The following is a 57671-nucleotide window of genomic DNA, read 5'->3' as shown; positions in this document are numbered from 1 at the left end:
GGCGCGGGCATCCGGCGGTTCGGCGGCCCACACGCCCCATATACCGTCGGCAGCGTGGTGTGCAGCCGCGCATTCGGCAAGGATCGCCAACGCGTCGGTGTGGCCCTCGTACAGCTTGGCCAAGGCCAGGTCACAGCCTGCCACCCGGGCGAGGGTTTGCCAGCGCCGTAGCGTATTGCCCTGGCCGGGCAGGGGCAGCAGGTCGAGGTGGTCGGCTTGTAGTGCCTGAATCAGCTGCGGCAACTGGGTATCGAGGTTGAGCGGTTGCTGCCGCTCGCCGAAGGCTCGCAACAGGCGATCGAGGTTGGTCAGGTCAAAATCCTGGACAATGCTCATGGGCTCGGCTCCTTGGTGAGGCATTGCGGGCGTAGCGCTGAAGGCAAGCCGTCATCAGGCCAGCCCCAGCTGCTTGCGCATGCCCACGGTGATCGATTGCCTGGTCTTGCCATAATCGGCCCAGGGGTCGTCGACATAGCCCAGGCGTTCAAGCACGTTGCCGATGTTCCACTGGTTGGCGCCCTTGAGTTGCGGCAGTTCCTCGCGCCAGATCGGCACGGATATCGGCAGGCCTTCGCGGGCGCGCAGGGTATACGCGCAGGCGGTGGTAGCCCCCTTGCCGTTGCGCAGGTAGTCGATGAAGATGCGCCCGATGCGATTTTTGGGCCCGGACACGGCACTGAGCCTGTCGGGGAACAACCTGGCCAGGTAATCGACGATGCCGTGGCTGAATGCCTTGACTTCATCCCAGCTGGCACGCCGGGTCAGGGGCACGACCAGATGCATGCCTTTGCCGCCACTGGTCTTGAGAAACACCTTCAGGCCCAGCTCATCCAGCAAGGTGAGGGCCAGTTGGGTGGCTTCCAGCATGGCCTTCCACGGCAGTGCCGGGTCCGGGTCAAGGTCGAGGACGAAGCGGTCGGGCTTGTCGAAGTCCTTGTCGGTGGCGTTCCAGGTGTGCAGTTCGAGCATGTTCATCTGCACCGCGCCGATCAAGGTGTCGGCGCGATTGATGACCATCGCCGCCTGGCCGGCCTCGGCCTTGTCATAGCTGAGCACGTTGGGCAGATGCAACTGGCCGGCGTTCTTCTGGAAGAACAGCTCCCCGGCCAGCCCATCCGGAGCACGTACCAGCGCCACCGGGCGATTCTTGAGCTGGGGCAGTATCCATTGGCTGACAGCGGCGTAGTACTCGACGACCTCGCGCTTGGTAACGCCGCTGGTGGCGTCGACCACCCGCTCGGGGTGGGTCAGGCGCAGCTCGCCCAAAGCCTCGGGGGCCTTGGCCTGCTTGCGCTTGGGCAGGGTCTTGGCGGGCATGCTGCGCTCCAGGTCGATGGCGGTAGCCGGTTTGTCATCGCGCAGGCCGTGGAACACCGAGTGGCGCACGATGCCGTCACGGGTCATCTGGGCATAGGCGACTTCGGCCAGCAGTTGCGGTTTCAGCCAGTGCACGCCCCGGGCTTCGGCCCCGGTGGGCGGGTTGGGCAGGGCCGGCTTGGCGGTTTCCAATGGTTTGAGCCGGGCATGGATGCTGGCCAGCGTGGTTGCACTGAAGCCGGTGCCGACCTTGCCGGCATAGCGCAACTCGCCGCTGTCGTTGTCGTGCAAGGCCAGCAGCAGGGCACCAAAGCCGCTGCGGCTGCCTTTGGGGTCGGTGTAGCCGACGATCACGAACTCCTGGCGCTGCTTGCACTTGAGCTTGATCCAGTCGGGGCTTCGGCGGCCGCTGTAGGGGCTGTCGACGCGCTTGCCGATCAGGCCTTCGAGTTGCAGCCGGCAGGCGCTGTCGAGCAGGGATTCGACCGGCTGGTCAAAATCGTCGGAGTACTTGAGCACGTCCGATTCGTTGTGCTCCAGCAGGCGCTGCAGGGTGTCTCGCCGGTCCTGCAGCGGTAACTGGCGCAGGTCCTGGCTGCCCAGGAAGGGCAGGTCGAACAGGTAATAGGTGATGTGCTCGTCATGCTCGGTGTCGAAAGCGTTCTGCAGCGCCTGGAAGTCCGCCGCGCCGTTTTCGCCAGCCACCACCACCTCGCCATCGAGCCAGGCCGAATCGAGGCCCAGCGCGCGCAAAGCGGCAACCTGCCTGGGCATCTTGCCGCTCCAGTCATGGCCATTGCGGGTGAACAGGCGCACGTCATCACCGTCGATGCGGGCAAGGATGCGGTAACCGTCGAACTTGACCTCGTAGCGCCAGTCGCCACTGGGCGGGGAGTCGACCAAGGTCGCCAGTTGTGGCTGCAGCTGCGCCGGCAACGGCACCTTCCGGCCTTTGCTGGCGGCTTTGCGACGTGGCGCGGCGGCCTTTTTTGCTGTCGGCTTGCGCGGCACCAGCGTGCGGTCGCTGAGCACGCTGTCGGGCTGGGCGTCGACGATGCTGTACTCGGCTTCGCTACGCGCCTGGCCGTCGTGCGACTTGACCAGCATCCACTGCTCCTTCTTGCCGGCCAGGTGGGTGCGGAACAGGTTCCATACACCGCCGAGCTTTTCGCCTTGCAGGCGGAAACGCAGTTTGCCCTTGGCATAGGCCTCATGCGCATCACCTTCGGGCTCCCAGATGCCCCGGTCCCAGACGATCACGTCGCCCGCGCCGTAATGCCCTTCGGGGATATGGCCTTCGAAGTCGGCGTAGTCCAGCGGGTGGTCCTCCACGTGCACGGCCAGGCGGCGCACCTTGGGGTCCAGCGACGGCCCTTTGGGGATGGCCCAGCTTTTCAGCGTGCCATCGAGTTCCAGGCGGAAGTCGTAGTGTAGGTGGCTGGCATCGTGCTTCTGGATGCAGAACTGCAGCGCGTGGGCCCGCTTGCCACGGCTGCGCTTGCCGCTGGGCTCGGGCGTGGCATTGAAGTCGCGCTTGCGCGCATATTCCTGCAGGGGCTTGGCCATGGCGGGCTCCGGGCGGTTCGCAGTCTCTAATCTGGGAGGCAACGGCCCGGGCGGTAGTTCAAAAAAACTCTGAATCTTCAAACAGCAAGTGCAGTCGACCGAATGAAGCCACCTGACGGAGAACGCACATGGCCCGAACAGATAAACCGAAGCCCTATACCCCCACTGAAATCGACGACACCGAAGACCGCATGGGCAGCGTGCATGAACTGGACTTCGACGAGCGCCTGGACGAGCGCGAGGGGCGTGCGGGTGACGAGCGACCGGCCGCGGACGTGGCCCGCGAGTTCCCGCCCCGGCGCGTGGCCGAAAGCGGCATGACTGGCGGCGAGGCGTTGAGCGACAGCCTGCACGAGGACAACGTCACCTACGACGACCTGAGCCCGGACACCTTGCTGGACGAGACCGGTGCCCGTGACCCGCACGAACCCGGTGGCAGCGGTGGCCCTGCAGACAAGACCCTTAGGCGGGTAGAGGCCAATGAGATTGGCGGCGGCATAGGCCTGGACGAAGCCGAACTGGCCCGCTCCGCACCGCTTGATGGCGAACCGTGGACCGATGATGTGATCGATGACGAGGAGAGCAAGCCATGAACGAGTTGCGTTGTGCCTGTGCAGATTGTTCCTGCACCGTGGATGCCAATGCCTTGCGGCTCGAAGGCAAGGTGTATTGCTGCGAGGCCTGTGCCAACGGGCATCGCAATGGCGAGCCGTGCCGGATGCCGGATTGCCACTGCGGGGAAAAAACCAAGGAAAGTGCCGTGGACAATGCGCTGGACGAGACTTTCCCGGCGAGTGACCCGATTTCGCCCTGAAACATCGCCGTCTCATAGGTTCTGCATAGGGGCTGTGATGATCCTGTAGGAGCGGCCTTGTGTCGCGAACGGGCCGCGAGGCGGCCCCAGAATTTCAGCTTCGCACGGAAAATTGCCGGGGCCGCTTTGCGGCCCTTTCGCGACACAAGGCCGCTCCTACAAAACACGCGCCAAGCCGGCAGAATCAGTGAGTCTGCCAGATGCCGTTGCTACGTTCGCAATCGGTGCGGGCCTGGCCCAGGCTGGGGGTGTCGTAGTAGTAGGTGATTACCCGCGCATCCTTGGGCAACGACGGCTTGTCACCGCCAGTTGCCTTGGGGTTGGCCAATGCCTCCTGGGTCAATGGCGCGATGCAACTGCCAACGCTGCCATCGGCACAGCGCGCGACCTTGTGCTTTTCGCTGTTGAGCATGTCCTTGCTCTCATTGCTGCACGACCAGTTGATCGCTTCGGCGGGCAGGTTGCTGTAGCTGTAGCAGCTGTGTCGCTCCACCGGCGTTACCGCCTCGCTGGAGGAGCGAGTGAGCACGTTGCAGGCTTCGGCCAGGGCCTGGCCGCTGAGCAGGCTGGCCACCATCAGTATCAACATCGGCTTCAAGACAGCGCCACGCATTTGCCACCTCCCGGGCCAATGGCCCTTGTCAGGTCTAGGCAGGCTTGTCGCGCCGGCGCATGGCCTTGGCGCGTTTCTCGAGGATCAGGTAGACAAGCACCGCCAGCAACAGCGGCACCAGGTAGTACAGCGTGCGGTAGCCCAGCAGGGCCGCCACCAGCGTGCCCTGGGCAAGCTGCCCATGCAGCAGGGCCAGGAACACCGTTTCCAGCACACCCAGCCCGGCCGGGATATGCGCAACCACACCAGCAACGCAGCTGATCAGCAGGATGCCAAGAATCGACGGGTAAAAGGCTTCGCCAGGCAGCAACCAGAAGATCAGCAGCGCCATCAGCGCCCAGTTGCTGGCACCCAGTACCACCTGGCACAGCGCCAGGCGCAGCGACGGCAGCGTTACCTCATGGTCGCGCCAGCGCCAGGTGCGCTTTTTGGCGAAGCCACAGGCCAGCAGGTAGCCAGCGGCAATCGCCAGCAACACCACGCCGATCAGTTGCAGGCCGCTGGCACCGACCGCCCAGTTGGCGGGCAGCTCGACCAGGCGCAAGGCGAACACGGTGCCAGCCAGCAGCATGTAGCCCATCCAGTTGGTCAGCAGGCCCAGGGTGAGGATGCGGGTGATGGTAGCCGTGTCCAGGCCCAGGCGGCTGTACAGCCGGTAGCGCAAGGCAACGCCACCCACCCAGGTGGTGAAGTTGAGGTTGAAGGCATAGCACACGAAAGCCACTGGCAAAACCTGGCGTGCCGGCAGGTGGTGGCCGGTGTAGGCTCGGGCCAGCAGGTCGTAGCTGGCGAACGTCAGGTAACTGCACCCGGCCAGCGCCAGGCCTATGGCCAGAGTGCCGGGCTTGTAGGCCAGCAACGACTGGCGCACCTCGTTCCAGTCCAGGTTGCGCGCCAGCAGGTACAATAGCGCAGGGATCAGGATCAGGAATGCCAGGGTGAACAGCCGCTTGCCCCAGGTTTGCCAGTTCTTACGCGCCATCAGGTTTGGCCCTCGTGGTAGTCACCCTGTGCCTCGGCCTCCGGCTGCACCGAGCGCAGGTGCTGGCGGTGCGCCGGGAACCAGCCGGCAATCCGCGGGAAATGGCGGATCACGTGGAAGCACACGAATATCAACGGCGCCCGCCACCAGTATCCGCGAACCATGCGTTCCAGGGTGACCGGCTTGCATTGTTCGTGGGCCAGCTGCTGCAGGTGCTGGTTGAGCTGCTGGTTGAAGGCACGGTCACGGATGAACAGGTTCGCTTCCAGGTTGAACGACAGGCTGAGCGGGTCCAGGTTGCTGGAGCCGACCGTGGCCCACTCATCGTCCACCAGCGCCACCTTGCCGTGCAGCGGCCGCTGGCAATACTCGTGAATGGCCACACCATCGCGCAGCAGGTAGTTGTACAACAGCCGCGACAGCGCCCGCACCCAGCGCATGTCTGGCTGGCCCTGCAGGATCAGCCGCACCTCCACGCCACGCCGGGACGCATTGCGCAGTTCACGCATCAACCGGTAGCCCGGGAAGAAATACGCGTTGGCCACCACGATGCGCTGCCGGGCGCTGCGAAACGCCTGCAGGTAGTGGGCTTCGATATCAGTGCTGCGCACCCCGTTGTCGCGCTCGACCAGCACGGCGCTGCAGGTACCGGCAGGCTCGGTCAGCGGCCGTACCGCGCTGGGCGGCTGCAGCACCGGCGACATCAAGCGCTTGCTGGCGGCATGCACCTGCGCCACCACCGGGCCGGCGACTTCCACGGCATAGTCCTGCTTGGCCATGGCACCAAAGTCGCCCAGGTGGTCGGCGCTGTAGTTGATGCCGCCAATGAAGGCCCGCTCGCCATCGACGACCACGATCTTGCGGTGCAGGCGCCGGAACAGGTTGGTGCGCATGCCCACCAGCCTTGGCTGAGGGTCGAAGGCGTGGAAACTGACCCCGGCATCGGTCATGGCCGCAATGAAGGAGTCGGGCAGATCGGCCGTGCCGTATCCATCCACGGCCACTTCGACACGCACGCCGCGTTGGGCGGCATCGATCAGCACCTGCTGCAACTGCTGCCCAACCTTGTCATCGAAAATGATGAAGGTCTCCAGCAGGATTTCCTCCCGTGCCTGGGCCATGGCCTCGAACACGCGGGGGTAGTATTGCTCGCCATTGATCAGCAACTGCACGCTGTTGCCGTCTACCCAGGGTCGGTTCACAGTTTGATCTCCGCAGCCAGAGGGGCGTGGTCGGAAAGGTGCGACCACGGGTACTTGGACAGCACCTGGGCCGTGCCGGGCATGGCATTGCGCAGGTAGATGCGGTCCAGGCGCAACAGCGGCAGACGCGCCGGAAAACTGCGCGCCGGGGTGCCGAAATGTTCGCCGAAGGCCTCTACCAGGTGTTCGCTCAGCACGGCATCGGCCTTCAGCCGCCAATCGTTGAAATCGCCGGCGATGATTACCGGCGCCTTGGGCGGCAGGCTGTCGAGCAGGTCCAGCAGCAGCTTTACCTGGCGTTGCCGATGGGCCTCGCGCAGGCCGAGGTGCACGCACACCGCATGCACCTGGTCATGGCCCGGCACCTCCAGCTGGCAATGCAGCAGCCCGCGCTGCTCGTTGCCCTGCACCGAGACATCCAGGTTGTCGAAGCGGCTGATGGGGAATTTCGACAGCAGCGCGTTGCCGTGGTCCCCATGGGGGTACACCGCATTGCGGCCGTAGGCGAACTGCGGCCACATGCTGTCGGCCAGGAACTCGTACTGTGGCGTATCCGGCCAGGCCGGGTGGCGCAGGGCATGTTGCTGGTGGCTGCCGTGCACCTCCTGCAGGAACACCAGGTCGGCGCCGGTGGCGCGCACGGCTTCGCGCAACTCGGGCAGGATGAAGCGCCGATTGAAGAAGGTGAAGCCCTTGTGCACGTTCAACGTCAGCACATTCAGCCGACGCACGGCGGTGATCTTGTCGATGATGCCGTGCGGGGCAGGCAGGGTCCTGTTCACAGGGTCACCTCCGGCACCACGCCAGGCTCGGTCATCAGTTCATGGTCAAGCGACAGCTTCTGCAACAGGCGCCGGGCGTCATAAGGCGCATGGACTTTCTGGTCGTTGTCGAAATAGCAGTAGACGTCCCGGGCAGCGCGCCGTGGTGGCGGCCCAGGTACCACCAGCTGGGCATCGTCGGCCTGGCGGCCCTGGCTCCAGTGCTGGATGCGCTGCTTCCAGCGCCGCAGCGCCTGGGCGGTATAGCCACTGCTGTACAGCTCGACATCGCCATGCAGGCGCATGTACACGAAGTCGGCGGTAAGGTCTTCGACATACGGCCATTTCCCGGCGCTGTCGGCCACGACCAGCGCTACCCGGTGCTTGCGCAGCAGCTTGATGAAGGCTTCGCACAAAAAGCTTTCGTTGCGGATCTCCACAGCGTGGCGCAGCCGAGCGTTGCCCTTGATATCGGTGCTGCCGTTGTCCCGCAGCCGTTGCGCACACCCCTGCGCGCATTCGCGGGCAGCCTTGCGACTGTGCGGCAACAGTTCGAGAAAACGGGCGAAGCGGGCCTCGTCGAACTTCATGTTGGGTGGAAACTGCCACAGGAATGGCCCGAGCTTCTTGCCGAGCAGCAGCGGCCCGGAAGCGAAAAAATTGGCCACTGCTTCTTCGATGTCCTTGAGCCGGCGTACATGGGTGATGTAGCGCGGGGCTTTTACCGCGAACACGAAGCCGGGCGGCGTCTGGTCATGCCAGCCCTGGTAGCGTTCGGGTGTTTGCAGGCTGTAGAACGAGCCGTTGATTTCAATGCTGTTGACCGCCCGCGAAGCGAACGCCAGTTCGTCGTCCTGGGGTAGGCCCTTCGGGTAAAAATCCTTGCGCCACGGGCCGTAGCGCCAACCGGAGATGCCGATGCGGATATCGCTCACGCTGCCTTCCTCATTGCCAGTCCTTGTTCGGTCACTCTGAAGGTGCGACTGGTGAACAGCGGCCAGGGTTCAGCACGGTTGACCAACGGAAAAGGCTGATGCGGCGTGGAACTTTGCGGCCCGCGGCGTTTCCACCGCATACCTGCTACGAGGAAGGGCACCAGGATGAAATTCGACCGTTTCGCCCAATGGCTGGCCAATTGGGCCGGCCGCCCGCTGACCTTCGGCATCGCCTGCCTGCTGATCCTGATCTGGGCAGTGACCGGGCCGCTGTTCGGCTTCAACGACACCTGGCAACTGGTGATCAACACCTCGACCACCATCATCACCTTCCTCATGGTGTTCCTGATCCAGAACACCCAGAACCGCGACAACGACGAACTGCACATCAAGATCGATGAGCTGTTGCGCACCACCCAAAAGGCGCACAAGGCGCTGCTGGACCTTGAAGACATGGATCCGGCCGAGCTGCATGCCCTGCGCAAGCAATACCGGCAGATGGCCGGGCAGGGTGACGATGCGCATTCAACCAAGGAATGACCTGCCAACCCTGGAGGCAAGCATGGCCAGACATATCATCCACTTCACCGGGCCTATCAATTCATCCACCTGCGGCAACCTGATCAACACCTGTTCGCGGGCGTTGCAGCAGGGCGCCGACGTCCTGCAACTGAACATCGCCACCATGGGCGGCGAGTGCAGCTACGGGTTTACCTTGTACAACTTTCTGCGGGCGTTACCGGTCGAGGTGCATACCCACAACCTGGGCACGGTGGAATCCATGGGCAACATCATCTTCCTGGCCGGGGAACGGCGCACGGCATGCAGTTACAGCAAGTTCCTGTTTCATCCTTTCCACTGGACCTTGCATGGCTCGGTCGACCACTCACGCATGGCTGAATATGCGATGAGCCTGGATTATGACCTGCGGCTGTACGCGCAAATCGTCGCCGAGCGGACCGAAGGGGCGGACGAGGTGCTGGATGTACCACGGTATCTGATGGCCTACCCGCGGATACTCGGGCCCCGGGAGGCATTGGCGAACGGGATGATCCATGCCATAGACGAGATGCCGATCGAGGCGGAGGCTTGTCAGTGGAGTGTGCATGCCTAGCTGATTCCTGTGCCGGCCCTTTCGCGGGTGAACCCGCTCCCACAGGCATTCCACCGAACCTGTGGGAGCGGGTTCACCCGCGAAAGGGCCGGCACAGGTCAAGAAGATCTATCTGACCGACGCTGCCATTGCCCGGTCACACGCCAGCAACGAGCGGATCAGCAGCTTGATCTCGTCCTTGAGCATGGGCACGTGGTCCGGGTGAGCGAACCGGCAATCGGCAATTTCATGCAGCGCCTTGGGATGCGGGGCGCCGGCGAACTCCGCTTCGAACACATAATGCATGCGCTCTGCCGCTTCATGGCGCATCAACAAGGTCAGCGATTCTGCCTGCAACCCGGTTTCCTCAAGCAATTCACGCTCCGCTGCCTGTATTGGCGTCTCGCCGGGCTCTATCTTGCCGCCGGGCAGGGCCCAGGCGGCGTTGGGCTTTCTCACCCACAGCCATTTATGGGTTTGTTTGCCATGCCGACAGATGATCGTTGCGCGATGCTTGACTGGTTTCATTCAGGCTCCCGGGCGAATCCCTCATTCCATGTAGATTCGGCCCCCGGCGGCAATGAACGTTGCGTTTAAAGCGACCAACGGTCAGTAGGGCACCGAGCCGCTCAGCGCCTCGATGGCCTCCACCAGCTCGTCATAGCCCACCGGCTTGCTCAGGTGCCGGTCGAAGCCCGACTGGCGCGACTTGTACTGGTCGGCACTGGCGCCATAACCGGTCAGGGCGATGGCCGGGGTATGGCGCAGGTGCACGTAGCCACGCAGGGCCTTGATCAACGCATGGCCGTCCATCACCGGCATGCCGATGTCGGACAGGATGATGTCGTATTCCTCACCCGCAGCGGCGTCCAGGGCCTCACGCGGCTTGCTGAAGGCATTGACAGTGGCGCTCTCCATTTCCAGCAGCTCCTGCATTACCGCCAGCACTTCTACGGAATCGTCCACCAGCAACACGCGAATTCCATTAAGGCGGCCCTCGCTCAGTGGCTCCGAGCCTTGCTCACGCTGCGGGAGTTGCGTATCGCAAAGTGGCAGGGTGACCTCAAAGGTGCAGCCCAGGCCAAGCCCCGGTGACTTGGCGCGTACGGTACCGCCATGGGCCTCGACCAGTTGCCGTACCAGCGACAGGCCGATGCCCAGGCCCTCGCGGCTGTGGCTGGCCTGTTGCGGCGTAGCCTGGCTGAACAGGTCGAAGATGTGCTCGAGGCTGTCGTGGCTCAGGCCTACGCCATGGTCGATCACCTGCAGCCGCGCGTGGTCTTCGTCGTGGCTCAGCACCAGGCGTATCTCATTGCCCGCCGGGCTGAACTTCAGCGCGTTGTTGAGCAGGTTCCAGATGATCTGCTCCAGACGGGTAACGTCACCTTCGATCATCACCGGCAGGGTGTCGGCGGGCAGCTCCAGGCGAACCGGGCAGGGGCGTTGCTCGCTCACCACCACATCGTGGATGCCCTGCAGGAGGGCGAGCAGATCCACAGGTCCGGTCTTGAGCTTAAGCTTGCCGGTCCGAATGCGCGCCACATCCAGCAGGTCGTCGATGATCCGCGCCTGGCTGGTTACCGCGTCGCAGATGGTACCCACGGCTTTGCTCGCTGCACTGATGTTCCGCAGCGACGGCAGGCGGCGCAGGATTTCGGCATTGAGCTGTATCAGGTTGAGCGGGTGCTTGAGTTCATGGGACATGACGGCGAAGAACTCGTCCTTCATGTGGCTGGTACTCTGCGTCTCGGCCAGCTGCTTGCTCAGGCGCTCTTCGCCCAGGCGCACGCGCTCTTCGGCGGCATGGCTGCTACTGATGTCGATGAAGGTCAGCACCGTGCCGTCGATTTTCTGTTCGCTGGAGCGGTAGGGCAGCAGGCGCGCCAGGTACCAGTGATCGCCCTGGCCGCCGATTTCACGCTCGATGATGGCCTCGCCCTGAGCCACGGCGCGGGCATCGTCGGCAAGTGCCGGGTAATCCAGGCGGTGGGTGATGTCGAGCAGGGAACGGCCGGTATCGACCGGCAGCATGTTGAACAGGTCGGTGGCGCGCGGCGTGAACCAACGGATATGCAAGTTGCGGTCGACGAACACCGTGGCGATCTCGGTGCAGGCGATCAGGTTGCTGAGGTAGTCGTTGACCTTGTCGGTTTCCTCGACCTTGTTCTTCAGCTCGTAGTTGACCGTGAGCAACTCCTCGTTGATCGACTGCAGCTCTTCCTTGCTGGTTTCCAGCTCTTCGCTGGCCGACCGCAACTCCTCGTTGATGGCCTGCATCTCTTCGTTGGAAGCCGTCAGTTCCTCGCTGGAGACCTCTGACTGCTCGATGGTTTCCTGCAGTTGCAGGCGGGTACGCTGCAGTTCGCGCTCGAGGTTGTGCAAGACCATGCTGTCGGTCTGGCGGATGACACCAGGCATCGGCAGGGACGGATCAGGCGCGCGCTCCTCGAATACCACCAGCAGGCAATCGCTACCGCTGAGGTCGTCTCTGTATGGCTGCACGGTGATTTCCACCTGCAGCTTGCCCATGGTTTCCGCCAGGTCGACAGGGCGCGAGGTGACCGCCTCGGTCCCCTGGCGCGCCTGGAACAAGGTGCTGCGCAGGGCCAGGCGCAGGGGCGGCAGCACCAGGTTGAGCAAGCTGCGGCTCGGTTCGCCACCGGCCACTTGCAGGAAACGCCCCACGCCTTCGCTCATGTGCAGGATATTGCCATCGATATCGACGATCAGGCTGGGCGGCATGCGACGCGCCAGGGCGCGGTAGTGCAGGTCGGCGAACGATGGCTTGCGCCCCGGCTTGGCCTTGGCCAGCGCTTCCTGGGGCCTGCCGGCGGCAGAAGTGCCGGGCAGCTGACGGCCGGAACGGCGGCCGGTATTGCTGGCATCGAGTGCGCGGAAAATGCGATTGCGCTTGTCCACCGGGGCGAACAGTTCATTGGCCACGTCGGCCGACTCCGACGAACCGAGGAACAGGTAGCCACCCGGGCGCAGGGCAAAGTGGAACATCTGCAGGATGTCACGCTGCATCTCGCGGTCCAGGTAGATCAGCAGGTTACGGCAGACAATCAGGTCGATCTGCGAGAACGGTGGGTCCGACAGCAGGTTGTGCCGGGCGAACAGCACCTTTTCGCGAACCTCTTTGCGCACCCGGTAATGCTGGTCTTCCTTGACGAAAAACTGGCGCAGCCGGCTGGGCGGCACGTCGGTGACGATCGCCTCGGGGTATGAGCCACTGCGGGCGATGCCGATGGCGCGTTCGTCCAGGTCGGTGGCGAAAACCTGCACCTTGTGTGAGCGCTGCTCCAGTGCCAGCTGCTCGCAAACCAGCATGGCCAGGCTGTACGCCTCTTCGCCGGTGGAGCAGCCGGCCGACCACACGCGTATCTCGTCCGCGCCCTCGGCCGGGTCGCGTTCGCAGACCAGCTGCGGCAGCACATGGCGCTCCAGGGCTTCGAAGGCTTCGCGGTCGCGGAAGAAATTGGTCACGCCGATCAGCATGTCGGCCAGCAACGCCCTGGATTCCGCGGGGTGCTGTTCCAGGTAATGCAGGTAGGCCGCCAGGTCTGCCTGGCCGGTCACATGCAGGCGGCGCTCGATGCGTCGCAGTACCGTGGCGCGCTTGTAGTGCTGGAAGTCGTGGCCGGTATTGCTGCGCAACTGCAGCAGGATCTCTTCGAGCATCGGCTCGCTGGCCTGGGCATCGCCGACACGGGTGCCCAAGGCCGGAGGCAGGGTGTCGTCCTCGATTTCCGGGAGCCTGACCTGGCGGGCATTGCGCCAAAGCTCCAGCAGCTTCTGCGGCATTTCTGCCGCCGGCAGCACCAGGTCGACCATGCCGGTCTCGATGGCGGCACGGGGCATGCTGTCGTACTGGGCGTCGTCCGGTGTCTGCGCCAGGGTCACACCGCCTTGCTCCTTGACCCGCGACAGGCCCACGGCGCCATCGGCACCGGTACCGGACAACACCACGCAGAAGGCGTGGTCCTTGTGCACGTCAGCCAGGTCACGGAAAAACAGGTCGATGGCCACGTGGTCGCCACGGCGCCGGTTGGCCGGGGTCACCCGCAGGTAGCCGTCGTTGGTGGACAGGCGATTGGCCGGTGAAATCACGTAGATATGGTTGCGCTCGATGGGCACCGGTTCGGTCACCTGGCGCACCGGCATTTGCGTGGTGTCCTGGATGATGCGGTCGGCGACGCTCTGGTGGTCGGGGGACAGGTGCAGGACCACGACGAAGGCCATGCCGCAATCGCTGGGCATTTGCCGGAACAGCGTACAGATCGCTTCCAGGCCGCCTGCCGATGCACCGATGCCCACCACCGGAAAATCCAGGTGGCTGGGGCTGAGTGCCGGGTTCTGGGGCGAGGCAGGTTGCTTGGGGGACGACTTCATGGACGGAGCCTTGTGCAGACCGGAACGTTCCGCCCTTAGCAGCATCATCGGGCGTGTGTGTGGCGGGATTATAGGCCGTCGCCATGTTATTGAGACCTCTGCTTGCGAAGGAAAGTGCGACCCGCCTGCTTCCGTCACGCAAACCTTTTGCCGGCCCATGTTTGGTGCCACTGGTCAGTTGCCGGCAAAACCATTGAGCAGACTGCGTGATTGGCGGCTCGGAACCAAGGCATGGCGAACATCCATGCGAGCAGCCAATCCATCGCAAGGAGATACCACATGGCGCAGGATCAAGAACGAACCAGCCAGCGCGGCGGCACCAAGGAAACCAACCCTGGCAATTTTGCCAATGACCGGGAACGGGCCTCCCGTGCGGGGCACAAGGGTGGGCAGGCTTCTGGCGGCAACTTCGCCAACGACCGCCAACGCGCATCGGAGGCCGGTCGCAAGGGCGGCCAGAACAGCCACGGCGGGGGCCGCCAACAGTGAGTTGAATGCTTCTGGGCACCCGGTACCCGCAGTGCCGGGTACCGGCCACCTCCTGTGTACCGAGGCTGCAATGGCCTTTGGTACCTGTTGCTCGACATTTTTTTGAATCTTCTGGCCGTACCCCGATCAATCAGGGTGTCATCCATGGAGAAGAGGAGGCCCCTGCGATGCCTGGCCCACAGCTATACATCATCGATTACCAACTGCATGGCAAGCCGCGCAGTTTCATCATTCGTCTGGAGACGCTGGACAACGCCGAGGCCTGGCATTGGGCAAGTTGTGATGCGGGCATCGGCATCATTCCGAAGTTCGGGCGCGAAAAAATCAGGAAAGTCAGCAGGCCGATGGCCGAGCGCTACGGGATTACCGCGGTGAGCTGGCGGGTATCCGGCGGCAAGCCGAACCAGTCTGCGGCGACAATGTGATTCCCCGACTGCACAATCCGTGCGGGAACAAATGTCCTGCTCAAATTCTAAAAGTTGGCACGATCCTCTGTGGGAGCGGCTTTAGCCGCGAACACCGGCGCAGCCGGTGCCATGCACCGCGTTGGATTCTTCGCGGCTAAAGCCGCTCCCACAGGGTACGAGGATCGCTTGCGAATTCAGTTATCTGTGCGAAAGCGCGACCCAAAGGGCTGGGCAATCTCCCACAGGGGATCGCGCAGACCGTCTGCATGACGGTCAGGCACCGGACTCGGGGTCGCTGGCCGGTACGCCCGGGCGGTTTTCTTCGTCTTCAGTCACATTGGGGTCGGCATCCGGGTCATCTGCCCGGTCATTGCGCCGGTCCGGCTCGAGCTCCGGCCAGTCATCCTGTGCGCTGCCGCCACCCATCGCAGTAAACTCTTTCATCTCGCAACCCTCGCTCTCGATGAAAAAAAGGCCCGCGATCAGGCGGGCCCAATACAGGAGTGAGAGGCGAAGCCATTGACCACCCCTCATTGAATGAGAGCGGCAACAGCCAGGGGAGGTCGGTTGGATATCCACCGCCCCTGACCAACGGCACTGTCAGGGCTGTTTCAGCACCAGGGTGAGAATGTCGTAGCTGGCGACCAGCTCGCCCAGCTGGTTGGTCACCTCCACATCCCACGCCACCACGCCCTGGGGCTGGCCCAGCGGGCTGGTCTTGCCCTGGTCGATCTTGCGCTTGCAGGTCAGGCGCGCCTGGATGGTGTCGCCGATGCCGACCGGGTTGATGAAACGCAGGGTATCCAGGCCGTAGTTGGCCAGTACCGGGCCTGCACCCGGGGAGACGAACAGCCCGGCCGCTGCCGACAACACGAAATAGCCGTGGGCGATGCGCTTGCCGAACTGCGATTCCTTGGCGGCGATCTCGTCGAAGTGCATGTAGAAATGGTCACCCGACAGGCAACCGAAGTTGACCAGGTCGGCTTCGGTCACGGTGCGCCGGTGGGTGAGCAGCGACTCGCCGATGCGCAACTGCTCGAAATAGCGGCGGAACGGGTGTACTTCGGTTTCGATCACTTCGCCACCGCGCACGTATTCGCCGGTTACCGCCGTCAGCATGCTCGGCGAACCCTGTACTGCGGCACGCTGCAGGTAATGCTTGACGGCACGCAGGCCACCCAGCTCTTCACCACCACCAGCGCGGCCCGGGCCGCCGTGCTTAAGTTGCGGCAATGGCGAGCCATGCCCGGTGGATTCCTTGGCCGCTTCGCTGTCGAGTACCAGCAGGCGGCCGTGCCAGGCGGCAGCCACTGGAATGGCCTTGGCTGCCACGCTGCGGTCGGCGGTAACCAGGGTCGCCACCAGGCTGCCTTTGCCCCGCGCGGCCAGCGCCAGGGCTTCATCGAGGTCGTCATAGGCCATCAGCGTGCTGACCGGGCCGAACGCTTCGATATCGTGGGCACCGCCTTCGGCATGCGGGTCACGGGCCTGCAGCAAGGTCGGAGCAAAGAACGCGCCCTCGGCCACGCCCTCGCCACGCGGCGCAAAGCCATCGCTGGCACCGAACAGCTGGTCGCAGCTCTGCAGCAGGCTGCGCACTCGCTCGGCCACATCGTGCTGCTGGTCGTGGGAGGCCAGGGCGCCCATGCGCACGCCTTCCAGCGACGGGTCACCGACAACCACCTTGGCCAGCCGCTCGCGCAGGCGCGTGGCAACCGCGTCGATGTGCCTGGCCGGTACGATGGCGCGGCGGATGGCGGTGCATTTCTGGCCGGCCTTGGTGGTCATTTCGCGGACCACCTCCTTGATATACAGGTCGAACTCTTCGCTGTCCGGGGTCACGTCCGGGCCGAGGATGGCGCAGTTGAGCGAATCGGCTTCGGCGGTGAACGGCACCGAGTTGCGCACCAGGTTCGGCGTGACGCGCAACTTGGCGGCGGTGTCGGCGGAACCGGTGAAGGTCACCACGTCCTGGCCTTGCAGGCGGTCGAGCAGGTCGCCGGTGCTGCCGATCACCAGCTGCAGGCTGCCTTCGGGCAATAGCCCGGATGCATTCATCAGCCGCACCACGGCCTCGGTCAGGTAGCTGGTCGAGGTCGCCGGCTTGACGATGCACGGCATGCCGGCCAGGAAGGTCGGGGCGAACTTCTCCAGCATGCCCCAGATGGGGAAGTTGAAGGCGTTGATGTGCACCGCCACGCCGGCGCGCGGCACCAGGATGTGGCTGCCGGCGAAATGGCCTTGCTTGCCCAGCGGGATGGCCGGGCCTTCGTGCACCAGATTGCCCGACGGCAGTTCACGGCTGCCGATGCCCGCATAGGAGAACAGCGTGGCGTTGCCGCCTTCGATGTCGATCCAGCTGTCGGCACGGGTGGCACCGCTGTGGTGGGACAGGGCGTAGAGCTGCTCCTTGCGCTCGGCCAGGTACAGGGCCAGTGCCTTCAGGCGGGCAGCGCGTTGCTGGAAGTCCATGGCCATCAGCGTGGCCAGGCCACGGGCGCGGGCAAAGTCCACGGCTTCGGCGAAGTCCGGGCGCTCTTCGTGGCTGTAGGCCAGGACGTGGCCATCCAGGGCGCTACGCAGGGCCTGGGCGCCGTGCTGGCCAAGCCAGCGGCCGGCGATGAAGCTTTGCAGGGTAGGGGCGGCAGACATGCTGTTCTCCAATGTAGAGGGGGGCGCTGTTACCACAGCGCCACGGTGTAGCCGATGATCAGGCGGTTTTCGTCCACGGCGTTGGTCAGGCCATTGCCGGAACGGAAGGTGACGTTGCGCCAGCGCAGGCTGACGTCCTTGAACGGGCCGCTCTGGATGACATAGGTGATGTCGGTGTCGCGCTCACGCTCACGGCCGTTGCTGACAGTGGCGGTTTCGGCGTGGCGGCCATCGGTGTAGCGGGTCATGAAGCTCAGGCCGGGGATACCCATGGCGACGAAGTCGTAGTCGTAGCGCACCTGCCACGAGTCCAGCCCGGCGCGGGTGAAGGTGTTGTAGGTGACCAGGTTGACGGTGAACGGGTCGCCGCCGTTCACGAACGGGAAGGCACTGTCGCCGGACATCTGCTGCCAGGCGGCGGTGAACTTGTGGGCCCGTACGCCAAGGGTGAACATGGCGTTGAAGTTGCGGTTGTCGATGTTGCCGGCACGCTCGGCGCCGTCGTTGCGGCTGTCGAAGTAGCGCAGGTCGGTGCGCAGGCTCAGGCCTTCGCCCAGCGGGCGAGTATCGATCAGGCCGACGAACTGCTGGCGGTAGATGTCTTCGAGCTTGGCGTAGTAGTAACTGACGCTGGTTTGCGGGGTGATGGCGTAGCTGCCGCCGCCGAAGTCCAGGTGGTCGCTGCTGGCGGCGCCGTAGCCGATGTCGTCGCGGCCCGAGGAATCACGCAGGTTGGCCTTGGTCAGGCGGCCGGCGTTGAAGGTCAGGCCGGCCAGGTCCTGGCTGGTGAGCAGGCCACCCTGGAAGGTGGAGGCCAGCAGGCGGGTGTCGTTGTACACCACCACCGGCAGGATCGGTTGCAAGGTCCCCAGGCGCAGGGTGCTCTTGGCCACCCGCACCTTGCCGGTCAGGCCCAGTTCGCTGTAGTCGTCGACCGGTTCATGGCTGTTCGGGCCGAAAGGCAGCAGGCCGGTATTGCGCCGGTCGCGGCTGGAGTCGAGCTTGATGCCCAGTTGGCCCATGGCGTCGACACCAAAGCCGACCGGGCCTTCGGTGAAGCCCGACTCCAGCTTGGCGGTAAAGCCCTGGCCCCATTCCTCGGCCTTGGCCTGCGGTGCATTGCTTTGGCGGAAGTCGCGGTTGAGGTAATGGTTGCGCAGCTCCAACCGAGCGTGGCTGTCGCCGATGAAGTCTGCCATCGCCGGCATCGGCAAGGCGAGGGTCGCCAGCCAGGCGGCCGAAATGAAGTGCGTGCGGTTCATTGTTGTTGTTTTACCCGACATGGTTGTTCTTCCCTGAGAGTCAGTGCTTGCTGGCGCCGGCGGCGCCGATTCCGGTCATGGAACGGATGAACTGGGCCAGGTAGCGGCCACGTTCCTGGTTGGCGCGTTCGGAGCTGTCAGTGACCGAGAACACCCAGGCGCCGAGGAAGGCCAGGCTCATGGAGAACAGTGCCGGGTTGCTGTAGGGGAACAGCGCCGCTTCGTGATGCAGCACGTTGACCCACACCGCCGGGCCCAGTACCACCAGCAGCACCGCCGAAACCAGGCCGGCCATGCTGCCGCACACTGCGCCGCGGGTGGTCAGGCCTTTCCAGAACATCGAAAGCAGCAGCACCGGGAAGTTGACCGAGGCGGCCACGGCCAGCACCAGCCCCGAGAGGAAGGCGATGTTCTGCGACTCGAACATCAGCCCGAGGATGACCGCCAGCAGGCCGATCAGCAGCGTGGCGATACGCGACACGCGCATTTCCTCCTGCTCGCTAGCCTTGCCCTGGCGCACCACGCAGGCATACAGGTCGTGGGAAACCGCCGATGCACCGGACAGCGCCAGGCCCGCGACCACTGCCAGGATGGTGGCGAAGGCCACGGCGGAGATGAAGCCGAGGAACAGATTGCCACCTACGGCCTGGGCAAGGTGCACGGCGACCATGTTGCCGCCGCCGATAATGGCGCCGGTGGCATCACGGTAGGACGGTTCGGTGCCGACCATGACGATCGCACCAAAGCCGATGACGATCAGCAGCAGGTAGAAGTAACCGATGAACCCGGTGGCATAGAACACGCTCTTGCGCGCTTCCTTGGCATCGCTGACGGTGAAGAAGCGCATCAGGATATGCGGCAGGCCGGCAGTACCGAACATCATGCCCAGGCCCAGGGAAATGGCATCCACCGGGTTGGACAGCAGGCCGCCCGGGGCCATGATCGCCTGGCCCTTGGCATGCACGGCCACGGCGCTGGCGAACATCGCTTCGGTGCTGAAGCCGAAATGCTTGAGCACCATGAAGGCCATGAAGCTGGTGCCCGACAGCAGCATCACCGCCTTGATGATCTGCACCCAGGTGGTGGCGAGCATGCCGCCGAAAGTGACGTAGGCGACCATCAGCACACCGACCAGCATTACCGCGTACAGGTAGCTGATGCCGAACAGCAGTTCGATCAGCTTGCCGGCACCGACCATCTGTGCCACCAGGTACATCAGCGCCACCACCAGGGTGCCGAAGGCCGAGGTCAGGCGCACCGGGGTTTGCGCCAGGCGGTAGCTGACCACGTCGGCGAAGGTGTACTTGCCCAGGTTGCGCAGGCGCTCGGCGATCAGGAACAGGATGATCGGCCAGCCGGCCAGTACGCCCAGGGCATACAGCAGGCCGTCATAGCCGTTCATGAACATCATTGCCGAAATGCCCAGGAACGAGGCGGCGCTGATCATGTCGCCGGCGATCGCCAAGCCGTTCTGCATGCCGGTCAGGCCCCCGCCGGCGGTGTAGAAATCGCTGGCCGAGCGCGTGCGCATGGCAGCCCAGCGGGTGACCAGCAGGGTGAAGCAGACGAACACCATGAACATCGAGATGGCAGTCCAGTTCATTGTGCGCACTCCTGCTTGACCTTGTCGTTGAGCGGGTCGAGCACGTTGTTGGCGCGGTGCACGTAGATGCCGGTCAAGGCGAAGGACAGCAGTACCATCAGCACGCCCACCAGCATGCCAACGGTGGTCACGCCACCGCTGAGGGACTGGCCGAGGGTGCTGGGGGAAAACGCCACCAGCAGGACGAAGCCGTAGTAGATCACCAGCATGGCCAGGGTCAGGCTGCCGTTGAGGCGGCGTTTGCGCTGCACCAGGTGCTGGAAGTCGGGGTGGTTGGCGATGCTTTCTATGCGTTCGGGTGTCATGGGTTGCGATCTCTGGGTGTTGTAATTGTTTTGTTGAGGTCACGCGGGTGTTGCGGTGTTGCTTAGGGCCTCTTCGCGGGTGAACCCGCTCCCACAGGTAGGGCGCTGCTCTCAGGTCTTGTGCAGTCCCTGTGGGAGCGGGTTCACCCGCGAAGCAGGCGACGCGGTCTCAGAGCTGGTCGAAATCGAGCACCACCTTGTCGCTCACCGGGTAGGTCTGGCACGACAGCACATACCCGGCCGCCACTTCGTAATCCTCCAGGGCATGGTTGCTGTCCATCTCCACTTCGCCCTCGATTACCCGGCACTTGCAGGTCGAGCACACGCCGGCCTTGCAGGAGTACGGCAGTTCGGCGCCGATTGCATTGCCGGCGTCCAGCACGTTCTGGGTATTGCGTGGCAGGTCGAAGGTAAGCGCGCGGCCGTCGCTGATCACGGTGATGTGACTGAGCGCCGAATCCACCTGGCGCGCCGCCTCGCGGGCCTCCCGGCGGGCTTCGCTGCCGGCTGCGGCGAACAGCTCGAAATGGATACGGTCCTTGGCCAGGCCATTGGCCTGCAGGCTGTCGCGCACCGTCTCGGTCATCGCCTGTGGGCCGCAGATGAATGCAGCGTCCAGGTTGGCAACGTCCATCCAGCGCGAGAACAACTGGCCGCACTTGTCGGCATCGATGCGGCCGTTGTACAGGTCGACATCCTGCTGCTCGCGGCTGAACACGAAAATCAGGTTCAGGCGGTCGAGGTAACGGTTCTTCAGGTCTTCCAGCTTGTCGCGGAACAGTGCGCCAGAGCTGGAGCGGTTGCCGTACAGCAGGGTGAAGCGGCTGTGCGGCTCGCTGGCCAAGGTAGTGGCGATGATCGACAGGATCGGCGTGATGCCGCTGCCGGCAGCCACGCCCAGGTAGTTGCCCTGGCGGGCCGGTTCCAGTGGCACGAAGAAGCTGCCCGACGGCGGCATCACTTCCAGTTGCTGGCCTGCCTTGAGCACGTCGTTGGCAAATGACGAGAAGCGCCCGCCTGGCACGCGTTTTACCGCCACACGCAGTTCGCCATCCTGCACGGCGCTGCAGATGGAATAGGAACGGCGGACTTCTTCGTTATCCAGGTGGGTGCGCATGACCAGATACTGGCCCTGGGTGAAACGGAACTGCGCCTGCAGGTGCTCGGGCACGTCGAAGGCAATCGACACCGCATCGCGGGTCTCGTTGCGCACTTGCTTGATGGTCAGGCTGTGAAACTGGCTCATGGCGTTCTCCACGGCTCAAATGCATTTGAAATAGTCGAACGGCTCCAGGCACTCGCGGCAGCGGTAAAGCGCCTTGCAAGCCGTGGAGCCGAACTGGCTGAGCAATTCGGTATGGGCGCTGCCGCACTGCGGGCAGCAAACCTGCGGCGCCTCGCCGAGCAGGCTGCGTTTGCTGGTGCTGCCCTGTGGCGGGGCGATGCCGTAGGCGCGCAGGCGCTCGCGGCCCAGTTCGCTGATCCAGTCGGTGCTCCAGGCCGGGGTCAGCCGGCGCTCGAGCAGCGGCGCGGGGAAGCCGGCCTGCTCCAGCGCCTGGCGGATATCCCCTTCGATCACCTCGGTGGCAGGGCAGCCGGAGTAGGTCGGTGTGACGACCAGGTGCAGGTGCCCGGCGCGCCAGTCGAGGTCGCGCACGATGCCCAGGTCGACCACGCTGACCACGGGCACTTCCGGGTCCATGACCTGGGCCAGTACCGCCCAGGCCCGGGCCAGGTCATCGCCGCGTGGCGCGCGGGCGCCACGGTCGCCGGCAATCAGCTCACCAGGTTGCATCGGGGTAGGCCCTTGGCAGGAACTGCATCTCGGCCAGCAGCAGGCCCAGGTGCTCGGTGTGCAGGCCTTTGCGGCCGTCCAGGTAGAAGTGGCTGGCGGCCTTGGGCAACGGCAGTTCGACCGAAGCGAAGGTCTCGCCAACCTGCTTGAGCCAGGCCGCGCCGACGGCAGCGGGATCGGCGGCGATACCCGCTTGCGCCAGGTGCACTTCATTGTCGCTACCGGCGGCCAGTTCGACGGTGAAGCGCCACAGTGCCGGGATGGCCGCGAGCATGCGTTGGCGGCTTTCTTCGGTGCCACCGCCCAGGCGTTGCACCCACTCGCTGGAGCGGCGCAGGTGGTAGGTGACTTCCTTCAGGGCCTTGGCGGCAATACCGGCGATACGCCCGTCGTTCGAGCCGACCAGCCCCTGAAGCACGGCGAAATGCCAGGCGTCATAGAAGAACTGCTTGGTCATGGTCACGGCGAAATCGCCGTTGGGCTGCTCGACCAGCAACAGGTTGCGATAGGCGCGCTCGTCACGGCGGAAGGCCAGGGCGTCGGCGTCACGGCCATCATCGAGCAGCTCGGCGGCGTATTCCAGCCAGTTGCGCGCCTGGCCTACCAGGTCGAGGCCGACGTTCATCAGGGCCAGTTCTTCTTCGATGGCCGGGGCGCGGCCACACCATTCGCAGAGGCGCTGGCCCTGCACCAGGGCACTGTCGCCGAGCAGCAGCAGGTAGGGGACAAGGGTTTCGTTGTGCATGGCCAACCTCACATGTGTCCGACTTCGTCGGGCAGTTCGTAGAAGCTGGCATGGCGGTAGACCTTGTCGTCCGCAGGGGCGAACAGCGGGTCTTTCTCGTCCGGGGAAGAGGCGGTGATCAGTGCCGAGGGCACCACCCACAGGCTCACGCCTTCGCTGCGGCGGGTGTACAGCTCGCGGGCGTTTTCGATGGCCATGGCGGCATCGGCGGCGTGCACGCTGCCGACATGCTTGTGGTTAAGGCCGTGCTTGCTGCGCACGAACACTTCGTAGAGGGTCCAGACAGACATTTTCGATCTCCGCATCAATCGCCGCTCAGGCGGCGTTCTTGTTCTGTTGCTTGCGCGCGTAGGCCACGGCGGCCTCGCGTACCCAGGCGCCGTCCTCGATGGCCTTGCGCCGAGTGGCGACACGTTCCTGGTTGCACGGGCCATTGCCCTTGATCACTTCGTAGAACTCGTCCCACTGGATTTCGCCGAAGTCGTAGTGGCCGCGCTCGGCGTTCCACTTCAGTTCGGGGTCGGGGGCGGTGCAGCCGAGCAGTTCGAGCTGCGGCACGGTCTGGTCGATGAAGCGCTGGCGCAGTTCATCGTTGGTCTGGCGCTTGATCTTCCAGGCCATGGACTGGGCGCTGTTGGGGGAATGCTCGTCGCTGGGGCCGAACATCATCAGTGCCGGCCACCACAGGCGGTTGATCGCATCCTGGACCATGTCCCGCTGGGCCTGGGTGCCGTGGCGCATCATGGTCAGGAGGATTTCGTAGCCCTGGCGCTGGTGGAAGCTCTCTTCCTTGCAGATGCGGATCATCGCGCGTGAATAGGGGCCGTAGGAGGTGCGCTGCAGCACCACCTGGTTGACGATGGCGGCGCCGTCCACCAGCCAGCCCACTGCGCCCATGTCGGCCCAGCTGAGGGTGGGGTAGTTGAAGATGCTCGAGTACTTGGCCTTGCCGCTGTGCAGCTTGGCGATTTCCTCATCACGGTCGGCGCCCAGGGTTTCCATGGCGCTGTACAGGTACAGGCCGTGGCCGGCTTCGTCCTGGATCTTGGCCATCAGCTGCAGCTTGCGCTTGAGGCTGGGGGCACGGGTGACCCAGTTGCCTTCGGGCAGCATGCCGACGATTTCCGAGTGGGCGTGCTGGGAGATCTGCCGGATCAGGGTCTGGCGGTAGGCCTCGGGCATCCAGTTCTTGGCTTCGATCTTGATTTCGGCGTCGATCTTTTCCTGGAAGTTGCGCTCCTCGGGCGACATCTCTTCCAGCGACTTGACGCGCTTGACTCCGGTTTCCACTAGCTGTGCGTACATGTGTTCCGACTCCTGCTAAGGCATGAGTCATTTGTAAGCGATACAAAACATAACGTCAAACAGTTTTATGTGTATCGAATAAGATTTGTGTATCACATTGGCGGCCCTTTCGCGGGTAAACCCGCTCCCACAGGTCATGTGCAGCCCCCAGGCATCATGCAATTCCTGTGGGAGCGGGTTTACCCGCGAAGAGGCCAGCCAAAAAAAAGCCCCGGACGATGCCGGGGCCGAAAAGGCAGCCGAATGAATCAGCTGGCCAACCGTTTGTCGTACACGTGGCAGGCCTTGCCCTCGGAACGCTTGAGCGTGCCGCAGGGCTGCAGGCGCACCTGGGTGCTGATGCCGATATAGGTCTTGATCTGCTTGGTCAGCTCCCCGGTCAACAGCTTGCGCTGGCCTTCATCGAGGTGCTGACACTCCGCACGCAGTTCCACATGCACCTCGACGCTATCCAGGTTGCCATTGCGATACAGATGAATCTCATAAAGCTCGGAAAGCTGTTTTATTTTTAGCACCTGCTCCTCGATCTGGGTCGGGAACACGTTGACCCCGCGAATGATCAGCATGTCATCGCTGCGGCCGGTGATCTTGCCGATCCGCCGCATTGGCCTGGCGGTACCGGGCAGCAGGCGAGTGAGGTCGCGGGTGCGGTAGCGCACCATGGGCAACGCTTCCTTGCTCAGTGAGGTGAACACCAGTTCGCCCAGTTGGCCGTCCGGCAGCACCGCACCGGTGACCGGGTCGATGATCTCGGGGTAGAAATGGTCCTCCCAGATGGTCGGGCCATCCTTGGTTTCGAGGCACTCCATCGCCACTCCAGGCCCCATGATTTCCGACAGGCCATAAATGTCGAGGGCATCGATGCCCAGCCGTTGCTCGATAGAGCGGCGCAGCTCGTCGGTCCACGGCTCTGCGCCGAATATGCCCAGGCGCAGCTTGAGGTCTTGCGGGTCGATGCCCTGGCGCTCGATCTCGTCGGCCAGGTTGAGCATGTAGGAGGGGGTGACCATGATGATGTCGGGCTGGAAGTCGCGAATCAGCTGCACCTGCTTCTCGGTCTGGCCACCGGACATGGGGATCACCGTGCAGCCCAGACGCTCGGCACCGTAATGCGCGCCAAGCCCGCCGGTGAACAGGCCGTAGCCGTAGGAGACATGCACCTTGTCCCCCTTGCGCCCACCCGCGGCGCGGATCGAGCGGGCGACCACATTGGCCCAAGTGTCGATGTCGTTCTGGGTGTAGCCCACCACCGTCGGCTTGCCGGTGGTGCCACTGGAGGCGTGCAGGCGCACCACCTCTTGCTGGGGCACGGCGAACATGCCGTAGGGGTAGTTGTCGCGCAGGTCGTTCTTGCCGGTGAAGGGGAACTTCGCCAGGTCTTCCAGGCACTTGAGGTCGTCGGGGTGGGCACCGCACTCGGCAAAGCGCTGGCGGTACAGCGGTACGTTGTCGTAGGCGTGCTTCAGGCTCCAGCGCAGGCGCTCCAGCTGGTGCTGGCGCAGGGCGTCGACACTGGCGGTTTCCATCGGGTCCAGCAGGGCACGATCGGCATCATGGTACATGTTCATGGCTTCACTCGAATTGTTCTTGTACGCCGCGCGGTACCGGTTGCAGGCCGCGTGGTGAGTGTCATGGAAGCAGCATATACGGCTGCGTTCGGTTCGGTAACAAGCCGATGGTCTGAGCTGCTCAGAGGCGTTCGATGACCATCGCGATGCCTTGGCCAACGCCGATGCACATGGTGCACAGGGCGTAGCGTCCGGCGGTTTCTTCCAGCTCGTGCAACGCGGTGGTGACCAGGCGTGCACCGCTCATGCCCAATGGGTGGCCAAGGGCGATGGCACCGCCGTTGCGGTTGACCCGCGCGTCGTCGTCGGCCAGGCCGAGCTCGCGCAGTACCGCAAGGCCCTGGGCGGCAAAAGCCTCGTTGAGTTCGATGACGTCCATGTCGGCCAGCGACAGCCCGACAAGCTCCAGCACCTTGCGGGTAGCTGGTACCGGGCCGATGCCCATCAGCCGTGGTTCGACCCCGGCCACCGCCATGCCGACGATGCGGCCGCGAGCCTTCAGGCCATGACGGCGGGCGGCGGCGCTGCTGGCGAGCAGCAGGGCGCAGGCACCATCGTTGACCCCGGAGGCATTGCCGGCGGTGACGCTGCCGCCGTCGCGGAACGGGGTACCCAGCCTGGCCAGTTGCTCCAGGGTGGTGTCGCCGCGGGGATGTTCGTCGTGCTCGACCACTTTGGCCGGCCCTTTGCGCTGCGGGATCTCGACCGGCACGATTTCCCGTGCCAGGCGCCCGCGTGCCTGGGCGGCAGCGGCCTTGTGCTGGCTACGCAGGGCAAAGGCGTCCTGGTCGGCGCGGGAAATACCAAACTGCTGCGCAACGTTCTCGGCCGTTTCCGGCATCGAGTCGGTGCCGAAGGCCGCCTTCATCAGCGGGTTGACGAAACGCCAGCCGATGGTGGTGTCGAACAGTTCGGCCGCACGGCCGAACGCCTGCTCCGACTTGCCCATGACGAACGGCGCGCGTGACATCGACTCCACGCCGCCGGCCAGCATCAGCCCGGCTTCGCCGCAGCGCAGGGCGCGGGCTGCATTGCCGATGGCATCCAGGCCGGAGCCACACAGGCGGTTGATGGTGGTGCCCGGCACTTCGATCGGCAACCCGGCCAGCAAGCTGGCCATGTGCGCGACGTTGCGGTTGTCCTCGCCAGCCTGGTTGGCACAGCCGAGGATGACGTCGTCGATGGCTTTCCAGTCCAGTTCGGGGTGGCGCTGGATCAGGGCCTTGAGCGGGATAGCGGCCAGGTCATCGGCGCGCACGCCGCTCAAGGCGCCGGCATAACGGCCGATGGGGGTGCGCACGGCGTCGATGATCAAGGCATCGGCTTGAGTGTGTTCAGTCATCTTGCGTCTCCTGCGCCAGCACGGTGCCGCGCACTTTGTAGGATTTGCCATGGAACATCGCCACCAGCTCACCGCGCTGGTTCTCGATGCGGACGTGGTACAGGCCGGTGCGGCCCTTGCGGCTGACCTCGCTGGCGCAGGCGGTAAGCACGTCATCGCGCAGCGCCGGGGCCAGGTATTCGATGCTGCAGCCCAGGGCGACGGTGGCCTGGTCGTGGCTGTTGCAGGCGAAGGCAAATGCCGAGTCGGCCAGGGCGAACAGGAAGCCGCCATGGCAGGTGCCATGCCCCTGGATCATGTCGGCGCGTACCGGCATGCGCAGGCATGCCTGGCCCGGGCCGGCTTCCAGCAGGCGGATGCCCAGGCCCTGGGTGGCCTGGTCGCGGGCGTACATGGCCTCGGCACAGGCTTGTGCCAGTTCGACTTCAGTCATGCAGGGTGCCTCCTTTGGCTTCGCAGCGGCGTAACAGCAGGGAAGGGCGGTAGCGGCTCTCGCCGTAGCTGCGCTGCAGGTTGTCGAGCACGCGCAGGGTGTGGGGGATGCCGAGGTTCGCGGCCCAGGCCAGCGGGCCGCAGGGGTAGTTGACGCCGGCGCGCATGGCCAGGTCGATGTCGGCGGCGCTGCCGACACCTTGCAGCACGGCATCGGCGGCCTCGTTGGCGAGCATCGCCACGGTACGCAGCACCACCAGGCCGGGCAGGTCGGCGACCGCCGTTACCTTCAGGCCGGCACGCCGCAGCAAGGCCACCGCCTGGTCGCGAGCGTTGTCGCTGGTGTCGGCCGACCAGCTGATGGCGAGGCGGGTGGCGTTGGTGTAGTCCAAGGCAAGGTCGAGCAGCACCAGGTTGCGCAGGCCGTCTTCCCGGGCGCGCTGGCTGGCCAGGCGGCCATCGGACAGCGCCAGGGTGGCATCGCCCACCTGGATCAGGCCGCTGCCGGCGCGCTGGGTCACGGCGACGCCGCTTTGGCGCAGGCGTTCGACCAGCGGCTGCATCACCCCCAGGTCGCCTTCGACGACGCAGGCATCGACTATGGCGGGGCTATGCAGTTCGGCTGGCTGCGGGCGTTCGGCGCCTTCGGCATAGCTATAGAAGCCTTGGCCGGTCTTGCGCCCGAGGCGGCCCGCGTCCACCAGTTCTTTTTGCACCAGCGAAGGCTGGAAGCGGAAGTCGCCATAGAACGCATCGAAGACCGAACAGGTAACGGCGTAATTGACATCGTGGCCGATCAGGTCGGTGAGTTCGAACGCGCCCATGCGGAAACCACCGGCATCACGCAGCAGCGCATCGAGGCTGGCGCAATCGGCTGCGCCTTCCTGCAGCAGGCGCAGGCTTTCGGCGTAGAACGGCCGCGCCACACGGTTGACGATGAAGCCCGGCGTGGAGCGCGTGTGCACCGGCTGCTTGCCCCAGGCCTGGGCGGTGGCATGAATGCACGCGGCAACAGCCGGGGCGGTGGCCAGGCCCGAGACCACTTCGACCAGGGCCATCAGCGGCGCCGGGTTGAAGAAGTGCATGCCAACCACCTGGTGCGGGCGTTGCAGCCCGGCGGCGAGGCTGGTGATGGACAGCGACGAAGTGTTGCTGGCGAGGATGCAGTCGGTGGCGCACAAGGCTTCCAGCTGGCTGAACAGCGCCTGCTTGACCTGCAGGTTCTCGACGATGGCCTCGATCACCAGATGAGCATCGGCCAGGGCTTCGAGGGCGTCTACCGGGCACAGCCGGGCGCTTATGGCTTCCCGTTCGGTAGCCTGCATCTTGCCTTTTTCCACCAGGCGGGCAAGTTGCCGGTCTATGCCGGCCACCGTCTGGGCGGCAGCGCCCGGGCGGTTGTCGTAGAGCTTTACCGGGTGGCCGGCCTGGGCCGCAACCTGGGCGATGCCTGCGCCCATGGCGCCTGCACCGATCACCGCCACTTGGGCATTGCTTGCGAGTGCGCTCATGATCAACGCCCCTTGAATGTCGGCGTGCGCTTGTTCATGAAGGCACTCACGCCTTCGCGATAGTCCTCGCTGCGCCCGGCCAGGCGCTGCAGGTCGCGCTCCAGCTCCAGCTGTTCATCGAAACCGTTGTCGAAGCTGGCGTTCAGGCTGCGCTTGATCAGGGCCAGGCCGTAAGTGGGCTGGGTGGCGAGCTGGCGGGCGAGGGTGAGGGCTTCGTCACGCAGCGCGGCATCGTCCACCACGCGGTGGATCAGCCCCCATTGCTGGGCCTGTTCGGCGCCCAGGCGCTCGCCCAGCATGGCCAGAGCCTTGGCCCGTGCCATGCCGACCAGACGCGGCAGCAGCCAGGTGCCGCCGGAGTCGGGTACCAGGCCGATCTTGCAGAAGGCCTGGATGAAGCTGGCCGAGCGGGCCGCCAGCACCAGGTCGCAGGCCAGCGGGATGTTGGCACCGGCGCCGGCTGCCACGCCGTTCACCGCACAGATCACCGGCAGCGGCAGGTCGCGCAGGGTGCGCACCAGCGGGTTGTAGAACTTGTCGATCGATTCGCCCAGGTCCGGCATCTCAGCGCCCGGGGCGACGTTGCGATCGGACAGGTCCTGGCCGGCGCAGAAACCCCGGCCTTCGGCAGTCAGCAACAACACCCGGGCTTCGCTGCTCTGGCGTACTTGCTTGAGCGCCTCGCGCACTTCCAGGTGCATGGCGGTATTGAAGCTGTTCAGCTGCTCGGGGCGATTCAACGAGAGGAGGGCGACGCCGTCCTCGATGGAAAACAGGATGTGCTGGAAAGTCATGACAGGCTCGCTCCGTCAGTCGAGGGAAAGATGATCAGCGGCCCTGGAAGCGGGCCTGGCGTTTTTCCTGGAAGGCACGGATACCTTCGTCGCGGTCGGCGGTGCCGGCCAGCAAGGTGAAGGCATGGCGTTCGAAACGCAGGCCGCTGGCCAGGTCGGTATCGCCGGCCTTGAGCAACGCTTCCTTGGCCAGGCGCACTGCCAGCGGGGCCTTGGCGGCGATGCTGCGGGCGATGTGCAGGGCGCGTTCTACGGTGAGTTCCGGCTGGGTGATTTCGCTGACCAGCCCGGCCTGCAATGCATGAGGGGCGGTGATGGCTTCACCGGTCAGCACCATTTGCATGGCCAGCGGCTTGCCTACTGCCCGCAGCAGGCGTTGGGTGCCACCGGCACCGGGGATAATGCCGAGGTTGATTTCCGGCTGGCCGAAACGGGCGTCGCTGCCGGCGATGACGATGTCGGCACACATCACCAGTTCGCAGCCGCCACCCAGGGCGTAGCCGTTGACGGCGGCGATCAGTGGCTTGGCGAAGGCGGCGATGCTTTGCCAGTGGGCCACCCGGGGGTCGTTGAGGATGCCGACCAGGTCGCGCTCGGCCATCTCGCGGATATCGGCGCCTGCGGCGAATGCCTTGCGGCTGCCGGTGATGACCACCGCGCGGGTCTGTTCGTCTTGCCCAGCCGCTTCCAGCGCTGCGGCCAGCTCTGCCAGTAGCTCGGTGCACAGGGCGTTGAGCGCCTCGGGCCGTTGCAGGGTAATGAGCTGGACGCCCTGTTCGGGCGCCTGCACATCAAGATATCGCGGCATGTCGGGTTCCTCTGGCTGCACGCACGGCACATCGTGGGGCCGGCATTTCTTGGAATTGTTTGCAGGGGCGTGATGCGGGGGTCACGTCCAGGTGGAACCAGTATATGCATTACGCGATACAAAAAAGCAACATTCAAAATTGTTTCATGTATCTCTTTTTGCAGGGGTGACACCTGCCTCAGCAAAGGGTTTTCTGATGTTGAATCGCTTCATCACCTTGTAATTAACGATTAACGCTGCATTTAATGGAGCTCGATGACCCCGACAAAAGCGATACACGACCATGGCGATTGACGCATCACAAGATTGTGATACAAGATCAAGGCGCATTTGAAATCATTTCAGGAGCTTTGCCATGCCTTGCTATCGACTGGACGGCCTGACGCCCGTGGTTCATCCGACAGCCTACGTGCACCCTAGCGCCGTGCTGATTGGTGATGTCATCGTCGGCCCTCGTTGCTACGTCGGCCCACTGGCGTCACTAAGGGGGGATTTCGGCCGTATCGTGCTGGAGGAGGGTGCCAACCTGCAGGACACCTGCGTGATGCATGGTTTCCCGGGGGGCGATACGGTGGTCGAACGCAACGGGCATGTCGGGCATGGCGCCGTGCTGCACGGCTGTCGCGTGGGCGAAGACGCCCTGATCGGCATGAACGCGGTGGTGATGGATGGTGCCCATGTGGCACCGCGCTGCATCGTCGCGGCCACGGCATTCGTCAAGGCGGGTTTCGAATGTGCGGCACAAAGCCTGGTGATGGGCTCGCCAGCTCAGGTCAAGCGCCCACTGACCGAACAGGAACTGGCCTGGAAGCAACGTGGCACGGCGGAGTATCAGCACCTGGCGCAACGCTGCATGAACAGTATGGTCGAATGCCCGCCACTGACCGAGGTCGAGCCCGAGCGCCCACGCATGGAAGACACCGGCGTCAGGCCCAAAGGCCAGGCATCGGCATGAGCCTGGCAGCGTCACGCAATGGTCAGGCGGCCTGCCGCGCAGGTATAGTCGGTGCTTTAACCGTGCACAGTTCGCCCATGAGCAATCTCGCCCCACTGAACAACCTGATCACCCGCTTCCAGGAACAGACGCCGATCCGCGCCAGTTCCCTGATCATCACTTTGTACGGCGACGCCATCGAGCCCCACGGCGGAACCGTCTGGCTGGGTAGCCTGATCAACCTGCTGGAGCCGATCGGCATCAACGAGCGCCTGATCCGCACATCGATCTTCCGCCTTACCAAGGAAGGCTGGCTCACTGCCGAAAAGGTTGGCCGCCGCAGCTACTACAGCCTGACAGGTACCGGCCGCCGGCGTTTCGAGAAGGCCTTCAAGCGGGTCTACAGCCCCAGCCAGCCAGCCTGGGACGGTGCCTGGACACTGGTTTTGCTCTCGCAACTGGAGGCCGGCAAGCGCAAGGCTTTGCGTGAAGAGTTGGAGTGGCAGGGCTTCGGGACCATGGCGCCGAACCTGCTGGGCTGCCCACGGGCAGACCGCGCCGACCTGGCTGCCACCTTGCGTGACCTGGAGGCGAGCGACGACAGCATCGTCTTCGAAACCCACACCCAGGAAGTGCTGGCATCCAAGGCCATGCGTGCCCAGGTGAGGGAAAGCTGGCGCATCGACGAACTGGGGCAGCAGTACAGCGAGTTCATCCAGCTGTTCAGGCCGCTCTGGCAAGGTTTGAAAGAGCAGCAACAACTTGATGCGCAGGATTGCTTCCTGGCGCGTACGCTGCTGATTCACGAATACCGTCGGCTGCTGCTGCGTGACCCGCAACTGCCGGACGAGCTGCTGCCTGGGGATTGGGAGGGAAGGGCCGCGCGACAGTTGTGCCGTAACCTCTATCGGCTGGTGTTTGCCAAGGCGGAAGAATGGCTGAATGTAGCGCTGGAGACGGCTGATGGGCCGTTGCCGGATGTGAATGAAGGCTTTTACAGGCGTTTTGGCGGGCTGATTTGAAAAATAATGTCAACCATAGTGAGCCTTACCCTTTATAAGGTAAACCCATATAGACATTAGGTTTGGGAAAGCCCTGCGTAATGTGTGATATGGTTAACTTTAAATTGATTAATGTTAACCATGGTAAGCCTTATGCCGGACTACTTTCCCGTCGCATGTGCCGACACACTCAGTAAAATCGGGTTGTTGGTCAAGGCCCGGCGCCTGGCGCTAGGCCTGCGCCAGGCTGACCTCAAGGCAGCTATCGATGTTTCAGCGCATACCCTGCGCAAGATCGAGAGCGGCTCCGAGCTAGTGGACCTACGGTCGTTCATGCTGGTGCTGTGGCGACTTGGTATCAGTGATACGGTGTTCTCGTCGCTGGAGGGCCTGGAAAAAAGCTCACAGATCACACGCTTCACCCGAGGCCACGACGCGCATCAGGGCATCGCGGCCAAGCGTGTACGGCTGGCGAAGCCCAAGCCCGAGGAGTTCTGATGTCTCGCGCGTACATCTATATGGAGCACCCGGAAACGGGCGAAGTCATGACTCTTGGGCGGCTAACGCTGAAAGGTAAGGTGGGCGAGTTCCTGTATGCCCCAGACCAGGTGGCGCGTGGCGGCTGGATACCTGACCCGATCAATTACCCTCTGCGCGCCGAAGCCTACTCCGGCATTACCAAGAACCGCGGCATACCTGGCTTCATCAATGATGCCATGCCTGACGGCTGGGGGGAGCGACTGCTGCACCGGGCTTACGGGCAAGACCTGGGCACAATCGACTTTCTGCTCAAATCACCAAACAACGATCGCGTCGGCAACCTGATGGCAGGCAGCGCCACAACTCCTGCCGAAGGCATTGGCGGGGGTGCGGTACCGAACCTGATGGGTCTGGCAAGATTCGTTGCCGCTTGTGAAACGGTATATGACGGGCAGCTCGACAGTGAATCCGCCGCTACGCTGAATGTGCGGCAGCAACGCTCTGCGTTGGGTGGCGCACGACCGAAACGCACCCTTCAGGACAAAGGGATGCTCATTCTGGCTAAACCACGCGATCGGTTTGACCACTACGACCTACCGACGATTGAGTACGCCTGTATGACATTTGCGGCGGGGAAGGGTATTAACGTGGCCCGGACCGCGCTGCATGCTGAAAACCCATCTACATTGCTGGTCGAGCGCTTTGACCGCACGCCCATTGCCGAGGGCGCTAGGCGCATACCGATGCTCAGTGCTCTGACTTTGCTCGACTCGGAGTGGGATGGCCCGCACCACAGGGATTGGCGCTATGCCGCCGTGGCAGACGAGATGCGTCGGCGGGGAGTGCCGGATGGCGACCTGCAGGAGCTGTTCAAACGCATGTGCTACAACGCCCTGGCAGGCAACTCCGACGACCATCCGCGCAACCATGCAGTGGTCTGGGTTGGCGGGAAGTGGCGGCTTTCACCGATGTACGACGTATTGCCGATGCTTGATGAGGGGCCCGCGAAGGCCTTGGCCATGGCGATTGGCCGGGAGGGCAGCCAGGTCAGCCGGAGCAATCTGCTCAGCCACCATACGCACTTTGCACTGACACGGGATCAAGCCGAGCATTTGCTTGAAGAAGTGGCGAGCTGGGAGCAGGAGTTAAAGGATCATTACGCGCAAATCCTCTCAGGAGAAGACCTGGATATGGCCTGTGATGCGACCAGTTCGGTGCGGATGCTCAGGTAGGTGGGTGCTTTAATATAACTACTCTAAATGAATATTTAGCATAGTTATAATTTATTTGCATATTAGGCGCAAACGTAGTGTTCCGCAGGGTGCTGTCCCGGTATCGTCAGTAGTCGCATGCCAGTCAGTCCGCGGCTGAAGCCGCTCCCATAGTTATCGTGTGAACCTGAAGCTTGTGTTGTACTTTTGGGAGGGTTCACCGTGAAGAAGCCGGCGCGGCGCCGCTCCCACAGGTACCGCGTTAACCTCAAGCTTGCGTTCTACATGCGGGTGCAGGGCTTTCCCGCGAAGAAGCCAGCAGACGGTCGCTACTTCATGATCAAGGTAAACTTTGGCCTGCAGCAGGCCGGCGTTATCTGATGAACAACGTGAACGGTTGGTGCGCGACTGGATTCAGGGAGCTGAACGATAAGGCCGATCATGTGAACTGATCGCCGTAGCCTGCAATCCATACACGAGGCATGGAATGAGGATGCGCACGCGTTGCGTTCCAAATGGCAGCGGATGGAAATGGGATGGGCAAGGCTGAACAGTAAGTGCGGTGATGCCGAAAGCTCCTGGCCTGCGCGCAAATCTGAAAGCACATGGCTGGCCTGACGCTTGAGGTGCGAAGGTCTGATTTCGTTTTTGCATCGCAGGCACCACGGACAGAGGTACCGGATTGACGACCGCGCTGGTGGGCCAGCGATCGATCAGAGCGGGAAGATCAAATCGACCAGGGAGCTTTCCCTGGTCCCAAAGTGCCTCACTCGTGGTCTGGTGACCAAATATAGGCTAGCGCATAATGAGTATTATGTTAAATGACGTATTTGGAAGCGCCCGTTCATAATCTCTTTCACCCAAAGCCTAGAACTCCACCTTGCCCCTGTGAGCGTTGAGAGTTTTTCAGAAAAAACAACGATTCACTGGAATGGTACGTCGTTCATGAGCTTAGCGGAGCCCCTTCCGAATCTAGATCAACTTCAGTCTCGTTATCTTTCGACTGCGACCGCGAGATAAATGGAATCAATGCGATAAGAGTCAACGAATTAATCAGATTCTGCACGGGACTGACGATGAAATAACTGGAACAAATCATCGCTTTCTCTACGAATTAATCAGATTCCATTTTTATTTTTTCCCCGTTCGCACCGGAGCCTATTTTGCCTGCTAGTCACAGCTATGCTGTGACTTCATTCGTGATCCGAAATCCGGGAGTCCTCATCATGGAAGTCAATTTCCATCCGCTGTTTCCGCAGTTTTTCGATCCGCACATCATGTTGACTGCTAGCCAGCAAGAGGAATCTAAGTGCATTGCCGACTACCTAAACGGGTTACCAGTCTCCTGCCATGCCTGGGTGTCATATGAACTGGCAATCGAATTCGTGAGGGACACTCCTGAGCGCTCAATTCTCAAAGCCCGGCTATTTGAAGTTTTTGTGCTGTGGTTGTTCTGCGTCCGCAACAAGCCCCTCTCAACTGTTGACGCACAGGACATGGCAGCCTTTATGGCTTTTTATCAGAGTCCGCCTGCTGACTGGATCCGCGAAAAGTCACTGTGCCCGAGGTTTGTCGATTACCACCGCTCCGAAAAAACTGTTAATCCCGACTGGAGACCTATATCCAAACCGAAGCCAAAGGCCTTGCACTCCATGAAATGGGTATTGCGCATGTTTGGAGAGTTTCTCTCGAACGGAGCCTACGGGGTAATAAGTCCTCCGAGCCTCCCGGCGCAGCCTGAATGTGACTTACAGGACGCCTCCGCTCAATCATTGGCTTATTTAAAGTGGCTTGAGCAAAACTGCTCGCTAGTCAAAGGCGGCGAGAGAATTTTATTCGTTTACGCTTGTTGTCACTTCTTTGAGCTGAGTGCTGTACAATTCAGCAGCGCACTGCCTTTCTTTTCGATGCAAAACCTATCCTATCGGGATGATGGTTGGGTTCTAACTCTTCCATTGGGAGGCGAAACTATTGTGCGCATAGTGCCACCTGAGTTTTTTGCTTACCTCGAAAGGTATCGCGCATTCGCAATTCGTAGTGGGCAATACCATGGTGGTATGGAGGAACAATTGATCGATACGAAAAGGCGCGTTCAAAAATCTGAGAATTTTCCAAAGAAGAATGACCATACACCCTCCGCTATCGCCTTATTGCGCGCACTTTCTGATATTCATAAAATGAAACCTCAGCCTCATGAAGATGCTGTTCATCGACAACTCAATAGTAAAACCTATAGACTTCGCCAGTCTTCTCATATAGAGCACAATGAGACACTGCAAAAGCTATATATTTTGTCGTGCGCCTCAACTAATGCTGCCGCTTTGCCTCCAATCCCACTATTTAGATATCCTGTTGACATCGATGACCCTGATAGTAGCTTGAATCGACGAGGTGCGCAGCAACTACTAGAAAGCTTGTATCAGGGAAGTGAGCTAGAAAAGCATCTCAGTGAGATCGACTATTTTTTTAATTTCGCGCTCACTAATGTTGGTTGTGTGGCGCGCCTGCGACTTAAGGCTTACGAAACAGCGTTGCTTTGGTCGTTCCTGGTTAAAAAACTTCCAATATCATTGCTCAATGTTTCCGACATAGAAGAGTTTTACATTTTTTGCTTGAATCCACCTGGTAACTGGTGCCTTTCCTCTCCAGTGAGGAAGTTTATCGAATACAACCCTGCTCTAATCCCGAATCCAGCATGGACACCGTTTATGAATCAAGAAAATATCCAGGATGCGAATGCTGTAAAAGCGCACTCGGGTCGAATTATTCATGGGTGCTTCAGAGTGCGGCAGGCAATGATCGAGATGGGGATGGTTCCAACAAATATTTTTGCTCCTCTCGCTCATGAGATCTGGAGTGTTTCACCGGAGAGTCGGAAGAGGAACCTTTACTGACGTTGTGAGGAGAAAGTATGAGCACCCTGCCCCACCAACCCTCCCTGCACTTGCTCGCCGTGGACGGTAAGTCGGCATTACTCATTCGTCGTACTTGTCGGGCACGTTTTACCAATTCTCTGATCTGCATTGATAATTAATCGTTTGTTAATGGTGCTGCTAAATTCAAGCCCTTGAGGTTCTAATCAATTCGAAGATCTTCAAAAAATTAAGAGAACATCTTTACAGCTCACGCCAATTCGTTTTTGGGTAGCAGGAAGGTTCCGTAGAATTCGTAAGTCGTCACTACAAGCCCACCCGCCAATGATGCCCGACTCGCCGAAACGCTTGTCGGAGGCGCTCGACAAGTCGTGGATGGGCACCCGTTATGCATCGGCGCTGATGGAACGCGTATTGATCGATGCTCAATTTTGCTTCGCTTTTCCAACACCCACTTACCCTGAACTGCCTCCGACCTCCACCGCAAGGCCTGCGCCAACCTTGCCCGGCTCTACGCATCAGCCTCCCGGATCGGTAAAATACGGCGTCCAATCACCGTTGCGAACCAAGCATGGCCAAGGCTCCAAGGAAACAGCCCCCACGGGTAGCGTCAGCCCAAGAAAATCCGGTAGGTACAAAAGCCCAAAACCCGGCTAAATCCAAAGAAAGCCCGGAAAAGCCAGTCAAGGGTCGGAGGAAGCAGGTAGCAAGCCCCGTATCCACCGGCGATCGCGGAGGTTCATTCGAGCGTCGCGTGCAGGCCGTTCGCCTCCTTGCCATGTGCTTGGGCTCGCAGTGTCCGGGTGCCCGCGATGGCTACGTGATCACCCGGTTGCTCTTCCAGGGCCGCCTTTTCGATCACGACACCGATGACCTAGTGATCGATCTCTGGCACCCGGGTACCGGCCAGGTTGCTACCCAGCGGCTGCAGATGAAGCGATCGCTGAAGCCGACGGACAACCCCATCTTCAATGAGTCCGTGGGGCTGGCCTGGGAAGACTTCTGCAAGCCAGGCTTCCGACGCAACGTTGACGACCTCTTGATCGTCTACCACGCCTCCAGCAACACCGCCATGCACGCCGCTCAGGAAGTGGTGCGTTTTGCGGCGAGTTCCGGGACGCCAGACGACTGGTACAAGCGCGTGCATGCTGAAGGCTTTAGCAATGAAAGCAACCGCAAGGCCTACGCTGCGATTCGGCGAGCCGTTGAGTTACAAAAAGGCGCCGAGGTGGACAAGGTTGATCTGTTTCCGTTTGCGCTGCACCTGAATTTTCTTCCGCATGACCTGGATTCTGATCGTACTGTCGAGGTCGACAACCAGAAGCAGCTGATCAGCAACTTCGTCCCTTCGCGCGATAGCAAAGATGTCTGGGCCGCGCTCCAGGTTGCCTGTGCCGAGCTGAACGGGATGGCCGGTGAGATCACCTTGGACTCTGCGGAGCGACATTTGGGGGCACTTGCCCTTGAGTTCAGCCAAGCGCGAGCACTCTGGGAGGGATATCAGGCGGTTCAAGCTGCGAAACGTAATAACCTCGGCCCCGGCTCGCTGGTCGACCAAATGGGCGCCCTCCCCTTGACCGCCGAGGCCCACCGCAAGCTGCAGCCGCTCTTGGACGCGCTCAGACCCTTACTTGGGGATGGCACAAATTCGCAGAAAGTACTGCTCGCGGATGAGCTGCCTTCGGCGCGCGACACGGGTTCGATGTCGCCTTACTCCCGACAGCTCGACCGGATTACCGAATGGCAGCAGGGCCACCGGTTCCAGGACTGCCTCAAGCAACTGGAACTCCTAGAAAGCGACCTTGGCGAGTTTGACGATCACCAGAAGGCCAGGTGGCATCTGCTTCGCGGCTTGTCGAAGTGGCATCTGGGTGAAGACGAGGAGGCGGCAGACGACTTTGACGAAGCCGCCAAGCTTTGTGATTCCGATGATCGTATTGCGGCTGCAGCGATACGTGCCCTCATGCTTCGGGGTCAGGTTACACAGGCGGTTGCGGTCGGAGAAACGTTGAGCGCTCGTTTCCCTGAATCCTTTATCGTCTGGGTTGCGATGGCCAACGCTCGCATCATCGCGGGTGAACAGCTGAACGAAGCCGATGTCCCCAGCGCCTTCATTGATAAAGCCGCGGCATGGCAACTGGTGGCCTCCTCCTATGCCGGTCGTGACGATGATGCAGGCGCCATCCGCGTCATACGCATTGCACTGAGCAAGCCAGATAGCTCGTTCTTTATCGACGAAACCTACCTTCGTTACGCCATTCGACTGGCCACGGCTGATGCTGTGCGGGTCAATTGCCGGTCGATGTTGCCTGAGCACGTAGAGGTGTTGCAGGACGCGATGGCGCGTTTTGATGATCGCGCCACCACGCTCTGGGCTGCGCAGAGCCCCAAGACGGTGAGTGATGTGGTCGCACACCTAGCCTATGCAATGGTACTGCTTCAGCGCGCTGATGAAGCCCTGCAGCTGATTCAAGAGGCGCACCATAAAGGTGTAGTCGTTTCGGACGTCTTGGTTCGGGTCGAGATCGAAGCCCTGTGCGATTTGAGCCGCTGGGAGGAAGTCACGAAACGGCACCAGGCTCACCTTGCAGACTTGCCGGTCGAGGCCCTGCTGCGATTCGGCCACGCTTGCATGGCGCAGTCGCGGACAGATCTGCTACAGCTTGCTCGTGAGGAAGTCGCGCGACGGACGCACTCGGACGTCGCGGCCCGAATCGCCACCATGCTGCAGCATTTGCACTGGGATCTGGCACTACAAGCTGGCGACTGCGAGACGGTTCGCAAAGAACTGGAGCACGCAGGTGTCACGCCCCAGAGCAGCGACATCATTGACCTGTATTTTGCCAGTCGCGCTTATGAGGGCGATGTCGAGCTTGCCAATCGCTTTGTGGATCGGGTCTCCCAGCTAGCACCTGACGCCACAGATCCTCAAGAGCTTTCCCTCGGTGCGCGGGCGATGATTCGAGCTCAGCGCCATGGTGAAGCGGTTGTTATCCTTGAAAGGCTACTACCCGTTGACGCCTTCACGCCTTTGCATGTCGATCTACTCCATTGCTACAGCTTGACTGGTCGGCAGGCTAAAGCACGTGATCTTCTGCAATCCATGCCTGCCACTTGGCGCAGCTCAGCTGATGCTCGTGAGCAGGCGCTGTTCCTCTACAACAGCGCGGGTGATTGGGCGCGAATGCGCGAAGTCATGGAGCTCAACGTTGCAGAGTCTCCTCACATTGCCCGTTTTCGGTTGATGTTCCTGCGCGTGGCTGCATGTGAAGGTGTCCTAGATTTCAAGGCCTTGGTAGCGGAACTCCCCGTATTGCTCGAAGGCAGCGCCAAGACGCTTCTGCAACTGGCCGGCATTGAACTGCGATACGGCCAGGTTCAGAAAGGGCTGGATCGGATCACTCTTGCCATGCGCTGCGCCCAGGGTGACGTCGAAGCTGCGGCTACCCACGTTCAAGTGATGCTGACGCTCTCCCAAGAGATGGCAGAGGAGCTGCGCAATATCGAGCGCGCGCCAGCAGTCATCGCGCCAGGGACGTCGATTGTGTTGGTCGATCAGCAAGGCAGCCCTCAACGAGTCACCCTCGATCTGGAGGGCTTTAGCTATCCAAACAGTTCAACCGAATTTACTCCCGCAGACTCTGTGCTCGCCAAGAGTTTGATCGGATTGCGTGCTGGCGAGACCGCTAGCGTCGACAGTCTGCTGGGTGCTCAGCATTATGAGATCAAGCAGATTTCTTCCATCCAGCAACGCCTGCTGGAAATTTCGCACAGCGTGATAAGGAATTCGCTTGCCCCTAGCAAAAGCCTTGTGTCCATGACCCTTCCTGAGGACGAGAACGGTGACATGGATTTCTCGGCCTTTATCAAGCAGCTCGAAGATCAGCGAACGGAAGTCAACGAGCTACTGGCGGTCTACGAGGAAAACCCTATCACCCTGGGTGCGGTGGCTAAGCACCTGGGGCGCGACTTTGTTGATGTTGTGCGGGGATGGATAACTGATGGGCCTTGGCTGCAGACTTCGTCGGATGCAGGCTTTGCCCATGATGTCTTTCCTGGACGGCTAGTAGGGTCAACCTGGGTCGTAGACCTCACGATGCTGACGGAGCTGGCCACACATGGGCTGCTAGATGTCTTGGACAACCTCTCCCGGGTTTATGTCAGTAGCCATACCCATCAGGCGTTGCGTACCAAGATCGAGGCGGCGGCTTTGTTCCGTAAAAGCGGCACCTTGTATTCACACGAAGGGCAACTGGGTTTCCATGAAGAAAGCGAGGAGGCTCATGCCCGGGAATTAGCGTTCCTGGAAGGCATTGATGTTGCCATCTCGAATTTTTGCACTGTCGTACCGGCGTATGGCCCTCTTGATCCGACGCCAGTCCTCCAACGACTGGAAAATGTGCTGGATCCGCAAGAGCGCGCTTGCCTGACACTCTGCCATGAGTATCAGGCGGGGCTACTGTCACTTGATGGCAGGCTGCGCCAGCTTGCTCAAGCACTCGACATTCCGTCTGCTTCGCCTCAAATGTTACTTAAGGGTATGGTTGGCCAGGGGGTGTTGAGCTCCGTTGAGTATTCACGCACGCTCATCCGAATGATCATGGCCCGGCGTCACTTCATTTCGATCAGCACTTCGGATCTTGTCGCCATGATGGATCAGGGTGTGGCCTTCGCGAACGCCGGGATCAACAGTCTGCGTCAGTACCTTGTGTACCCTGGTGTGGTGTTCGGCCTCGCAGCGATAACGGTTATGGAGTTTGTCAGCAAGATGTTCAGCACAGGGCGCTGTACATTCGTCGCTATGCTGGAGCTGATCCAACACCTGGTCGAACCGCTTTTCCAACACGCTGACTGTCCAGCAAATTTCGTTGAGTGGTGCCTGAAGCGTCTGAGCGAGCGGAACCCGGTGTTTGGCGCACCCCATTTGTCGTGTATCAAGCATCAACTAGTGGCGGCTAAAGTCGCTGCCGAGCACCCCCTCCAGCAGGTTACGCTGGAAATTCACGACGTCTGCGCCAGCTTACCCCCGATGTACCGGCATGATGACGACCGGAGCTACCTGACAGCGCTTATGAAGCTTGAAACTGTCACAGACGAAGCTACAGGCATTGTGGTCGGGGCAACCGCTAAGGTAAGGCTTGAAGCGCCGTCAGGCGATGATCCCATGGATCCGGCAGGCCACATCAAAACAGGAGATTGCTAAGGCTTTCTTGCGCCGTGCTCTTGACCGATGGATCGAGGGCTGCGACCGCTGCTGACCGGGAAATAGCGCGTGGCCGAGACATGTTTCCGGTCGGCCAGCCTTGGAACACTCAAATGTAGGGTGTTCCGTCCTTGCGCGTGAATAGCCACCTACCGTCTGGTGCCTTCGTTGCCTGTATGTCATCACTAGGATAGGAAACACAGTCACCCTCGCTTCGGTCGCCAACCTCCAGAATGACGCAGTCCGCATCTGATAGATTCTCCAGGTGGTGAGCCAGCCCCCCTTTCGGAAAGCCCACAACCATCCCAGGCGCGAGAAGATGAAGCTCATTGCCTCTATGCAAAGTGGGCGTTCCTTCAAGAACATAAATGAACTCATCCTGCTGGGTGTGACGATGGTGCAGAGCGGACAACGATCCAGGTGGTAGGCGAACGAGATTGACGCCGAAGTTCTTGAGCATAAAAAGGTCACCGAGCGGTTGCTTTTTGCGACCAATCATCCTGGACGCAAAAGGCTCGGGGTAGTTGCTCGGGCGACCTCTAGCAGGGGCTTTGGCGGCCAAAATCGGGAGCGGCTCGTCCATTCGTAGCATCATCCTATGCAGTGATACTGGATCTGTCCCGTGACCACGGAAGCCAAGATGCTGCGCTCAAATGGCCTATCTCAGGCTATCAACAGCATATGGCTAGGGTGACGATGACAATGATACACATGCAAGATCAAGAGCACACCCACACCCGTCAGAACACCTCTGGCTGCGGCTTCGGTTCCGGAGGCGTCAGGTGCTGCGTCAACCGTCTAAGTTTCCCAAGCAGCTCATTAAGACGTGACTACCGCCACCACTGTCCAGGCGTTGCGGGACACTCGAAACTGCGCAAGCGCCCTTCTTCCGTTGGCTTGGTGTCGGCGTTCACAACATACCTGGCATCGATGGAAACCTAGTGGTCAAGTGACGCAAAGAATCCGGTCAGCTCTTCAACGGCTGTACCAACTGGCCCCGTTGCAATCTTTCAGAGCCTAATTGTCCTGACTGCCAGGGCCCTTTGCGTCCGCTTGGAAAGCGCTATCGGGTCTGCAGTAAACCGGGATGCTCGGGGTGGATAGCCATGTGTCCAGTGAGCCCGGGGTACATGATTTACCGGGCGGCGGCGGGAAAGTGGGGTTGTTCCGATTACCGCACTGCAAGCGTGAACAGCTGTGGGCACATGGAGAAAAAGATTTTACCGCCCAGACAGTCGAAGTAGCGCCAGCCGTGATCACCCCTCGCTCTGTGTCCTGCTGTGAGGGGCTCTGTAGGTGACGGTCATTTACATAGCGTTCGCTTCAGAGCGCGCATGAATCGGCGGCAAACACACTGAACGCCAGATTGGAGTACATTTGTACTCCTTAGGGATTTCCCCATTCATACCATCGCCAGGCGTGTGTGGTATTGGATTGATCGATCGGGGTGCGCCTCTCCCAGCCTGTCGGCCTTTGGCGCGCAGCGAGTGACATCAATGCGCTTTGGCAATCACGGGCGCCGCCATTTGCTTTATTGCCGCTCAACTTATCATGCATGTCGGCGCAAGCCATTTGCCTGCGTACCGACTTGAGCAGCCCTACCACACCACTCAGGATTTGAGTGGACTCACATGCAAAATCGGATTGTCATCCACGTTGACTACCCGAACCGTTACTCGGCTACCAAGTTTCCCAAAGAACGAGGCTGCGTCTACTCCAGTGAGCTTGCTGCCATCTGCGTAGTTGAAGCTCTCTGTTACTCGCATGTGGACGAGTTTTTCGAACTCCGGTTCGTTTTCAGCAATCCATGCCATTACTTCTCTGGTCATACTCAAGGGGACGGGCCTTGTAGCTGCGCTCCTTTTAGCGCGGGCGGGAGGTGCTTTAGGTCTTCTAGCTGGAAAAATATTGACGCTGTCGAGCTGAAATTTTGCTGGCACCGTGCAGACAGGCCTTTCGCCATGTAGCAGGTTCACCACGAGATTCGTGCCGTCGGGCTGACCTATCAGACTTTTGCCTGAAGCAGACACTTGGAATGATAGCTGTGAGAACGCCTCCAGCACTCCAGGTGCGTAAGTGATACCGCGACCGATACGTGTGATCTGTTGGCCCGCTACCCTCGCCCAGCCAAATTCATTGTTTTCAAGGAAACATAGGTAACGTTCGCCCTTTTCAAGCTTGGCGTGGATTGATCCATCCGCTCGCTTCCAGCGGAGAAGGTTCTCTTTGGCATCGGTCTTTAGACAAGGCGTAGACACGCTGCTTGCCCTCTTGACCTCTGCACTCTTCGTAGGACTGGAAGCGAGAGCTCGCTTCAGCTTACCCTCAATCAGTGCTCGTCCTTTGAGGTGGGCCTCATATCGACTACGGCTAGCTCGTCGCTTCGCCCTGAGATTAATTTGAGTTTGTGCCGATTCGCATTTTTGAAGGAACTCGTCATAGAGCTTCTTCACGCTTCCGACTTCCGATTCCATATCGGCGACCATTTCAGGAGTAATCCGCTCAGCAGCATCCAGCCAAGGTTCCACTATGTCCATGGCTTGCCGCCTTGCTGCTTCCCCATTCAGGCTGACACTGAGCTCCAGATTGTGCTGTCCATTTTGAGTAAGATTCTGACTACCAACCGTGATGAAGCTGGTGTGATCGGTCACCACTTTGGCATGCAGTCGATCAAGCTTGTAGACCTTGTGTTTGGCCATCAGTTTGACAATGTCACCAAGGTCGGAACCACCTGTGGCGAAGACCTCTACATTGAACAACGTATAAATGCTCGCGCTGGCCTTCCCGGCAACCAGGCTCATAACGGTGCCTTTGGTGATATACGGCGACAATATGGTAAGCGGGCTGGTCGATCGTTCGGCGTGCTGTTTCCAGCGGTTAGTGATGTTTTCAAACATTCGCATCGGCGGGTTCGTCCTGAAAATCGCCCACGCCCTTGATGGGCCAACAAGGTGTAGGTCTTAGCTTTCTATGGCTTTGAGAGAGAGTATCGATCTGCAAAATGATCGCTTGCCTAGAGCGCCTAAGCAAGCAAGCTGGGAAGCATCACAATCGTAAAACACCTCTACAGGTCTTCTTCGCCCACAGCTGAAACATTCACTGGCTCAGGTACACAGATCACTCTGTTCAACCGCTCGAAAAAACCTGATCATCCGCTTTCCTTCCGCATACGATGCTCACTAGATGCTGCATGCTTTCAGGCGAAACAAAAGTCACCTCTACAAGCGTTATCTTGGGCACCGAGAAGAGGGTGAGAAGCGCGTTTGCGAGGAAGATGAAATCACGGCGCTGATTGCCGGCCCCTTGGATTTCCTGCCTCCAGAAGCGAGTGGCGCATTCTGGCGCGCACTGCTCGAAAGTGACGTCGATGAAAACCTTCCGCTCCCAACTGGTGCAGTCAGTTTTCTGCGGATGGATTTCTGGCCGAAACGATCGGTAGAGCCTGATTTGTTGGTTGAGATGGGATGGTCAAACGGGGAGCGACGAATCATCGTCGTCGAGTTCAAATGGCGTGCGCCCTTGGGTACAGATCAGCTGCATCGGCAGTGGGATGAGTTTTTGACTGACGCTGAGCGCGAAGTCGCTTACCACCTGTTCATTGGGCCCGAGTTGAGTGTTGGCCTCAACGCCCTTGGTCAGACGGACATCTGGAATGGTCGGCTGATTCTGCGTTCGTGGCTGAACGTGCTTCAGATCCTCAACAAGCTGGACTGTTCCAGCTACACCGGACTTAGCAAATGGCGATCTCAAGTCACCAGCTTCCTTGGTCAACTGGACATCAAGCGATTCCAGGGATTTCAGCAACTCTCGCCTGCAACAGTACCCGCACGTACGCACGTGTTTTGGAATCCGTTGAACGGCTTCGACACGAAGGCGCCAGATCTACCTGTTATGGTTAACCCCAAGCCTAATCATTTCCTATGGAGTTCTCAGTGATGTCGTCCTCCCCCATCAGCATTGGAGCGTCAATTACCGATGCGGTGAAATTCATGTCGAGGCTTGCTGGTGAGTGTGAAACGCTGGCTGATCTGGTCAAGCAGGAAATCAGTAGAGTTTTTTTGACGCCTGAGCTTGCCAAGTACTTCAAGCCGAGCAGTGCATGGATCACCTCCCGAGCGACGGATGAAGACGGCTGGGTGTACACCGGCATAGGCATTTCGCTGCCCATTGCGTCCAAGCCTAAGCGGTCGACCACTAGCCACATCATCGTTCAAATCAGCCTCGCAGGCGAAGGTATTGAGGCAATTGATAATCGAGAGCCTCTGGTGCACATCGGCAAGTGGGGGTGGCCGATCGATTTCGTCGATATTCAGATGGGCTTTCCTTGCGATCTGGATAGCGGTTACGACCTGGAGCTTGAGAGCGGCCAACTGTTCAGGTGGGTGCACACGGAGTATGACAATGAATGGTGCTACAGCGTACGTTTGACGGACATTAACTGCCCCGAAGACGTGAAAATCAATATCATCGATCCACTCAGGTCACTGCTTTTGGGGGCTGAAGCTTCGCAAGCTCTAGCTGGGACTTGCGCTGTGCGGTATGTCGGGACAGGGGAAAATGCTGGTCAGTATCGGATGTTGCCTCGCCAGTGACCGGATATGCCTACGCATCTTGATCGGAATCCCATGGAAAAGGCCGTGGGAGAGACCTTCCATGCACTAGCCGCGATGGGTACGAGAGCAGGCGACCAGATCCAGCACCGGTGGCCTGATGCTGGTCTTGTGTGTTTACGCTTGCTGGTTAGCCGCGGGGCGGTTGCCACAACTCTTTCTGGCGGCGCCTGGTCACTTCGGTAACGGCTGAAACCTCAGTAAAACGAATGGCGATGGGAATGTCACTTCTTCCTGTCAGCTGCAGCGCTCGCGGTGGTCTTGTTGGGTGATGGCGCCTCGCCGTGAAGACCTACCAGCGCTGACCGGCAGTCAGCACTCCTATCCGGTGTAGTCTACTCCCGAGTCGTAGGCAGTGGTGACGTATCCAGGACATTTGATTCACATATTTTTCACGCCTGTTTGCGCAGTCTCAGCTATCCCTACGTGTGATAGATCTTGCCCGCCTAGCAGCGGGCTTCCTTTTGCGTGCACTTTTTATCGTCGTGCACCAAGGAGCCCGCTGCTCCCTTGCCCAACACACAAAACTGCCCAATGACCACCAGTCTGCGTGGAAACAGTGACGCTCCATCACATCCAAGGGCTGGGATCATCACGCGCACTCGCCAACCGCATCGTCCTTGTGCTCCTGTCCCTGAACGCTTCAATGGCAACTATGAGCTTCTCGCGCCCCACTGGCTGAGCGGCAGTCATCGACCTATCCGACTGGCGCCAGCTCGTTCAGCAAGTAACCAAACATGCGGCAGCAATTTATGCATAAACCCCAGTTCCTTCGGTGAAGTCGGCTCGTTACTATGTGGCCACCTGCCATTGGTGCCTTGGGCGCCGAAACGCCTGAAGGGATTCACAATGATTAGAAGGTTCCGGCTTGAGCAAAAAGGCCGCTACGAAAAGCTGGTAATCGCCCAGCGCTTGTCGGATATGGTGGATAAATTCCTGGATGGGCGCCCTGCTCCGCTGGGAATCGGTGCTGAGCAGGGTGGCATAGCTGAATGGGACGATGTGGTCATCTACCACAGTGACGACCACTGGGAGCACTTGCAAATCAAGCGGCAGACCAGCGATTTCAGCGATAAACACTTCGACAAAGATGATTACCTAGCCTCCTACAAACCTCGCAAGAAGAAGCCAGACGCTGGCATCGTTGCTGCTGAAGAAGAACCAGAGTCTGCCTCAGAAACGAAATTCGATTCTGAGCTGGAGAAAGTCTTCAAGAGCTTGGCGGCTTGGCAACCACCTCCGGTGGGCGTGAAACCGGCCAAGCGTACGTTCTCGTTGACCCTGCCTGGCCCTGAGGTCGTGATTAAAGGGAAAGAAAAGGATCAGGACGTTCTCAGGATCACGCACCTGCGCGAAGTCTGGGATCTCTGTCGCAAGGATGGCGTCAACCTTGCTGGGCTCGGTAAGCGCGATGATAAGCCTACTCAGAATGTCTATACCTGGCTTACAACGTGGTGCGGGTTCAATGACTGGGCCCATATCGTCGAGAAGATGCGGGTGCTGGAAATTCACTGCGTCGGTGATGAAGGTGCTTTGGAGAAAAGTGCGCTTGAGTCTCTCGACAGGCACTTCACCGACTCGGCCATAACGCTTAGTGTGTTGCTGGACTATATCGGGGACAGCACGACGGACACGAATGCGGTGTCTTGCCATACCACGGCCACGCACCTTCAGAAGCTGCTTCGAGCAGGGGGGCAGACTTGGACGCAATACTTGGTTGACCCTATCCCAGGTGTAGGCTGGACAGTGTCCGGCACGCACGACCTTGGCACTGCAACGTCCCACTCAGCTAGCAGTCCTGCCGAGCAAGTCGTAAATCATCATTGGGCCCAGAGCATCCCAAACCGGCGGCTGAGACTACACGCTGAATATGCTCGCCCCACCAAAGCACTTAGCTTACCTTCCGCGATTCTTCGTCTGGCGTTGCATCTCAAAACAGGGAGCGAATCCATGCTCCTAGGCGAGCGCGCATGGCGTCAAGGGGCACACAGTGAATTGCGTAGCACGCTTGGAGACACTGAGCGGGATCTAGACGATCTCCACTGGTTCGAGAGTTCCGAGGCCCTTTCGTGCGCAAGGGAGCGCAAGATCTGCTCACCTGCGGGCACCAAAATCGAGTCAGATGATCTTCATGCCGCGATGAATGATGTGGTGTGGCAACAGCTTCAAATCTGCGTCGGAAATAAGCTTAACGGCATAAACGACCATGATTTGTCGGTTGCGATGGCAGAGAAATGGTTGGTATGGCGAGCCGAGTTAGACAAAGATCCTGAAGCCCGCTTGTTGCTCTTCGAGCAAATGATGTATCCCGTAACTGAAGGTATTAATGCCAAGCACGCGTTACGAATTGGGCCTCGGACGGTAGAGCTCATGGAGACCGCAATCATCATGCTGCTGTTAGCGTGTGTGGGGCTTGGCGGTGTTGATTGGCGCTCGATCGAACCAATTGGGGATGTGCTCAGCATCGCTTTGCGCCACTGGTCTGGGGAGCCTACCGACCACGACGGGCCCCGTCGCCTCGGTGATGACTGTTTGCGAAAACTGCTGGGTCAAGCTCCACCCCCTGTAGTTATCCTTTCGGGCGTAGAAGAGTCTGCGACCGAGTTACTGGAGGCAGGCATGGCTGAGGATCTCGAAGCTGGCCATAGCATGGCTGCTGAGCGCCAGCCGCGCCTCCTGGTCACCCGTTTCCAAGTATACAAGCAGCTAAGAACCGGAACGTTGGCCAAGCTGGAAGCTCATTTTCAAAAGCACTGGAACGCCTGGATGCAGGCACGCGAAGCAGCTATCGAAGCCTGTGGGAAAGGACACTGATCATGATGACGCTCCAACAATTGATTGCGGCGGTTGGCCAGCGGGTCGAGGGCCGGTATGAGATCCAACTTGCGGATGACATGGGGCTTCCGGAGGTTAAATACCCCTCGCAGATTCTACGACTCAAACGTGCCCGCCTTGCAAATGCTGGCTGGCGAACCGTGTTGTTGATCGAGCTTCCGTCTCCGGCGGTTCAAGCAGCACACCAGTGGGCTGCGAATGTTCGCGATGTCCTGCCTGAGCCGGAAACGTCCGACCTGTACATGTTCCTCGTCTTGCAAGACACCACGCATGACGAGGCCACTCGCATTGAGACGGATGATCGATTTTGTCGGAAAGTCGTAGTGCGTCAGCAAGAAACACCAATGGATTTTCTCGACCGCACATTCCTTGCTGCGCTTGATCCCCCCGGAGATGTTGAAAAGCTTAGCGATCCCTTGGCTGCAGCCTTCCAGGCGCTCTCCTCTGCTCAAACCTGGACAAGAGACCATATCGACTTCTGGAAGATGGAGTTGCTGTCGAGCACTAACGGCGCCGACGTCGCCCGATCGCTACGCGCATCGATGGCTGGCAGCGAGGATCAGCAATGAGCAAGTTGAATTCGATAACGGTATCAAACTTGCGTAAATTTGGCCCTGGCGTCGAGATTGAACTCAGCCCTGGCGCAACCATCGTCCTCGCGCCCAATGGTACCGGCAAGACTACGTTGTTCGAGGCCATTGAATTTGGACTCACGGGGAGAATTGCCCGTCTTCACGACGACATCAACCATGTCATCCGGGATGATGAAGCGTTCGCCGAGGTGAGTTTGAACTTTGCCGATTTTACTGCGTCGTCGAAGGTTACGGCAGCGGGTAAGGTGAGCCAAGAAGGCGATTTGAGCGCCCTATTCCCCGGCATCCCTAAGAATGACCTTCCATTTTTGCTCCGACTGACGCACTTGCTTGATCAACGAGAGAATGAGTGGATCGTCAAGGCAGACGAAAAGGACGCAGGCGCCCAGTTGGCAAAGCTTCCCATCGGGCGTGAGGGTTCACGCGCTGGCGCCACGCTTCCCTCAGTTCGGCGGTCATTGAACGAGGAGAAGGGTCGCCAACTAAAGGATTTGATTGAACTCGAAAAAGAGCTGGCTGACTGGAATCGGCTCATCCAAGAGCGCGATTTTGCTGCAGCTGGTGCCGTGGGAGCCTTGCGTCCTCAGGAGCTCCTCGCCAAGGCCGTCTCAGAGGCCGCAGCCCAAACCGAAAGTCTCGATCAGATACCACCAGGACTCCTCTTGGAGCCGGTGAATCAAGACAGCCTGGCCCTCGCGCATTCGGCGCTGCTCGATATCTTGCGTATCAAAGTGGAGCGGATGCAGGCACTTATCGCAGACCTGGCAGAGGCGGACGGCCTGATCGAGAGCTTCGGTGTCGTGCAGTCTCGCCTCGATATGCTAAAAGCCCAATTGGCCGTCGAGATCGTCACGCGCGACAATCATTCGAAAAGCCGAACCGAGAACGCCGAGCTTCTCCAAGAGCACCAGACAAATAGCCTGCTCACTCAACAGGAACGCGTGAGTGTTGCACAATCGCTGGAGCGAATGGTCAATGAGGTAGGTGCTAAACAGCAGGTTGACCACCGTAATCAGGCGTTAGCCGAGGCTGCTACAGCCGTATCAATCGCCGATCAGAATTGTGCAGCATTGCGACAAAAGCATGAGCGCAACCTGCAGATCAGGAATCAGCACGCTCAGCTCGACACCCAGGTTCTATCACTTGACCAGTCAGAGAGAAGGCTGCTTGACGGCCAGCGCTTGGTCATCGAGTGGGAAGCTGCCGAAGCCCTCTTGGCAGCGAATCGAAAAGAGTCAGACCTTAATGAGGATCTTCTTAGCCATTTGGGCGCCGAACTGACCCAAAAGCGTGCTGCACAGGAAGTGTGCAAGGCTGCTGAAACTGCTGCAAGAGCTCATTATCGGGCATTGAGTTCTTCAGCAGATGCAATTCGCCAAGCGGTAGCTTCAATTGCCGCGCACCTTCCCGCAGATCAAGATAGCTGTCCGCTGTGTTTGTATCCTCATGGCCCAGAAGACTTGCACAAACGTGTAGCCAATGCGTTGCAAGCCATAGACCCCAACCTGATTGCTGCCGATCAGCAATTGAAAGCCGCGGCAGAAGCATTAGCATCGAGCGATGCCGCGGTGGTGTATGCGCTCGAAGCGGTAGCGGATTGCCAGGCTAAGCTTGCTGCCCTGGACGAAATTCGCCACGACTTGGAGCGCCAGATTGTTCAGTTCCGAATCGATCCAATTCTGGCTAGCGACTCAGTGCCTTCGGCTAAGGAATCGCTCAGGGTTCAACTGGAGGGAGTCTCGGCAAGTCGCCGGAATCTGACAGATCGGCGTGCTGGGCTTCAGCCTCTGGTTGCTCAGGATACGTTCGATCAGGCTCTCCACACATACAATATGGCTGTCGCCGCTCTTGATCAGGCACGCGCTCAGCACAACGAGGCGCAGACTCGACGTGATCAAGCGGTCGCTGCATTGTCGGCCATCACAACAGGCACCCCCGATGGGCGAACACTTGAAGAGTTGACCCTATACCTCAAGGAGCTTGACGATCGAATCCGCGAGGCTAATGGAAAAGCTGAGAACGCCCAGTCGGTGCTAGATGCGCAGCAAATCCAACTGCTGGAGCTAAGCAATGCTGTAATGACGACTGAAGAGGCGATCAGGCAGGCTCAAACTCAGCTCGCGACGATGCGCAGGAGCTGGGAGGGACTTGGGTTGATGGGTGACCCGCTCACCGAAGCCGCTCAAGCGCGCGCCGGCACGTTGCGCTCAACGTTGGCGAGCCTTGGGAGTAATTTGGAAATGCTCGAAAAGCTCGGCGTTGAGATATCGGCTTGGGCCAGACTGAATGAAACGCAGATGGCGCAAAGACTCATCGACGTACAGCGCCTAGAGCACACGGAAGAGAGTTTCTTTGCATACCTCAACGATAGAATCTCGGTCGCAAAGGGACAATTGGCCGATCTTACAAGGCTGGCTGATGCCATGGACGCTTTGGATGGTTTCTTGAAAAAGGAAATCGGCAACGTTCAGAAGCATGTCAGCAAGGTTGAACCTCGTTGGCGGGCCCTCCTTAAACGGGTTGTGCGCGAAACGAGGTTCCACGAAGCAAGCCTTAAGTTCTTCACAGCCTACAATAAGGAGCGGGTGGAGGTTTCAGTGCCACTGGGTAAGAAGTCAGCCCCGGTACCTGATGTTGCAAGCGAAGCACAGCTTACCGATCTTCAACTGACCTTCCTGCTTTCCATGGCGATGAGTCACCAATGGTCGCCTTGGAAAGCCCTGCTACTTGACGATCCGACGCAACACCACGATCTGGTTCATGCCTCCGCGGTCTTCGATTTGCTGCGCGATTACATCGTTGATCACGGCTTCCAAATCGTCATCGCGACCCATGATGCGCTGCAGGCACGCTACTTCATGCGCAAGCTTCAGAACGACGGGATCGACGCGAAGATCTGGTCGCTCGTGCCGACGGAAAACGGAGTCACCGCTGAGGAAGGACAGCGCAAACAGCGAAGCAGCTTGACCTCACCCTCATAGCACTGACTTAGCGCCAGCCAGTGGTCGGTGCCGCGAGATAGCTTGGTTCCGTTGGTTGGCGCTACATTTTAGCTTGCCCTTTGGCTAATATCTTCACCCCCGCCGAGGGCAAAATCTCAGCACCACCACGACCGTTCCTCTTTTTTGACCGGGTACTCCGCCGCCCCGGCTTCCTCCGGCTCCACCGAAGTGGTCGCTGGATTTCCAACAGGGTCGATCGAGTCAACCTGCGCCCTCGCCCATTCCACCCAGGCCGCGGTCTGTTGTGCGATCTCCTCGCTACCGCCTATGGCGCCAGCAGCGACGGCATCAATGAACGCTCGAAGACGTTCGGATTTCTCCCACCTTTGCATATCTTCCATTAAACGCCCCTGGAGGTAGCGCTGATGCGCCGTTGCCATACGCGCCTCGCGACAGATTCTGGCGAACTCTTCGTGCTGCCTGCTTGATGCTTCAATACTTGCTCGGTTGGGGCTTTATGGATGGCAACCAAGGCTCACCTGGTTCACAAGCACTGTACAACCCTGCGCGCATTAGCCAAATCTAAGCTATGGCTTAGATTTTCTTCATCTGGGATCCGGTTTTTCCACAAACGAAGCTATAGCTTAGTTTTTAACGGTCACGCCCGTGACCTCATTGATGCAACTGCGCATCGCTGGAGAGTTGGGAGCGGCGGTTCGACAGGTTCGAAAGCTGCAGGCAATCACCCAAACCGATCTCGCCGACATTGTCGGTAAGAGTCATGTCCTTCTCACGGGCATCGAAATGGGCAAAGGCATGGTTGCGATCGCCAGCCTGCTAGAAGCTGAACGAGCTTTGTATGCGGATCTATGCTGAGCTGCTTGAGTACCAGTGCTTGGCATCTGCGCCAGCTCCCCCTGTGAGCGACTGCAATCCTCGACCCCGAAAAATCGGCAGCATCACGAGGGTTTTGCGACGGAGTCAACTCTCTCAGACTCGGCTTGCTTGCGAAGCTTGAGGTCGTTTAGTGCCTCATCCCGCTGTTTGGTGAGTTCAGCGGCGGTTGCTGTGAGCTGCACCGCCACAGCGCTTGCAGTCTCCGCCTCTTTCCTGGCGAGTGTCAGCTGATCCTGGAGCATCTCTTTAGCGCCCTCTGCCCTGGCAGCAGTCATGTTCGCCAGACTCAGATCCCCTTCCAGCCGCTTCAAAGCATCCTGATTCTGATGAGCGAGCTTGCTGTGTTGGCGAGCTTCGCCGAGCAAGCGTTCGTTGTCGCGATTAAGGCGAGTCAGTTCGTCCTGTCGCACCATCAAGGACTGCTGTACCTGCTTCAGTTCATGCTGCAGCTGCTGAAGCTGCGTTTCGTGGCGCAGCTGGTCTTGCTCGCGCTGCTCCTTAATGGCGCCGCGATAATGCTCCAGGGCATCACGAGCGTGCGCGTGCTTCTCTTCCAGTGAGCGAATCTGCTGGTCTTTCTCCTGTACTCGCAGTTCCAGGTCTGTACAGCTCTGACTGATGCGCGCATTACGGGTCATTTCAGTCTGCAGTGTCGACTGTGTAGTGCTTAGCTCTTCGGCCTGGCTCACCAATGCTGTGTCCCGGCTCGCCGTCTCTTGCTGGGCCTTCTTTAGATCAGCTTCAAGCCCTTCGATCTGTTTGCCTAGCGCCGCAACGCTCTGTTCATGCGACAGGCGCTCTTGGGCCAGGGCAACGTTGCCCTCCTCCAGCAATCGCTTTAGGAGCTGCTCAACGATATCGGTCAGCTCATCGCTAAGGCGACGTGGGTCAGCCTGAGGCCGTGGATCGGCGTTATCCAGCTCCTGTAGGTAGCGGGAAATAGTGGTCTTAGAGCCCGTGTTCCCTAACTCAACACGCACCGCATCAATGCTTGGATACACGCCCCGGGCAAGCAGCGCAGCGCGCGCTTTCTGCACCAATACCATGTTTATGCCGCCGCGAGCCATGACTCCTCCTACGATTTCGTACTGTGTTACATGTCATGTAAAAACATAGCCCGCACTGATGTAATTCTTGGAGAATTCAGCGAGTTTCGGAGCCGATTTGAGTACGGCGGGAGGTGAATCTTGGAGTATGAGTCGTAGAGGATGGTAATCCTTGGAGAAAAAGTTACGTCAAGGATTAATTCTTGGAGAAAAAGTCGCTTTCCCCGGAAGTAGCGTAGCGGCTACTTTGCTCGTTTCGAGCATGCGTTGTTTGGGTTACCACTGCAGAAATTCGATTCTTTGTTTAGTGAAACGCTGGCCCAGCCACTTTCGCCATATCAGGGTCTAGCAACAGCTGTCTATACGTACTGCAACAGTCGAGAGCAGAGCGGCCTCGTCCTAACATGAATGAGCATTGAAGATCGATGAGCTTGGGCGGCCGGGATGCATATTTGAACAGAGATCCGATCGAAGCATTGCCAATGCTTAAGCCCAGGCCAGTCCTCGCGTTCCCCGTCCATCGATCAACGCATTCACAGACTAACGCATGCCGAGCTCATCAAGCTCCATGCAGATCCGCTGGAGTAGATCCTTACGAGTGACTACACGTTCTTGGTTAAGGAACGTTGCCATGATTAGGGTGGCTGGGTGGACGTTCAGAACCTCAGCTAATTGACTCACCTTGTCAATCGTAGGGCGCTTCAAGCCACGTTCTAGAGTGCTCAGATATGTCCTACTACTGACGTCCGAGAAATCCTCCTGGGTGAGGCCTCGTTGCTTGCGGATGTCCCGAAGTGCCTCTCCAAACGCGATATTCAGTTCCAATTTTCAGGCTCACAAAAGGAACGATGAAGCCTTCTTGAGTCCTATAGGGCTACAATCTATAGTGTTCATTTTGGAGGGGCTTATGTTCACTACCTACCGAAGCTCTGAGATTCAGTTACCCGACCTTGGCGATCATCAATATGACGACACGCAGATCTGGCCATACGTTGAGCAGGAACTCATGTACCCGTGGTTTTACCTCAACGTGGTTCGGGTAGGCGCAGTTGAACCGGATACGTTCATGCTTATGATTCAGCATGCAAGGGACGTCGCTTCCCTGGTGCGTCGCGAAACGTCTCGGATGAGGGTTGAGCAGGTCCAAATTGTCACCCCAGCACACATGAACGGTACTGATCGCTGGCTTATGGAGCCCCTCACAAGAATATCTGTCCTCGAATCTCCCAGCCTAGGCGGTCCATGCGAGGCATTCGAGGTCGATGGAGGTAACTGCTATGCCCTTTCTGGTTCGGGGGTTCTAGAGAATGCCACCTTGATACAGGTGATCTTCGACGCTGCAACCGACCTCAATAAATCCCGATAGCGTTTTCGCCATCAGTGTGTAAGCCGACAACGGTCGGATCCTGTAGCAGGCAATCTCGTCAAACCTGCAAGGTGTGCAATGAAAGATCTAATACCGGACTCTATTCCCAGACCTCGCCAGGTTCGGGGACCAACAGAGACACTGACAAAGCGCCCGCTGGAGGAGCTTGGCGACCTGGATCTTGTGATACTCGTCTTGGAAGGGTTTGCGTTGAAGGACGTACAGATGATGGTGTCCAGTTCAACGCTCTATACGAAGCGAAATGTAATCTGCCTAGTAATGGGAAAGCCCGAGCAGCAGGTTGCTCATCTGCTGAATTCCGGCCTCGGAATGGTGCGGCTCAATGCCCAACAAAGCGCAATAGCATTCCAATTCGCGAAGACCCTAGAGCAAGCGACGACCGTCTTTGGTACACAGACGCTGGCAGAGGATTGGCTAGGTCGACCATGCAGGTATTTCTCGGGCCACATACCAGTTGACCTCATCGATACGTCAGTCGGGTTCGCTACTGTTGAGCGTTATCTCTCGCAGATTCACCACGGGGTATACGTATAGATGCAGCCGGTACCTGGTCAAGTCATCCACTTCGACCTTCGACAGGGAGGGCAACATGTCTGATATGGAGCGGGCAATTGAATCGCCCCTGGTTTCCTAGACACCTCCAAGCCTCATAATGAGGCCCAAATAGGAGGTGCCATGAGTCGTCAGCGTTACCCCGAAGAATTCAAGATCGAAGCGGTCAAGCAAGTGACCGAAAAAGGCAAACCTGTCGCCGATGTCGCCCAGCGCCTGGGCATGTCCGTGCATAGCCTTTACGCCTGGATCAAGGTCTACAGCAAGCCCCAAGAGCAGCGTCAGCAAGACGACGATCAGCAGGCCGAACTGCGCAAGCTGCGCGCTGAACTCAAGCGCGTGACGGAAGAGCGAGACATCTGTAAGCGTCCGGCGAACTCACCTTCCGAACTCCAGCATTAAGGGCGATGGTGT

General features: G+C 60.2%; 51 protein-coding genes and 1 pseudogene (1 of these 52 running past the window's edge). 22 read left to right on the top strand and 30 right to left on the bottom strand.

Annotation, left to right across the window (positions count from 1 at the left end; genetic code table 11):
- Both MJ643_RS18140 and ligD read right to left on the bottom strand, forming a co-directional pair.
- Positions 1-336, bottom strand: partial view of an acyl-CoA dehydrogenase family protein gene (locus tag MJ643_RS18140; protein WP_208209468.1) — the beginning only. 708 nt of this gene lie to the left of the window's left edge; only the first 336 of its 1044 coding nucleotides appear in the window; it begins with the start codon at positions 334-336; its stop codon lies beyond the left edge, outside the window.
- A 54-nt stretch (positions 337-390) separates the two neighbouring features.
- Positions 391-2883, bottom strand: a complete 2493-nt coding sequence (ligD, locus tag MJ643_RS18135; protein ID WP_208209469.1) for a DNA ligase D — start codon at positions 2881-2883, stop codon at positions 391-393.
- 128 nt (positions 2884-3011) lie between these two features.
- Between ligD and MJ643_RS18130 the strand changes: the two genes are divergently transcribed.
- A complete protein-coding gene (locus MJ643_RS18130) occupies positions 3012-3476 on the top strand; it encodes a hypothetical protein (RefSeq protein ID WP_038409647.1) in 465 nt (154 codons plus the stop codon).
- Positions 3473-3697, top strand: coding sequence for a metallothionein (locus MJ643_RS18125; protein WP_023661123.1), 225 nt, complete (start codon positions 3473-3475; stop codon positions 3695-3697). The genes MJ643_RS18130 and MJ643_RS18125 overlap by 4 nt, the downstream gene beginning before the upstream one ends.
- A gap of 184 nt (positions 3698-3881) precedes the next feature.
- On the opposite strand, the gene MJ643_RS18120 is transcribed toward MJ643_RS18125, so the two are convergent.
- The 5 genes from MJ643_RS18120 to MJ643_RS18100 are packed head-to-tail and all read right to left on the bottom strand — an operon-like array spanning position 3882 to position 8190.
- Positions 3882-4310, bottom strand: coding sequence for a hypothetical protein (locus tag MJ643_RS18120; protein ID WP_208209470.1), 429 nt, complete (start codon positions 4308-4310; stop codon positions 3882-3884).
- Between the two features lie 34 nt (positions 4311-4344).
- A complete protein-coding gene (locus tag MJ643_RS18115; RefSeq protein WP_013972628.1) occupies positions 4345-5292 on the bottom strand; it encodes a lysylphosphatidylglycerol synthase domain-containing protein in 948 nt (315 codons plus the stop codon).
- Positions 5292-6494, bottom strand: coding sequence for a cardiolipin synthase ClsB (gene clsB, locus MJ643_RS18110; RefSeq protein WP_013972627.1), 1203 nt, complete (start codon positions 6492-6494; stop codon positions 5292-5294). The genes MJ643_RS18115 and clsB overlap by 1 nt, the downstream gene beginning before the upstream one ends.
- A complete protein-coding gene (locus MJ643_RS18105; RefSeq protein WP_024087135.1) occupies positions 6491-7276 on the bottom strand; it encodes an endonuclease/exonuclease/phosphatase family protein in 786 nt (261 codons plus the stop codon). Before MJ643_RS18105 ends, clsB begins: the two co-directional genes overlap by 4 nt.
- Entirely contained in the window at positions 7273-8190 is a 918-nt protein-coding gene (locus MJ643_RS18100; protein WP_023661126.1) for a DUF72 domain-containing protein, read from the bottom strand. Before MJ643_RS18100 ends, MJ643_RS18105 begins: the two co-directional genes overlap by 4 nt.
- A 165-nt stretch (positions 8191-8355) precedes the next feature.
- On the opposite strand from MJ643_RS18100, the gene MJ643_RS18095 reads away from it, so the two are divergent.
- Both MJ643_RS18095 and MJ643_RS18090 read left to right on the top strand, forming a co-directional pair.
- Positions 8356-8730 (top strand): low affinity iron permease family protein, encoded by a 375-nt coding sequence (locus tag MJ643_RS18095; protein WP_003259456.1) that lies wholly within the window; start codon positions 8356-8358, stop codon positions 8728-8730.
- Between the two features lie 22 nt (positions 8731-8752).
- Complete coding sequence (locus MJ643_RS18090; RefSeq protein WP_208209471.1) at positions 8753-9304, top strand: ATP-dependent Clp protease proteolytic subunit; 552 nt, start codon at positions 8753-8755, stop codon at positions 9302-9304.
- A 108-nt stretch (positions 9305-9412) separates the two neighbouring features.
- On the opposite strand, the gene MJ643_RS18085 is transcribed toward MJ643_RS18090, so the two are convergent.
- Entirely contained in the window at positions 9413-9811 is a 399-nt protein-coding gene (locus MJ643_RS18085) for an NUDIX hydrolase (RefSeq protein ID WP_208209472.1), read from the bottom strand.
- An 81-nt stretch (positions 9812-9892) separates the two neighbouring features.
- Positions 9893-13675, bottom strand: coding sequence for a CheR family methyltransferase (locus MJ643_RS18080; protein WP_208209473.1), 3783 nt, complete (start codon positions 13673-13675; stop codon positions 9893-9895).
- Positions 13676-13954: 279 nt separating this feature from the next.
- On the opposite strand from MJ643_RS18080, the gene MJ643_RS18075 reads away from it, so the two are divergent.
- Together MJ643_RS18075 and MJ643_RS18070 are read left to right on the top strand one after the other, a co-directional pair.
- Positions 13955-14164: a general stress protein gene (locus MJ643_RS18075; protein ID WP_003259459.1), complete on the top strand. Its 210-nt coding sequence runs from the start codon at positions 13955-13957 to the stop codon at positions 14162-14164.
- 167 nt (positions 14165-14331) lie between these two features.
- A complete protein-coding gene (locus MJ643_RS18070; protein WP_013972621.1) occupies positions 14332-14589 on the top strand; it encodes a DUF6555 family protein in 258 nt (85 codons plus the stop codon).
- A 255-nt stretch (positions 14590-14844) separates the two neighbouring features.
- Here MJ643_RS18070 and MJ643_RS18065 read toward each other — a convergent pair whose 3' ends face one another.
- The 16 genes from MJ643_RS18065 to paaF form a co-directional block, all read right to left on the bottom strand.
- Positions 14845-15015 (bottom strand): hypothetical protein, encoded by a 171-nt coding sequence (locus MJ643_RS18065; RefSeq protein WP_156155236.1) that lies wholly within the window; start codon positions 15013-15015, stop codon positions 14845-14847.
- A 156-nt stretch (positions 15016-15171) separates the two neighbouring features.
- On the bottom strand, positions 15172-17223 hold the full coding sequence (gene paaZ, locus MJ643_RS18060) for a phenylacetic acid degradation bifunctional protein PaaZ (RefSeq protein WP_208209474.1): 2052 nt from the start codon (positions 17221-17223) through the stop codon (positions 15172-15174).
- 29 nt (positions 17224-17252) lie between these two features.
- Complete coding sequence (locus MJ643_RS18055; protein WP_031324467.1) at positions 17253-18485, bottom strand: OprD family porin; 1233 nt, start codon at positions 18483-18485, stop codon at positions 17253-17255.
- 40 nt (positions 18486-18525) lie between these two features.
- Positions 18526-20088, bottom strand: coding sequence for a cation acetate symporter (locus MJ643_RS18050; protein WP_023661132.1), 1563 nt, complete (start codon positions 20086-20088; stop codon positions 18526-18528).
- Positions 20085-20393 carry a DUF485 domain-containing protein gene (locus MJ643_RS18045; RefSeq protein WP_004376242.1) on the bottom strand — a complete coding sequence of 103 codons (309 nt, stop codon included), beginning with the start codon at positions 20391-20393 and terminating at the stop codon, positions 20085-20087. The genes MJ643_RS18050 and MJ643_RS18045 overlap by 4 nt, the downstream gene beginning before the upstream one ends.
- Before the next feature lie 169 nt (positions 20394-20562).
- Complete coding sequence (gene paaE, locus MJ643_RS18040; protein ID WP_024087129.1) at positions 20563-21639, bottom strand: 1,2-phenylacetyl-CoA epoxidase subunit PaaE; 1077 nt, start codon at positions 21637-21639, stop codon at positions 20563-20565.
- 15 nt (positions 21640-21654) lie between these two features.
- Entirely contained in the window at positions 21655-22188 is a 534-nt protein-coding gene (gene paaD / locus MJ643_RS18035; RefSeq protein WP_013972616.1) for a 1,2-phenylacetyl-CoA epoxidase subunit PaaD, read from the bottom strand.
- Positions 22175-22933: a 1,2-phenylacetyl-CoA epoxidase subunit PaaC gene (paaC, locus tag MJ643_RS18030; RefSeq protein ID WP_038409640.1), complete on the bottom strand. Its 759-nt coding sequence runs from the start codon at positions 22931-22933 to the stop codon at positions 22175-22177. The genes paaD and paaC overlap by 14 nt, the downstream gene beginning before the upstream one ends.
- An 8-nt stretch (positions 22934-22941) precedes the next feature.
- Entirely contained in the window at positions 22942-23223 is a 282-nt protein-coding gene (gene paaB, locus MJ643_RS18025; RefSeq protein WP_013972614.1) for a 1,2-phenylacetyl-CoA epoxidase subunit PaaB, read from the bottom strand.
- Between the two features lie 25 nt (positions 23224-23248).
- Positions 23249-24238, bottom strand: a complete 990-nt coding sequence (paaA, locus tag MJ643_RS18020) for a 1,2-phenylacetyl-CoA epoxidase subunit PaaA (RefSeq protein ID WP_015270325.1) — start codon at positions 24236-24238, stop codon at positions 23249-23251.
- Positions 24239-24486: 248 nt separating this feature from the next.
- On the bottom strand, positions 24487-25806 hold the full coding sequence (gene paaK / locus MJ643_RS18015; RefSeq protein WP_013972612.1) for a phenylacetate--CoA ligase PaaK: 1320 nt from the start codon (positions 25804-25806) through the stop codon (positions 24487-24489).
- Between the two features lie 121 nt (positions 25807-25927).
- Positions 25928-27148 carry a 3-oxoadipyl-CoA thiolase gene (pcaF, locus tag MJ643_RS18010; RefSeq protein ID WP_013972611.1) on the bottom strand — a complete coding sequence of 407 codons (1221 nt, stop codon included), beginning with the start codon at positions 27146-27148 and terminating at the stop codon, positions 25928-25930.
- On the bottom strand, positions 27141-27581 hold the full coding sequence (paaI, locus tag MJ643_RS18005; protein WP_038409639.1) for a hydroxyphenylacetyl-CoA thioesterase PaaI: 441 nt from the start codon (positions 27579-27581) through the stop codon (positions 27141-27143). Before paaI ends, pcaF begins: the two co-directional genes overlap by 8 nt.
- Positions 27574-29091 (bottom strand): 3-hydroxyacyl-CoA dehydrogenase PaaH, encoded by a 1518-nt coding sequence (paaH, locus tag MJ643_RS18000; RefSeq protein ID WP_038409638.1) that lies wholly within the window; start codon positions 29089-29091, stop codon positions 27574-27576. The genes paaI and paaH overlap by 8 nt, the downstream gene beginning before the upstream one ends.
- 2 nt (positions 29092-29093) lie before the next feature.
- A complete protein-coding gene (gene paaG, locus MJ643_RS17995; RefSeq protein WP_038409637.1) occupies positions 29094-29885 on the bottom strand; it encodes a 2-(1,2-epoxy-1,2-dihydrophenyl)acetyl-CoA isomerase PaaG in 792 nt (263 codons plus the stop codon).
- Between the two features lie 34 nt (positions 29886-29919).
- Positions 29920-30693, bottom strand: a complete 774-nt coding sequence (paaF, locus tag MJ643_RS17990; protein WP_038409636.1) for a 2,3-dehydroadipyl-CoA hydratase PaaF — start codon at positions 30691-30693, stop codon at positions 29920-29922.
- Positions 30694-31048: 355 nt separating this feature from the next.
- On the opposite strand from paaF, the gene paaY reads away from it, so the two are divergent.
- From paaY to MJ643_RS17955, 7 genes are all read left to right on the top strand, one after another.
- Positions 31049-31648: a phenylacetic acid degradation protein PaaY gene (paaY, locus tag MJ643_RS17985; RefSeq protein ID WP_038409635.1), complete on the top strand. Its 600-nt coding sequence runs from the start codon at positions 31049-31051 to the stop codon at positions 31646-31648.
- A 77-nt stretch (positions 31649-31725) separates the two neighbouring features.
- A complete protein-coding gene (gene paaX, locus MJ643_RS17980; RefSeq protein ID WP_024087123.1) occupies positions 31726-32649 on the top strand; it encodes a phenylacetic acid degradation operon negative regulatory protein PaaX in 924 nt (307 codons plus the stop codon).
- 132 nt (positions 32650-32781) lie between these two features.
- Entirely contained in the window at positions 32782-33126 is a 345-nt protein-coding gene (locus MJ643_RS17975; protein WP_013972604.1) for a helix-turn-helix domain-containing protein, read from the top strand.
- Positions 33126-34340, top strand: a complete 1215-nt coding sequence (locus tag MJ643_RS17970) for a type II toxin-antitoxin system HipA family toxin (protein WP_023663235.1) — start codon at positions 33126-33128, stop codon at positions 34338-34340. The genes MJ643_RS17975 and MJ643_RS17970 overlap by 1 nt, the downstream gene beginning before the upstream one ends.
- A gap of 201 nt (positions 34341-34541) precedes the next feature.
- A complete protein-coding gene (locus MJ643_RS17965) occupies positions 34542-34700 on the top strand; it encodes a hypothetical protein (RefSeq protein ID WP_155418799.1) in 159 nt (52 codons plus the stop codon).
- Positions 34701-35545: 845 nt separating this feature from the next.
- Positions 35546-37213 (top strand): hypothetical protein, encoded by a 1668-nt coding sequence (locus MJ643_RS17960; RefSeq protein ID WP_047934029.1) that lies wholly within the window; start codon positions 35546-35548, stop codon positions 37211-37213.
- Positions 37214-37763: 550 nt separating this feature from the next.
- Positions 37764-42395 carry a hypothetical protein gene (locus MJ643_RS17955; protein WP_208209475.1) on the top strand — a complete coding sequence of 1544 codons (4632 nt, stop codon included), beginning with the start codon at positions 37764-37766 and terminating at the stop codon, positions 42393-42395.
- A 109-nt stretch (positions 42396-42504) separates the two neighbouring features.
- Here the strand turns inward: MJ643_RS17955 and MJ643_RS17950 are convergent, their stop codons facing one another.
- Positions 42505-42978 (bottom strand): cupin domain-containing protein, encoded by a 474-nt coding sequence (locus MJ643_RS17950; RefSeq protein WP_243899861.1) that lies wholly within the window; start codon positions 42976-42978, stop codon positions 42505-42507.
- A gap of 1027 nt (positions 42979-44005) precedes the next feature.
- Entirely contained in the window at positions 44006-45298 is a 1293-nt protein-coding gene (locus MJ643_RS17945) for a hypothetical protein (RefSeq protein ID WP_208209477.1), read from the bottom strand.
- A gap of 280 nt (positions 45299-45578) precedes the next feature.
- On the opposite strand from MJ643_RS17945, the gene MJ643_RS17940 reads away from it, so the two are divergent.
- The 5 genes from MJ643_RS17940 to MJ643_RS17920 all read left to right on the top strand — a co-directional run bounded on the left by MJ643_RS17940 (position 45579) and on the right by MJ643_RS17920 (position 53414).
- Positions 45579-46331 carry a hypothetical protein gene (locus MJ643_RS17940; RefSeq protein ID WP_047934893.1) on the top strand — a complete coding sequence of 251 codons (753 nt, stop codon included), beginning with the start codon at positions 45579-45581 and terminating at the stop codon, positions 46329-46331.
- Entirely contained in the window at positions 46331-46987 is a 657-nt protein-coding gene (locus tag MJ643_RS17935; protein ID WP_038409809.1) for a hypothetical protein, read from the top strand. Before MJ643_RS17940 ends, MJ643_RS17935 begins: the two co-directional genes overlap by 1 nt.
- Positions 46988-47854: 867 nt before the next feature.
- Positions 47855-49819, top strand: coding sequence for an ABC-three component system protein (locus MJ643_RS17930; protein WP_038409810.1), 1965 nt, complete (start codon positions 47855-47857; stop codon positions 49817-49819).
- A 2-nt stretch (positions 49820-49821) separates the two neighbouring features.
- Positions 49822-50409 carry an ABC-three component system middle component 1 gene (locus tag MJ643_RS17925; RefSeq protein ID WP_038409812.1) on the top strand — a complete coding sequence of 196 codons (588 nt, stop codon included), beginning with the start codon at positions 49822-49824 and terminating at the stop codon, positions 50407-50409.
- The gene (locus MJ643_RS17920) at positions 50406-53414 is read left to right on the top strand and encodes an AAA family ATPase (RefSeq protein ID WP_038409813.1); all 3009 of its coding nucleotides are present in this window, start codon (positions 50406-50408) and stop codon (positions 53412-53414) included. Before MJ643_RS17925 ends, MJ643_RS17920 begins: the two co-directional genes overlap by 4 nt.
- A gap of 116 nt (positions 53415-53530) precedes the next feature.
- Here the strand turns inward: MJ643_RS17920 and MJ643_RS17915 are convergent, their stop codons facing one another.
- On the bottom strand, positions 53531-53815 hold the full coding sequence (locus MJ643_RS17915) for a hypothetical protein (RefSeq protein WP_038409815.1): 285 nt from the start codon (positions 53813-53815) through the stop codon (positions 53531-53533).
- Positions 53816-54053: 238 nt separating this feature from the next.
- Between MJ643_RS17915 and MJ643_RS17910 the strand changes: the two genes are divergently transcribed.
- Positions 54054-54251, top strand: a complete 198-nt coding sequence (locus MJ643_RS17910; RefSeq protein WP_038409821.1) for a helix-turn-helix domain-containing protein — start codon at positions 54054-54056, stop codon at positions 54249-54251.
- A gap of 83 nt (positions 54252-54334) precedes the next feature.
- Here the strand turns inward: MJ643_RS17910 and MJ643_RS17905 are convergent, their stop codons facing one another.
- A complete protein-coding gene (locus MJ643_RS17905) occupies positions 54335-55339 on the bottom strand; it encodes a DNA-binding protein (RefSeq protein ID WP_049870823.1) in 1005 nt (334 codons plus the stop codon).
- Positions 55340-55858: 519 nt separating this feature from the next.
- Positions 55859-56143 carry a helix-turn-helix transcriptional regulator gene (locus tag MJ643_RS17900; RefSeq protein ID WP_038409822.1) on the bottom strand — a complete coding sequence of 95 codons (285 nt, stop codon included), beginning with the start codon at positions 56141-56143 and terminating at the stop codon, positions 55859-55861.
- An 82-nt stretch (positions 56144-56225) separates the two neighbouring features.
- On the opposite strand from MJ643_RS17900, the gene MJ643_RS17895 reads away from it, so the two are divergent.
- The 3 genes and pseudogenes from MJ643_RS17895 to MJ643_RS17885 all read left to right on the top strand — a co-directional run.
- Complete coding sequence (locus tag MJ643_RS17895; protein ID WP_038409824.1) at positions 56226-56684, top strand: hypothetical protein; 459 nt, start codon at positions 56226-56228, stop codon at positions 56682-56684.
- 78 nt (positions 56685-56762) lie between these two features.
- On the top strand, positions 56763-57239 hold the full coding sequence (locus MJ643_RS31580; protein WP_047933074.1) for an MbcA/ParS/Xre antitoxin family protein: 477 nt from the start codon (positions 56763-56765) through the stop codon (positions 57237-57239).
- Between the two features lie 141 nt (positions 57240-57380).
- Positions 57381-57626 (top strand): annotated as a pseudogene (locus tag MJ643_RS17885) (transposase); the annotation flags it as partial.
- Between the last annotated feature and the right edge of the window lie 45 nt (positions 57627-57671).

Origin of the sequence: Pseudomonas sp. PNPG3, assembly GCF_023093815.1 — a bacterium.
In the GTDB taxonomy this organism is placed as follows: Bacteria; Pseudomonadota; Gammaproteobacteria; order Pseudomonadales; family Pseudomonadaceae; genus Aquipseudomonas; species Aquipseudomonas asiatica.
The sequence above is the reverse complement of the archived record's forward strand: the minus strand, read 5'-3'. Positions and strand labels throughout refer to the sequence as shown.

Excerpts from the sequence above, each read along its gene's own strand:
- ligD (WP_208209469.1), bottom strand. The coding sequence starts at position 2,883 with ATGGCCAAGCCCCTGCAGGAATATGCGCGCAAGCGCGACTTCAATGCC.
- MJ643_RS18130 (WP_038409647.1), top strand. The coding sequence starts at position 3,012 with ATGGCCCGAACAGATAAACCGAAGCCCTATACCCCCACTGAAATCGAC.
- MJ643_RS18125 (WP_023661123.1), top strand. The coding sequence starts at position 3,473 with ATGAACGAGTTGCGTTGTGCCTGTGCAGATTGTTCCTGCACCGTGGAT.
- MJ643_RS18120 (WP_208209470.1), bottom strand. The coding sequence starts at position 4,310 with ATGCGTGGCGCTGTCTTGAAGCCGATGTTGATACTGATGGTGGCCAGC.
- MJ643_RS18115 (WP_013972628.1), bottom strand. The coding sequence starts at position 5,292 with ATGGCGCGTAAGAACTGGCAAACCTGGGGCAAGCGGCTGTTCACCCTG.
- MJ643_RS18095 (WP_003259456.1), top strand. The coding sequence starts at position 8,356 with ATGAAATTCGACCGTTTCGCCCAATGGCTGGCCAATTGGGCCGGCCGC.
- MJ643_RS18090 (WP_208209471.1), top strand. The coding sequence starts at position 8,753 with ATGGCCAGACATATCATCCACTTCACCGGGCCTATCAATTCATCCACC.
- MJ643_RS18085 (WP_208209472.1), bottom strand. The coding sequence starts at position 9,811 with ATGAAACCAGTCAAGCATCGCGCAACGATCATCTGTCGGCATGGCAAA.
- MJ643_RS18080 (WP_208209473.1), bottom strand. The coding sequence starts at position 13,675 with ATGAAGTCGTCCCCCAAGCAACCTGCCTCGCCCCAGAACCCGGCACTC.
- MJ643_RS18075 (WP_003259459.1), top strand. The coding sequence starts at position 13,955 with ATGGCGCAGGATCAAGAACGAACCAGCCAGCGCGGCGGCACCAAGGAA.
- MJ643_RS18070 (WP_013972621.1), top strand. The coding sequence starts at position 14,332 with ATGCCTGGCCCACAGCTATACATCATCGATTACCAACTGCATGGCAAG.
- MJ643_RS18065 (WP_156155236.1), bottom strand. The coding sequence starts at position 15,015 with ATGAAAGAGTTTACTGCGATGGGTGGCGGCAGCGCACAGGATGACTGG.
- paaZ (WP_208209474.1), bottom strand. The coding sequence starts at position 17,223 with ATGTCTGCCGCCCCTACCCTGCAAAGCTTCATCGCCGGCCGCTGGCTT.
- MJ643_RS18055 (WP_031324467.1), bottom strand. The coding sequence starts at position 18,485 with ATGAACCGCACGCACTTCATTTCGGCCGCCTGGCTGGCGACCCTCGCC.
- MJ643_RS18050 (WP_023661132.1), bottom strand. The coding sequence starts at position 20,088 with ATGAACTGGACTGCCATCTCGATGTTCATGGTGTTCGTCTGCTTCACC.
- MJ643_RS18045 (WP_004376242.1), bottom strand. The coding sequence starts at position 20,393 with ATGACACCCGAACGCATAGAAAGCATCGCCAACCACCCCGACTTCCAG.
- paaE (WP_024087129.1), bottom strand. The coding sequence starts at position 21,639 with ATGAGCCAGTTTCACAGCCTGACCATCAAGCAAGTGCGCAACGAGACC.
- paaD (WP_013972616.1), bottom strand. The coding sequence starts at position 22,188 with ATGCAACCTGGTGAGCTGATTGCCGGCGACCGTGGCGCCCGCGCGCCA.
- paaC (WP_038409640.1), bottom strand. The coding sequence starts at position 22,933 with ATGCACAACGAAACCCTTGTCCCCTACCTGCTGCTGCTCGGCGACAGT.
- paaB (WP_013972614.1), bottom strand. The coding sequence starts at position 23,223 with ATGTCTGTCTGGACCCTCTACGAAGTGTTCGTGCGCAGCAAGCACGGC.
- paaA (WP_015270325.1), bottom strand. The coding sequence starts at position 24,238 with ATGTACGCACAGCTAGTGGAAACCGGAGTCAAGCGCGTCAAGTCGCTG.
- paaK (WP_013972612.1), bottom strand. The coding sequence starts at position 25,806 with ATGAACATGTACCATGATGCCGATCGTGCCCTGCTGGACCCGATGGAA.
- pcaF (WP_013972611.1), bottom strand. The coding sequence starts at position 27,148 with ATGACTGAACACACTCAAGCCGATGCCTTGATCATCGACGCCGTGCGC.
- paaI (WP_038409639.1), bottom strand. The coding sequence starts at position 27,581 with ATGACTGAAGTCGAACTGGCACAAGCCTGTGCCGAGGCCATGTACGCC.
- paaH (WP_038409638.1), bottom strand. The coding sequence starts at position 29,091 with ATGAGCGCACTCGCAAGCAATGCCCAAGTGGCGGTGATCGGTGCAGGC.
- paaG (WP_038409637.1), bottom strand. The coding sequence starts at position 29,885 with ATGACTTTCCAGCACATCCTGTTTTCCATCGAGGACGGCGTCGCCCTC.
- paaF (WP_038409636.1), bottom strand. The coding sequence starts at position 30,693 with ATGCCGCGATATCTTGATGTGCAGGCGCCCGAACAGGGCGTCCAGCTC.
- paaY (WP_038409635.1), top strand. The coding sequence starts at position 31,049 with ATGCCTTGCTATCGACTGGACGGCCTGACGCCCGTGGTTCATCCGACA.
- paaX (WP_024087123.1), top strand. The coding sequence starts at position 31,726 with ATGAGCAATCTCGCCCCACTGAACAACCTGATCACCCGCTTCCAGGAA.
- MJ643_RS17975 (WP_013972604.1), top strand. The coding sequence starts at position 32,782 with ATGCCGGACTACTTTCCCGTCGCATGTGCCGACACACTCAGTAAAATC.
- MJ643_RS17970 (WP_023663235.1), top strand. The coding sequence starts at position 33,126 with ATGTCTCGCGCGTACATCTATATGGAGCACCCGGAAACGGGCGAAGTC.
- MJ643_RS17960 (WP_047934029.1), top strand. The coding sequence starts at position 35,546 with ATGGAAGTCAATTTCCATCCGCTGTTTCCGCAGTTTTTCGATCCGCAC.
- MJ643_RS17955 (WP_208209475.1), top strand. The coding sequence starts at position 37,764 with ATGGCCAAGGCTCCAAGGAAACAGCCCCCACGGGTAGCGTCAGCCCAA.
- MJ643_RS17950 (WP_243899861.1), bottom strand. The coding sequence starts at position 42,978 with ATGGACGAGCCGCTCCCGATTTTGGCCGCCAAAGCCCCTGCTAGAGGT.
- MJ643_RS17945 (WP_208209477.1), bottom strand. The coding sequence starts at position 45,298 with ATGCGAATGTTTGAAAACATCACTAACCGCTGGAAACAGCACGCCGAA.
- MJ643_RS17940 (WP_047934893.1), top strand. The coding sequence starts at position 45,579 with ATGCTGCATGCTTTCAGGCGAAACAAAAGTCACCTCTACAAGCGTTAT.
- MJ643_RS17935 (WP_038409809.1), top strand. The coding sequence starts at position 46,331 with ATGTCGTCCTCCCCCATCAGCATTGGAGCGTCAATTACCGATGCGGTG.
- MJ643_RS17930 (WP_038409810.1), top strand. The coding sequence starts at position 47,855 with ATGATTAGAAGGTTCCGGCTTGAGCAAAAAGGCCGCTACGAAAAGCTG.
- MJ643_RS17925 (WP_038409812.1), top strand. The coding sequence starts at position 49,822 with ATGATGACGCTCCAACAATTGATTGCGGCGGTTGGCCAGCGGGTCGAG.
- MJ643_RS17920 (WP_038409813.1), top strand. The coding sequence starts at position 50,406 with ATGAGCAAGTTGAATTCGATAACGGTATCAAACTTGCGTAAATTTGGC.
- MJ643_RS17915 (WP_038409815.1), bottom strand. The coding sequence starts at position 53,815 with ATGGCAACGGCGCATCAGCGCTACCTCCAGGGGCGTTTAATGGAAGAT.
- MJ643_RS17910 (WP_038409821.1), top strand. The coding sequence starts at position 54,054 with ATGCAACTGCGCATCGCTGGAGAGTTGGGAGCGGCGGTTCGACAGGTT.
- MJ643_RS17905 (WP_049870823.1), bottom strand. The coding sequence starts at position 55,339 with ATGGCTCGCGGCGGCATAAACATGGTATTGGTGCAGAAAGCGCGCGCT.
- MJ643_RS17895 (WP_038409824.1), top strand. The coding sequence starts at position 56,226 with ATGTTCACTACCTACCGAAGCTCTGAGATTCAGTTACCCGACCTTGGC.
- MJ643_RS31580 (WP_047933074.1), top strand. The coding sequence starts at position 56,763 with ATGAAAGATCTAATACCGGACTCTATTCCCAGACCTCGCCAGGTTCGG.